Raw genomic sequence first — 46,324 nt, 5'->3', positions numbered from 1 at the left:
GAGCCGGCTTGCTGGCGATCCAGGCGACGCGGTCCATCTGACAGACCGCGTCGCACGGATCGCCAGCAAGCCGGCTCCTACAGAAGCGGGGTTGTTGGTGGTTGTTCAAATAATCACCAATTGCCTTGCACCTCTTCTGTCCCTTCTCTACAATTGCGCCCCTTGCTGTGACGGCAGGCACGCATGTGTCTATCGCAAGCAAGTCCATAAGTGTCATTCACTCCTTGTCTGACCGCTTTTGAGCGGCAGGCTACAACCCGTAAGGAGCATTCATGCGTCATTACGAAATCATCTTTTTGGTCCACCCGGATCAAAGCGAGCAAGTCGGCGGCATGGTTGAGCGTTACACCAAGCTGATCGAAGAAGACGGCGGCAAAATCCACCGTCTGGAAGATTGGGGCCGTCGTCAACTGGCCTACGCAATCAACAATGTTCACAAGGCTCACTACGTGATGCTGAACGTTGAGTGCACTGGCAAGGCCCTGGCCGAGCTGGAAGACAACTTCCGCTACAACGATGCAGTGATCCGTAACCTGGTCATCCGTCGCGAAGAAGCCGTTACCGGCCAATCCGAGATGCTCAAGGCTGAAGAAAACCGCAGTGAGCGCCGTGAGCGTCGCGACCGTCCTGAGCACTCCGACGCCGAAGGCGTTGATGGTGATGACAGCGACAACAGCGATAACGCTGACGAGTAATCCACGGACCTTTTGAGGAGCCTATTACATGGCACGTTTCTTCCGTCGTCGTAAATTCTGCCGCTTCACCGCTGAAGACGTGAAAGAGATCGATTACAAAGATCTCAACACTCTGAAAGCCTACGTATCCGAGACCGGCAAAATCGTTCCAAGCCGCATCACCGGTACCAAAGCTCGTTATCAGCGTCAGCTGGCCACCGCTATCAAGCGCGCCCGCTTCCTGGCCCTGCTGGCCTACACCGACAGCCACGGCCGCTGAGACCGGGCAGTCGACACGTAGCAAAGGATTGAATGCATGCGTGCCATAGCTGAGTTCATCATGCGCGGCCGTATGCAGGCCACTCTCGTAGTGGCTGGATGCGCAACATTGCCGTTGTTGTATTGGTTGGGTGCTGCCGCCGGATGCCTTGTGCTCCTGCGGCGCGGATTGAAGGACGCCCTTGGCGTACTTGCTCTGGGACTGCTGCCGGCGTTGATCTGGTGGCTTTACTCCGATGACCCACGGGCACTTCTGGTGCTGCTGGGGTCTTCGAGCCTTGCGTTGGTTTTGCGCGCAAGCGAGTCCTGGAACCGCGTGCTGCTGGTCAGCATAGCGATGGGAGTGGTGTTTGCAGTGGTGCTGGGGACAGTTTTTGCTCCCCAAATCGAGATGCTGGCGCAGGCCTTGATAAAGGTCATGCCGTCGCTACTCGGTGATGTCTACCAGAAGTTGTCGGTAGACGAGCAAGCGCATTTTGCGTCCCTGATTGCACCGGTCCTGACTGGCCTGATTGCGGCTTTGTTGCAAATCGTCAGTGTGCTGAGCCTGATTGTCGGGCGCTACTGGCAGGCGTTGTTGTACAACCCGGGTGGTTTTGGTCGCGAATTTCGCGCCATCCGATTCCCGCTGGGGCTGGCGATGTTACTGCTGGCGTTCATGCTTCTGGGGCCGAACATCGGCCCGCAGATGGCCATGTTGACGCCGTTGTGCAGTGTACCGCTGGTGTTCGCCGGGCTGGCCCTGATTCACGGGCTGGTGGCGCAAAAGCGACTGGCCAGATTCTGGCTGGTGGGGTTGTACGTCACGCTGTTGCTGTTCATGCAGCTGATCTATCCGTTGCTGGTGGTCCTGGCCATCGTCGACAGCCTGATTGATTTTCGCGGTCGTTCGACGCCGAAAGACGTCGATAGCGCGAACGGTGAAGGTTAAAAGTTAAGAGGATTTTCACATGCAACTGATCCTTCTGGAAAAAGTCACCAACCTGGGCAACCTGGGTGACAAAGTAAACGTTAAGGCTGGTTACGGTCGTAACTACCTGCTGCCTTACGGCAAAGCTACCGCCGCGACCCCAGCCAACCTGGCTGCGTTCGAAGAGCGTCGTGCTGAGCTGGAAAAAGCCGCAGCAGACCGTAAAACTTCGGCTGAAAGCCGTGCCGCCCAACTGGCTGAGCTGGAAGTGACTATCACTGCCACCGCTGGTGACGAAGGCAAGCTGTTCGGTTCGATCGGTACTCACGACATCGCTGATGCACTGACCGCCTCTGGCGTTGAAGTTGCAAAAAGCGAAGTTCGTCTGCCGAACGGCACCATCCGCAACGTAGGCGAATTCGACGTAGCCGTGCACCTGCACGCCGAAGTTGAAGCCACCGTACGCGTTGTCGTGGTAGCAGCTTAAGCAGCACTTGTCGGCTGGCACCCTCGGGTGCTTGCCGGTAACATCGGGCACGATCCTGTTTACAGGTCGTGCCCTTTGTCTTTCTGCAGTTCCTGATTTTCACAACTATTCAAGTGGCCATGAACGATATCTCCGCTCCCGAGCAATACGATCTGCAAACCGCTTCCCTGAAGGTGCCGCCGCATTCCATCGAGGCCGAACAGGCCGTGCTCGGTGGTCTGATGCTGGACAACAACGCCTGGGAGCGCGTGCTTGATCAAGTCTCCGACGGCGATTTCTATCGACATGACCACCGCCTGATTTTCCGCGCGATCGCCAAACTCGCCGACCAGAACTCCCCGATCGACGTCGTGACCCTTGCCGAGCAATTGGACAAGGAAGGTCAGACCTCGCAGGTCGGTGGCCTCGGTTACCTCGGTGAGCTGGCGAAAAACACGCCGTCCGTCGCCAACATCAAGGCGTATGCGCAGATCGTTCGCGCGCGAGCGACGTTGCGGCAGTTGATCGGCATCGCCACCGAGATTGCCGACAGCGCCTTCAACCCGGAAGGTCGCACGGCTGAAGAGATTCTCGACGAAGCCGAGCGGCAGATCTTCCAGATCGCCGAGGCCCGGCCTAAAACCGGCGGCCCGGTGAGCGTGAATGACCTGCTGACCAAGGCCATCGACCGCATCGATACCTTGTTCAACACCGATAACGCCATCACTGGCTTGTCCACCGGTTACACCGACCTCGACGAGAAGACCAGCGGCCTGCAGCCGGCCGACTTGATCATCGTCGCTGGCCGTCCGTCGATGGGTAAAACCACCTTTGCGATGAACCTGGTGGAAAACGCCGTGTTGCGCAGCGACAAGTGCGTACTGGTTTACTCGCTCGAGATGCCAGGCGAATCGCTGATCATGCGTATGTTGTCGTCCCTCGGCCGTATCGACCAGACCAAGGTCCGTGCCGGTCGCCTGGACGACGACGATTGGCCGCGCCTGACATCGGCGGTCAACCTGCTCAACGACCGCAAGCTGTTCATCGACGATACCGCGGGCATCAGCCCGTCGGAAATGCGCGCGCGGACCCGGCGTCTGGTGCGTGAGCACGGCGATGTCGCCCTGATCATGATCGACTACCTGCAATTGATGCAGATTCCGGGTTCCGGTGGTGACAACCGGACCAACGAGATTTCCGAGATCTCGCGTTCCTTGAAGGCCCTGGCCAAGGAATTCAATTGCCCGGTGGTGGCGCTGTCCCAGCTCAACCGCTCCCTGGAGCAACGACCGAACAAACGGCCGATCAACTCCGACCTCCGGGAATCCGGAGCGATCGAGCAGGATGCCGACGTCATCATGTTCGTGTACCGGGATGAGGTTTATCACCCGGAAACCGAACACAAAGGCATCGCCGAAATTATTATCGGCAAGCAGCGGAACGGCCCAATCGGCACGTCGCGACTGGCGTTCATCGGTAAGTACACCCGCTTCGAAAACCTGGCGCCGGGTAGCTACAACTTCGACGACGAGTAAATTATGTAGCGCCTGTCAGGGCCTCATTCGCGGGCAAGCCTCGCTCCTACAGGGGATCACATTCCTCTGTAGGAGCGAGGCTTGCCCGCGAATGAGGTCGCCACCAATTTCCGACCATAACCGTCGGAATTGGTCATTTTTTGTGCTATATTCCGCGCCCGCGATTTTTCATCTCAACACCGGTCATCGTCATGCAAACAGCCAAGCCGTTATTTGACTATCCCAAGTACTGGGCCGAATGCTTCGGTCCAGCGCCATTCCTGCCAATGAGCAGGGAGGAGATGGATCAGCTTGGCTGGGATTCATGCGACATCATCATCGTCACCGGTGATGCCTACGTTGACCATCCGTCGTTCGGCATGGCGATCATCGGCCGGCTGCTGGAGTCCCAGGGCTTCCGCGTCGGGATCATTGCCCAGCCGAACTGGCAGTCCAAAGACGACTTCATGAAGCTCGGCGAGCCGAACCTGTTCTTCGGTGTCGCGGCCGGCAACATGGACTCGATGATCAACCGCTATACCGCCGACAAGAAGATCCGTTCCGACGACGCCTACACCCCCGGTGGCCTGGCGGGCAAACGTCCGGATCGCGCGAGCCTGGTTTACAGCCAGCGCTGCAAGGAAGCCTACAAGAACGTGCCGATCGTGCTCGGCGGTATTGAAGCTTCCCTGCGCCGCATCGCCCACTACGACTACTGGCAGGACCGGGTGCGCAACTCGATCCTGATCGACGCCTGCGCCGATATCCTGCTCTACGGCAACGCCGAGCGTGCGATTGTCGAAGTCGCCCAGCGCCTGTCCTACGGCCACAAGATCGAAGACATCACCGATGTGCGCGGCACTGCGTTCATCCGTCGCGATACGCCGAAGGACTGGTACGAAGTCGACTCCACGCGTATCGACCGTCCGGGCAAGATCGACAAGATCATCAACCCGTACGTGAACACCCAGGACACCCAGGCCTGCGCCATCGAGCAGGAAAAGGGGCCGGTTGAAGACCCGAGCGAAGCCAAGGTCGTGCAGATTCTGGCCAGCCCGAAAATGACCCGCGACAAAACGGTTATCCGTCTGCCGTCGGTCGAGAAGGTCCGTGGCGATGCGGTGCTTTACGCTCACGCCAACCGCGTGCTTCACCTGGAAACCAACCCGGGCAACGCCCGCGCGCTGGTGCAGAAGCACGGCGAAGTCGACGTCTGGTTCAACCCGCCGCCGATTCCGATGACCACCGAAGAAATGGACTACGTGTTCGGCATGCCTTACGCCCGTATTCCGCACCCGGCGTACGGCAAGGAAAAAATCCCTGCCTACGACATGATCCGCTTCTCGGTGAACATCATGCGTGGCTGCTTCGGCGGCTGCACCTTCTGCTCGATCACCGAGCACGAAGGCCGGATCATCCAGAACCGTTCCGAAGAGTCGATCATTCGCGAAATCGAAGAGATCCGCGACAAGGTGCCAGGTTTCACCGGCGTCATTTCCGACCTCGGCGGCCCGACCGCGAACATGTACCGCATCGCCTGCAAGAGCCCGGAAATCGAATCCGCGTGCCGCAAGCCATCGTGCGTGTTCCCAGGCATCTGCCCGAACCTGAACACCGACCACTCGTCGTTGATCCAGCTGTATCGCAGCGCCCGTGCGTTGCCGGGTGTGAAGAAGATTTTGATCGCTTCCGGTCTGCGCTATGACCTTGCGGTCGAGTCGCCGGAATACGTCAAGGAGCTGGTGACCCACCACGTCGGTGGTTACCTGAAGATCGCCCCGGAACACACCGAGGAAGGTCCGCTCAATCAGATGATGAAACCGGGCATCGGCAGCTATGACAAGTTCAAGCGCATGTTCGAGAAGTACTCCAAGGAAGCCGGGAAAGAGCAGTACCTGATTCCGTACTTCATCGCCGCTCACCCGGGCACGACCGACGAAGACATGATGAACCTGGCCCTGTGGCTCAAGGGCAACGGCTTCCGCGCCGACCAGGTGCAGGCGTTCTACCCGTCGCCGATGGCCACTGCCACCGCGATGTACCACTCGGGCAAGAACCCGCTGCGCAAGGTCACTTACAAGAGCGACGCCGTGACCATCGTCAAGAGCGAAGAGCAGCGTCGTCTGCACAAGGCGTTCTTGCGTTACCACGATCCGAAAGGCTGGCCGATGCTGCGTGAAGCGCTGACCCGCATGGGCCGCGCCGACCTGATCGGGCCGGGCAAGAACCAGTTGATCCCGCTGCATCAGCCAGCGAGCGACAGCTATCAGAGCGCCCGTCGCAAGAACTCGACGCCGGCCGGCAGTCACAAGGTCGCGGGTGAGAAGACCACCAAGATCCTGACCCAGCACACCGGTCTGCCACCGCGTGCCAGCGATGGCGGTAACCCGTGGGACAAGCGTGAACAGGCCAAGGCAGCGGCATTCGCCCGCAACCAGCAGGCGGCCAAAGAGCGCAAGGATGCAGCCAAAGGCAAAGGGCCGAAGCCTGCGCGCAAGCCGGTTGTGCCGCGCTAAGCCTCACTTGAGCTGAACAGAACGCCAACCTTCGGGTTGGCGTTTTTGTGTGCGGCAACCAAGCGGGCGTTTTCAGAGTCAGATAATGGGTTGTAGCGACTGGCCTCATCGCGAGCAGGCTCGCTCCCACAGGTTTTTCTTTGGATGCAGAATTTGTGAACGACAGAGATCATTGTGGGAGCGAGCCTGCTCGCGATGAGGCCACTACAGCCGCAGCCAATTCCAGCTGACAGCCCACTGGTCGCCACATTTGCGTGCAACGCCCCCAAACCAATTTCCTGCATCGCCCGATTTTGGTGCTGTACTGCCTCAAGCAACCGGAGAAAGCGCCAGCGCCACTGGATGGCATAAGTCTTGCGCGCTTTCGATAACGCTTAAGGCTCGCAGGAGGCACGCCGTGTCGATTCATGTCGCATTGCACCACGTCACGCATTACCGCTACGACCGCGCTGTCGAGCTCGGTCCGCAGATTGTCCGCCTGCGCCCGGCCGCCCACAGCCGTACGCGGATACTGTCGTATGCGCTGAAAGTCTCGCCCGAGCAGCACTTCATTAACTGGCAGCAAGACCCCCAAGGTAATTACCTGGCGCGTCTGGTGTTCCCGGAGAAAACCGAGGAACTGCGGATCGAGGTCGATCTGCTGGCGGAAATGGCCGTATTCAATCCGTTCGACTTCTTCCTCGAACCCTACGCGGAAAAAATCCCGTTTGCCTACGCCGCGGACGAGCGCAAGGAACTGACGCCGTACCTGGAAACCCTGCCGCTGACGCCGAAATTCAAGGCCTATCTGGACGGCATCGACCGCACGCCGCTGCCCAGCGTCGATTTCCTCGTCGCGCTCAATCAGCGCCTGAGCGAGGACATCGGTTACCTGATCCGCATGGAGCCGGGCGTGCAAACGCCCGAACACACACTCGAACATGCCTCCGGTTCCTGCCGCGACTCGGCGTGGCTGCTGGTGCAGCTGCTGCGCAACCTGGGCCTGGCGGCGCGTTTTGTCTCCGGCTACCTGATTCAACTGACCGCCGACGTCAAAAGCCTCGACGGTCCGTCGGGCACCGAAGTGGATTTCACCGATTTGCACGCCTGGTGCGAGGTCTATTTGCCCGGTGCCGGCTGGATCGGCCTGGACGCGACCTCAGGCCTGTTTGCCGGTGAAGGACACATTCCGTTGGCGTGTAGTCCCGATCCGGGCTCTGCGGCACCGATCAGTGGCCTGGTGGAACCGTGCGAGTGCGAATTCACCCACGAAATGTCCGTTGAACGGATTTGGGAGGCACCGCGCGTCACCAAGCCCTACACCGAAGACCAGTGGCTGGCGATCCAGGCGCTGGGCCGGCAGATTGATGCCGACCTGCTGGAAGGCGACGTACGCCTGACCATGGGCGGCGAGCCGACCTTCGTCTCCATCGACGATCCGGACGGCGCCGAGTGGAACACCGCCGCGCTGGGGCCAGACAAGCGGCGTTTGTCCGCCGAGCTGTTCCAGCGCATGCGCAAACATTACGCACCCAAAGGCCTGGTGCATTTCGGTCAAGGCAAGTGGTACCCCGGCGAGCAACTGCCGCGCTGGTCGCTGAACTGCTACTGGCGCCGCGATGGCGTGCCGATCTGGCACAACAGCGCGCTGATTGCCGATGAGCAGGAAGACTACGGTGCCGATGGCGAACTGGCCGGGCGTTTTCTGGCGAGTGTCGCCGAACGCCTGAAAATTCCGACACGCTTTGTGTTCCCAGCCTACGAAGACAATTTCTATTACCTCTGGCGCGAAGGCACTTTGCCGCTGAATGTCAGCGCCGAAGATTCGCGTCTGGAAGAACCCTTGGAGCGTGCGCGACTGCGCAAAGTCTTCAGTCAGGGACTGGATAAAGTGATCGGCCAGGTGTTGCCATTGGCGCGCACCGCCAAGGGCGATCAGTGGCAAAGCGGTCGCTGGTACCTGCGCGACGAGCACTGCCGGTTGGTGCCGGGCGATTCGCCACTGGGTTATCGCTTGCCGCTGGGCTCGCAGCCGTGGGTGAAAGCCGCCGAGTATCCCTTTATCTACCCCAACGACCCCAATCAGGAATTCCCGACGCTCCCGGATACTCAGCAGTTGAGCCGCCCCGCCGCCGCGGCCGAAGCGGTCGAGCGTGATCTGGAAATCGACGAATCCGCCGATTGGCTGACACGCACCGCGTTCTGCGCCGAGGCGCGGGAGGGGCGGTTGTACTTGTTCATGCCGCCGCTGGAGCGGGTCGAGGATTATCTGGAGCTGGTCACTGCAATCGAGGCCACGGCTGAGGAACTGCATTGTCCGGTGCTGCTGGAAGGCTATGAACCGCCAAGCGATCCGCGCCTGAGCAACTTCCGCATCACCCCGGACCCGGGCGTGATCGAGGTCAACGTGCAGCCGTCCGAGACCTGGGATGAACTGGTCGAGCGCACCGAATTTCTCTACGAAGAGGCGCGCCAGACGCGGCTGACCACTGAAAAATTTATGATCGACGGTCGACACACCGGCACCGGCGGCGGTAACCATTTCGTACTGGGCGGCGCGACACCGGCTGACTCACCGTTCCTGCGCCGTCCCGATTTGCTGCGCAGCCTGATCAGTTACTGGCATAACCACCCGTCGTTGTCCTACCTGTTTTCCGGATTGTTCATCGGCCCGACGTCCCAGGCGCCGCGCGTCGATGAAGCGCGCAACGATGCGTTGTACGAGCTGGAAATCGCTTTCGCCCAGATGCCTCAACCCGGCGAAGAATGCGCGCCGTGGCTGGTCGACCGGCTGCTGCGCAACCTGTTGATAGACGTGACGGGTAACACTCATCGCGCCGAATTCTGCATCGACAAGCTTTATTCGCCCGATGGCGCAACGGGGCGCCTTGGCTTGCTGGAGTTGCGCGCTTTTGAAATGCCGCCTCACGCTCGCATGAGCCTGGCTCAGCAGTTGTTGCTGCGAGCGCTGGTTGCGCGGTTCTGGCGCGAGCCTTACGCGCCGCCGAAACTGGCGCGCTGGGGCACGGAATTGCACGACCGGTTCCTGTTGCCACACTTTATCGAGCAGGATTTCGCTGATGTGATCGTCGACCTCAATGCCGCGGGTTATCCGGTGCGGGCCGAGTGGTTTGCCGCGCATCTGGAGTTTCGCTTTCCCAAGGTCGGCGATTACGCCGTCAGCGGCATCGAACTGGAAGTGCGTCAGGCGCTGGAGCCTTGGCATGTACTGGGCGAGGAGGGCGCGGTCGGCGGCACGGTGCGCTACGTGGATTCATCCCTGGAGCGCTTGCAGGTGAAACTCACCGGCCTGGCACCGCAGCGCTATTTGCTGACCTGCAACGGCGTTCCGGTGCCTTTGCAACCGACCGGTCGGGTTGGCGAGTTCGTCGCAGGCGTGCGCTTTCGTGCCTGGCAGCCGGCCAACTGTCTGCAACCGACGATCCCTGTCCATGCGCCGCTGGTGTTCGACCTGCTCGACACCTGGATGCAGCGTTCGCTGGGGGGGTGTCAGTACCACGTCGCCCATCCGGGCGGGCGCAACTATGACAGCTTGCCGGTGAACGCCAATGAAGCCGAGAGTCGGAGGATGGCGCGTTTCTTCCGCATCGGACACAGCCCGGGGAAACTTCCTATACCAATTCTGGAAATAAACGACGAGCTGCCGATGACTCTCGATTTGCGACGTTTCTAAACCGTACGCGACGCTCGGATTTTTCGTATATCCGGGCGTCATGAGCGTGCGTTAGTCTGACCGTTCCTTGCTGTCTGCCGAGCTTTCCATGCCTGACCTGCTTGACCGCTACCCGCTGACGGCGGGCACTTATCACGAACTGCTCGACGACAGTGGCGCCGTACGCCCGCACTGGCGCCGGTTGTTCGACCAGTTGCAACGCAGCACGCCCGCGCAGCTGGTGCAGCGTCAGGCACTGCTGACCCGGCAGATCCAGGAAAACGGCGTGACCTACAACGTCTATGCCGATCCCAAGGGGGCCGACCGGCCGTGGGAGCTGGACTTGCTGCCGCACGTGATCGCTGCGGACGAATGGGAGCACTTGTCGGCCGGCATCGCCCAGCGGGCTCGCCTGTTGAATGCTGTGCTGGCGGACTTGTACGGCCCGCAGCGGTTGATCGCTGAAGGCTTGTTGCCGGCTGAGCTGGTATTCGGCCACAACAACTTCCTCTGGCCCTGTCAGGGCATCTCGCCGCCCGACGGGGCCTTTCTGCATCTGTATGCCGTGGATCTGGCGCGCACGCCCGACGGTCGCTGGTGGGTGACCGCGGATCGGACCCAGGCACCGTCCGGCGCCGGTTACGCCCTGGAAAACCGCACGATCGTGTCCCGGGCCTTTCCCGAGTTGTACCGTGATTTGAAGGTGCAGCATCTGGCCGGGTTCTTCCGCACGCTTCAGGAAACCCTGGCCCGTCAGGCGCCAAGCGACGATGAAGTGCCATTGGTGGTGCTGCTGACACCGGGGCGTTTTAACGAAAGCTATTTCGAACACCTGTATCTGGCGCGGCAGCTCGGTTATCCGTTGGTGGAGGGCGGCGACCTCACGGTGCGCGATGCCACGGTTTACCTGAAAACCTTGAGCGGCCTGCGCAGGGTCCACGCGATCATGCGTCGGCTCGACGACGACTTCTGCGATCCGCTGGAACTGCGCACCGACTCGGCGCTCGGTGTGCCGGGCCTGCTCGAAGCCGTGCGACAAGGGCGGGTGCTGGTGGCCAACGCGCTGGGCAGCGGCGTGCTGGAATCACCAGGGTTGCTGGGCTTCCTGCCGAAGATCAATCAATTCCTGTTCGGCGAAGAGTTGATCCTGCCCTCTATCGCCACGTGGTGGTGCGGCGAAGCGCCGGTGCTGGCCCAGGCGCTGGAAAAACTGCCGGAATTGCTGATCAAACCTGCGTTCCCCTCGCAGAGCTTCGCGCCGGTGTTTGGCCGCGATTTGAGTGAAAAACAGCGTCAGGCGCTTTCCGAGCGCATGCAGGCACGACCTTATGCCTATGTGGCGCAAGAACTTGCGCAATTGTCCCAGGCGCCGATCTGGCAGGCCGAGGGCGGTCAGTTGCAACCTCGGGCCATCGGCATGCGCGTGTACGCAGTGGCGAGTCGCGACGGGTATAGGGTTCTGCCTGGCGGTTTGACCCGGGTGGCCGCCGAGGCCGACGCTGAAGTGGTGTCGATGCAACGCGGCGGCGCGAGCAAGGACACATGGGTGCTGGGGGACCGGCCACCCAGCGGCGAACAATGGAAAGCCCAGCGCAACATTGGCGTGCACGATCTGGTGCGACGCGATCCGTATTTGCCGTCGCGGGTGGTGGAAAACCTGTTCTGGTTCGGCCGTTACTGCGAGCGCTGCGATGACAGTGCGCGGTTGCTGCGGATCATGCTGGCGCGCTACGTCGATGGCGATGACCCGCAAGCGCTGGAGGCCGCGGTCGATCTGGGTGAGCGGTTGATGTTGCTGCCCGAAGAAGGCGAGCTGCCTGAACGGTTGTTGGCGGCGCTGCTCGGTGACGACTGGCCGTTCAGCCTGCGTTCCAACCTGCAACGCTTGCAGTGGGCGGCGTCGCAAGTGCGCGGAAAGCTCTCGCGGGAAAACTGGCAGGCGCTGGTGGAGTTGCAGCGTGAGGCCGTCGAACTGGAAACCGAAGAACCGGATTTCGGCGAGTTGCTGGATTTCCTCAACCGTCTGGTGATGTCGCTGGCGGCACTGTCGGGTTTTGCACTGGACGACATGACCCGGGACGAAGGCTGGCGCTTCCTGATGATCGGTCGACGGATCGAGCGCCTGCAATTTCTCAGCGGCAGCCTTGCGGCGTTTCTGCGCGGTAGCGGCGCCTTTGATCAGGCCGGGCTGGAGTGGCTGCTGGAGCTGGGTAACAGCAGCATCACCTACCGCTCGCGGTATCTGGCGGTGGCGCAATTGATTCCGGTGCTGGACCTGTTGCTGCTCGACGAACAAAACCCGCACGCGGTGCTGTTCCAGTTGAAGCTGGTGACCCGCACCCTCAAACGTTTGAACGATGATTTTGCTGTGCCGCGCGAAGCCGGTCTGCCGTTTCTGGTGGAGCGTCTGGCGCGCTTTGATCTTGGGTGTCTGGAGAATTCGCTGTTCGGTGAAGCCAGCGTACGCGCCGCCATCAATGGCCTGGCCGACCTGCTGCAAGAGATCGCCGATGCGAGCGGGCAGGTGTCGGATCGTTTGGCATTGCGCCATTTTGCCCACGTCGATGATGTCAGCCAACGCACGGTGTCCGTCTGATGAGCGCTCATTACCAGATTTTCCATGACACCCATTATCACTACGACAGCCCGGTGTCCCTCGCTCAGCAGTTGGCGCATCTGTGGCCGCGCTCGTGCGCCTGGCAGCGTTGCACTGCGCAACAATTGCAGATCAGCCCCGACCCGACGGCGCGCCGCGACGAACTGGATGTGTTCGGCAACCCACTGACCCGGCTGGCGTTTGAGCGACCTCACGATGAGTTACTGGTCAACGCCAGTCTTACCGTCGAAGTGCTGGCCCGGCCAACGCTGGATTTCACTCAATCGCCGGCCTGGGAAGAAACCCGCAACGCACTGACCTACAGCAGCCAGCCGCTTTCGTCCGACGTGCTCGAAGCGTGTCGTTACCGGTTCGAATCGCCCTATGTGCATTTGAAGCGCAACTTCGTCGAATTCTCGGAAAGTTGTTTTCCTGCGGGGCGGCCGCTGTTGCTCGGCGTCCAGGCGTTGATGGAAAAAATCTTCAGCGAATTCACCTTCGACGCCGAAGCCACTCAAGTGGCAACGCCTCTGGTGGAAGTGCTGGAGCGCCGTCGCGGGGTGTGCCAGGACTTCGCTCACCTGATGCTCGCGTGCGTGCGTTCCCGTGGGTTGGCGGCGCGTTACATCAGCGGCTACCTGCTGACTCAGCCGCCACCGGGCCAGCCACGGCTGATCGGTGCCGATGCATCACACGCCTGGGTTTCAGTGTTTTGCCCGGTGTTGGGTTGGGTGGATTTCGATCCGACCAACAATGTGCAACCGGCACTCGAACACATCACCCTGGCCTGGGGCCGGGATTTCTCCGATGTATCGCCGTTGCGCGGGGTGATTCTGGGAGGCGGTAATCACGATCCGGAAGTCCGGGTCACCGTGATGCCACTGGAGTAACAAAGATCCACCCTGTAGGAGCGAGCTTGCTCGCGATGGACGTCAACGATGACGCGTCCTGTCTGGAAAAACGCGCGGTCTTCGATATCTTCGCGAGCAAGCTCGCTCCTACACGGGACACAGATCCGGTGGGCCTGATCAGATCATCGGGCCCTGAGGGTCTCAGGCGTCGGGCGCCTGATCTTTTGGTGCTTCAACATCACTTTCTGCGGTCACTTCACCGTCTGCTTCCGGGTTCAGTGCGGCGGCGTCTTCTTCAGCTGAAGCTTTCTTGCGCTGAAGCTTTTCCTCTTTCTTCTGCTCCTTGGCCAAGTCTCTCTGACGTTTGGCGAAGGAATAATTAGGTTTAGCCATGGGCGATCCTCTGGGGTCGAAGGTGAGGTTGAGCGGCGCATATTCTGCCTTGTATCGGTGCCTAGCCGTTAGCTGGGTTTTTGCTCGGCCCATTTTGGCAGTACCGAGGGCTGCCAGGCGTCCAGTGCATCGAGCAGGGTGTGCGGCGATTCGCTCACTTGCAGCATGTCACGGTGTGCTTCGCGAACGAAGCCTTCGCCGACGATATGATCAAGAAAACCGGTCAACTTGCTGTAGAAACCGTTCACTTCCAGCAGTCCCAGCGGTTTGCCGTGGTAGCCGAGCTGGCCCCAGGTCCAGACTTCGAACAGTTCTTCCAGAGTGCCCAGGCCACCGGGCAGCGCGATAAAGGCGTCGCTGAGCTCGGCCATCCGTGCCTTGCGCGCATGCATGCCGTCGACCACTTCCAGGCGCGTGAGGCCGCTGTGACCGATTTCCTTGTCTTTGAGGCTTTGCGGGATGATCCCGATCACTTCACCGCCGGCCGCCAGTGCAGCATCGGCGACGATCCCCATCAGCCCGACGGCACCGCCGCCATAGACCAGGGTCAGCTTGCGCTCGGCCAATGCTCGCCCGAGGGCGACAGCGGCTTCACGATAAGCCGGGTTGGTGCCGGTGCTGGCACCGCAAAATACACAAACGGACGCTAAAGACATGCCTTACTCCATGGTCAGGATGGCCACAGAGTAAAGGCAGAGGCGCTATGCTCCAAGGTCTAAACTTCACGCCGGGACGTTTCACAGGTGCCACTGGCGCCACAGGCGTAAGCGGCGAGCAAACTGCACAACAGGCTATTGATTGACATGACAGACGCTCCGTATAAGTGATGACGACCTGATGATAGGGCCGCCCTAGACGTCTGGCTGGTAGATTGTTTCGATAGGTGTCATAGCCCGAAAGTTGTATACAATTTTTGATTCAGGTCATAGGAACTTGCGAAGTTTTCAGGCAGTCTTCTGTCCATTCGCACTTTTGTTAACCCTGCCTTGGAGATTCACCATGTTTGCCAAACTTGTTGCGGTATCCCTGCTGACACTGGCCAGCAGTCAATTGATGGCTGCCGAGTGCAAGACGACCATCGATTCCACCGACCAAATGGCCTTCAACACCAAGGCCATCGAAATCGACAAAAGCTGCAAGACCTTCACCGTTGAACTGACCCACTCCGGCAACCTGCCGAAAAACGTCATGGGCCACAACTGGGTGCTGAGCAAAGAAGCGGACATGCAGCCGATCGCTACCGATGGCCTGTCTGCCGGCATCGACAAGAACTACCTGAAAGAAGGTGATGCGCGCATTATCGCTCACACCAAAATCATCGGCTCCAAGGAAACCGACTCGGTGACCTTCGATGTGTCCAAGCTTGATGCTGCCGAGAAATACGGCTTCTTCTGCTCGTTCCCGGGCCACATTTCGATGATGAAAGGCACGGTTACGCTGAAATAAGCGAATCGCGGGCATAAAAAAAGCGTCCACTTGGGACGCTTTTTTTGTGCCCGGCGTTTGACCGAGTCATCGTTCATCGCTAGCAGGCTAGCTCCCACAGGTACTGCGCTGTCCTTGTGGGAGCTAGCCTGCTAGCGATGACGTCGGTCCAGACGCCGCCTTATTTATGGTGCAAACGGCATCACCCGCTTGTGATGGGTCTTCCTGTACGTATCGCAAATGATCTTGAACGCTTCCTCACGCACCGGCTGCCCATGCAGGAACGCATCGATCTCGGCATACGTCACGCCATGGGACGCTTCGTCCGGTTTGCCCGGCGACAGGTCTTCAAGGTCCGCCGTCGGGACTTTTTCCACCAGCGATTCCGGCGCACCGAAACTGCGGGCAATTGCCCGGACCTGATTTTTTACCAGGCCGCTCAACGGGGCCAGGTCGCAGGCGCCGTCGCCGAATTTGGTGAAGAAACCCATCACCGCTTCCGCCGCATGATCGGTGCCGATCACCAGGCCATGGGCCGCGCCGGCGATGGTGTACTGGGCGACCATGCGCATCCGCGCCTTGGTGTTGCCGAGGACGAAATCCACCGAGACCGCGTGCTTGCCTTCGAACGCTGCCACTTCATTGGCCAGGGATTTGACCGCCGGGCCGATGTTCACGGTGTGGCGCTCGTCTGGCTTGATGAAATCCACCGAGGCCTGGGCGTCGTGTTCATCGAACTGGGTTTCGTACGGCAGGCGCACGGCGATGAACTTGTAGTTGTCATCACCGGTGCGGGTGCGCAGTTCACACATGGCGCGCTGGGCCAGCAGGCCGGCGGTCAGGGAATCGACGCCGCCGCTGATCCCGAGCACCAGAGTCTTGAGCCCGGAATTGACCAGGCAATCCTGGATGAAACTGATGCGCCGCGCGATTTCAGCCTCGAGGGCGGCCTCGTCGGCGAATGGCGGTTGAACCTTGAGCTGCTCAGCAATCTCACGCTGTACGGCTTGCATGAATTCACTCCTTGCTTGGTGTGCTGGAAAGGGCGGCAGGAACTTTGAAAACGTGTCGCAAATAGGCAACGAAATTCGGGTCTTTACAGTGAGTCTTGCCAGGCTCGTCGGAGATCTTTGCCACCGGCTGGCCGTTGCAGGCCGCCATTTTAAGCACGATGCTCATCGGTTCGACACCCGGAATATCGCACGTCAGGTTGGTACCGATGCCGAAGCTGACATTGATCCGACCGCGCAATGCGCGAAATATTTCCAGCGCCTTGGGCAGCGTCAGGCTGTCGGAGAACGTCAGCGTCTTGCTCATCGGGTCGATACCCAGCTTTTGATAGTGGGCGATCGCCTTTTCCGCCCAGATCACCGGATTTCCGGAGTCATGTCGCAGACCGTCAAAAAGCTTGGCGAAGAACAGGTCGAAGTCGTTGAGGAAGGCATCCATGGTGATGCAGTCCGTCAAGGCAATCCCCAGCAGGCCGCGGTACTCGCGGACCCAGCAATCGAGGGCGGCGGCCTGGCTGTCGATCAGCCGCGGGCCCAGTTGCTGGTGGGCCATGATCCACTCGTGGGCCATGGTGCCCAGCGGTTTCATGTCCAGCTCTCGCGAAAGGTGCACGTTGCTGGTGCCGACGAAGCGCCCGGGGAAATCGTGCTTGAGCACGTTCACCACTTCTTCCTGCACACGGTAAGAGAAGCGACGGCGAGTACCGAAATCGGCTACTTGCAATTCGGACAATTCGTCGCTGCCGGCATTCGCGGTCAGCCAGTCGAACTTGCGATAGAGCTGCTCACGCGCTTGCACCAGCACGATCTCCCGGTAGCGATAGCGGTTGCGCACTTCGCTGACGATGGACAGCAGCGGCACTTCGAACAGGATCACATGCAGCCACGGTCCGCGCAGGCGGATGAACAGTTCGCCGTTTTCGATGCCGGTGTGGACGTAGCGCAAATTGAAGCGGAACAACCCGAGAAAACGCAGGAAATCCGGCTTCATGAAGCTGATGCGCTCCATGAAACTCAACTGGTCGGCGCTCAGGCTCAGCTCGGCCAAGCGCTCGATCTGAAAGCGGATTTCCGCCAGGTACGGGCGCAAATCCTCACTGTTACGGCAACGAAACTCCCATTCGACTTCCACGTTCGGGTAGTTGTGCAGCACCGCCTGCATCATCGTCAGTTTGTAGAAGTCGGTGTCGAGCAGGTTCTGCACGATGCGATCGGCAAACACACTCTCGCTCATAACGGGGTTCTCCAGGCTGGCCGCGGCCCGTGGCGGCGACGTTGCAGCTGTTTCAATGATGGAGGCTAGTGGCGCATATCAGCGCGGGGTATTGCCAGTGTTTTTTTGTGAGGGTTGTGCCTCTGCCGATGGCCTCTTCGCCGGCAAGCCCGGCTCCTACAGGATCTTTGTCTGGCTCGAAACCTGTAGGAGCACGGCTTGCCGGCGAAGGCGTCCTCAAGGCATTACAGGGCTGTCGATCTGCTCCAGCATCCACTTCACAAAATCCCGCACCTTCGGCACTTCCGCCGAATGCTCCGGGTACGCCAGGTAATAGGCGTCGGAACTGGGCATTGCATGCTGCCAGGGAATGACCAGTTTGCCGTCGGCCAATTCCTCTTCCACCAGAAACCGCGGCAACAACGCCACGCCACAGCCGACCTGTGCGGCGCGAATGCACATATAAAAGGTCTCAAAGCGCGGGCCGTGATAGCTGTGTTCGGTGTGGTAACCCTGGCTGTCGAACCAGTCGTGCCAGGCCTGCGGCCGGGAGGCGTTTTGCAGCAGGACCAGGTCGGTAAGTTGCGTCGGATCGGTGAACGGCGTGGCCGGCAGGCTACTCGGTGCACATACCGGAACAAGCTCTTCGCCGAACAGCTTCAGGCATTCGGTGCGGGGCCGTGAGCCCTGGCCGAAATAGAACGCCAGATCGCTGCGACCTTGCAGCAGGTCATCGGCTTCCTGCTCGCTGCACAGGTCCAGATGAATCGACGGATGGCGCAGTCGCCAGCCCTTCAAGCGGGGGACCAGCCAGCGGGCGCCGAACGTCGGAGGCGTCGAGACGCGCAGGACTTCGGTCTCACCGCCGTAGGAGCGCAGGTAATGGGTCGACATCTCGACTTGCGTGAGGATTTTTCGTACCTCAACCAGATACAAATCACCGGCCGGGGTCATTTGCAGGCGTCGGCGTACTCGACGAAACAACAGGTGCTGCAACAATTCTTCGAGTTGCGCGACCTGTTTGCTGACGGCGCTCTGGGTCAGGTTCAGCTCTTCGGCGGCCCGCGTGAAGCTCAAATGCCGGGTCACGGCCTCGAAACACTGCAGCGCGGTGATCGACGGCAGGTAGCGTTTATTCAGCATGGGTTGTCCTTTTTTCTTGTTTCTTGCTGACCAGCAATTCGCAGCATGAATAAACGGAATGATATCTCTCTTAAAGGTCGTTTGTTGGGTAACCTCCGGCGAGCTAAAACTACAGGTCTGATCAGCCGTGATATTCCGGCTGCACGTTTTCTGTTTTAGCTCGAGGAGTGACCCATGGTTGCCGCATTGCTTGATCGTCTTGGTGTGAACCCGGCCCTGTACCAGAACGGCAAAGTGCCGGTGCATTCGCCGATCGATGGCAGCAAGATCGCCTCTGTGAACTGGGAAGGCGCCGCTGAAGTCGAGCAGCACATCAGTCGCGCAGATCATGCGTTCGAATTGTGGCGCAAGGTCCCGGCCCCGCGCCGTGGCGAATTGGTGCGTCAACTGGGCGACATCCTGCGCGAATACAAGGCCGACCTCGGCGAGCTGGTGTCCTGGGAAGCGGGCAAGATTACTCAGGAAGGCCTGGGTGAAGTTCAGGAGATGATCGACATCTGCGACTTCGCCGTCGGCCTGTCCCGTCAACTGTACGGCTTGACCATCGCCTCCGAGCGTCCAGGCCACCACATGCGCGAAACCTGGCACCCGCTGGGCGTCGTGGGCGTGATCAGTGCGTTCAACTTCCCGGTCGCGGTCTGGGCCTGGAACACCACACTGGCGCTGGTCTGCGGCAATCCGGTGATCTGGAAACCGTCGGAGAAAACCCCGTTGACCGCACTGGCCTGCCAGGCGCTGTTCGACCGCGTACTGAAAAACTTCAGCGACGCACCTGCGCACCTGAGCCAGGTGATCATTGGTGGTCGCGATGCCGGCGAAGCACTGGTCGATGACCCGCGTGTCGCGCTGATCAGCGCCACTGGCAGCACCCGCATGGGCCGCGAAGTGGCACCGAAAATCGCCGCACGTTTCGCCCGCAGCATTCTCGAACTGGGTGGTAACAACGCCATGATCCTCGGCCCAAGCGCAGACCTGGACATGGCCGTTCGCGCCATCCTGTTCAGCGCCGTCGGCACTGCCGGTCAGCGTTGCACCACGTTGCGTCGCCTGATCGCTCACGAATCGGTAAAAGAAGAAATCGTCACCCGCCTGAAAGCCGCGTACTCGAAAGTGCGTATCGGCAACCCGCTGGAAGGCAACCTGATCGGTCCGCTGATCGACAAGCACAGCTTCGACAACATGCAGGATGCGCTGGAGCAGGCCCTGAGCGAGGGCGGCCGGGTCTTCGGTGGCAAGCGTCAGCTGGAAGACAAATACCCGAACGCTTACTACGTCTCGCCGGCCATTGTTGAAATGCCGGAGCAGAGCGACGTGGTCTGCCACGAAACCTTCGCGCCGATTCTTTATGTGATCGGCTACAAAGACTTCGACGAAGCCCTGCGTTTGAACAACGCCGTGCCACAAGGCCTGTCTTCGTGCATCTTCACCACTGACGTGCGTGAAGCCGAGCAATTCATGTCGGCAGTGGGCAGCGACTGCGGCATCGCCAACGTCAACATCGGCCCGAGCGGCGCGGAAATCGGCGGCGCGTTTGGTGGCGAGAAAGAAACCGGCGGTGGTCGTGAGTCGGGCTCCGATGCCTGGCGCGGGTACATGCGCCGCCAGACCAACACCGTGAACTACTCGCTGGAGTTGCCGTTGGCGCAGGGCATTACGTTCGACTGATGGGCCCCTTCGCGGGCAAGCCTCGCTCCTACACAGGATCACTCAACACCTGTAGGAGCGAGCGGGCGGCGATCCGACTTGCCCGCGAAGCTTTTGCTTTGTTGTTTGTTAGGTTTCTGTTGGAGTCTGGCAATGCCGTTACGCGAAGAGTGTCTGTGGGAAAAACTGACGCCGCAAAGGCCCGACAATGCTGCGCTCAAGGGCGAAGTAACGGTCGATGTCTGCGTCATCGGTGCCGGGTTCACCGGTCTGTCGGCGGCGGTGCATCTGCTGGAACAAGGCAAGACGGTGTGTGTGCTGGAAGCTCATCGTGCCGGTCATGGCGGTTCTGGACGCAACGTCGGGCTGGTCAACGCCGGCATGTGGATTCCACCGGACGAGATCGAAGCCGGGTTCGGCGAAGCGGTGGGCAGTCAGCTCAATCGCATGCTGGGTGCCGCGCCGTCCCTGGTGTTCAGCCTGGTCGACAAATACAACATCGATTGCCAGTTACGCCGCGAAGGCACGTTGCACATGGCGCACAACGCCCGTGGCGAAGCGGATTTGCGCAGTCGTGAAGAACAATGGAAACGTCGCGGTGCCCCGGTGGAACTGCTGACCGGTCAAGCCTGCGAACAAGCAACCGGCACCAAAAAGATCGCCGCCGCGTTGCTCGACAAGCGTGCCGGCACGATCAACCCGATGGCTTACACCACGGGGCTGGCCAAGGCAGCCATCGGCCTTGGCGGTCGGCTGTTCGATCATTCTCCCGTGACCAGGCTCGAACGTCAGGGCCAGCGCTGGTCGGTGCAAACGGCGCAGGGTTCGGTGCTTGCCGAGCAAGTCGTGATTGCGTCCAACGCTTACACCGAAGGTGACTGGACGGAACTGCGGCGCAATTTCTTCCCCGGTTATTACTATCAAGTGGCCTCGGTGCCGCTGACTGACGACGCCGCGCAGCAAATCCTCCCGGGTGGCCAGGGTTCGTGGGACACCCGGCAGGTGCTCAGTAGTATTCGTCGCGACAAAGACGGTCGCCTGTTACTCGGCAGTCTGGGTAATGGCAATCAAAAGCCGACCTGGTTCCTCAAGGCTTGGGCCGACCGGGTTCAGCAGCACTATTTTCCGTACCTCAAACAGGTGGAATGGGAGTGCACCTGGACCGGTTGCATCGCGTTTACGCCCGATCATTTGATGCGCCTGTTCGAACCAGCGCCCGGTTTAGTGGCAGTCACCGGTTACAACGGTCGGGGCGTGACCACGGGGACGGTGGTCGGCAAAGCCTTTGCCGATTATTTATGTAACGGAAATCCTCAGGCGCTGCCGATTCCCTTCGCACCCATGCAGCCACTGGCGGGGGTGGGGCTGCGTAGCTGTCTATATGAAGCGGGGTTTTCGCTGTATCACGCGGGCCAGTGCCTGCGGATCGTGATTTGATTGTTGAAATTTGTTGCTGGAAGCGGCGCTTTTCGGCGCAGCGGCTAGCCTGTAAAAGGTGCGGGTTGTAGCAGTACCGCACCAGCAGTGTGCACTTCGGTGACGCACGTTGTTACAGGCTGGTTGCACGTCGTTTGGCGCCGCGGTTGCAATGATGGCGCGTGCGGGTTGCGCCTTAAAAAATAAATGGTTTCACCTTCCGCGGTTTAGACGGTTGCACGCCCAATGAAAATGGGCTCGAAACAGTCGAAATAACAATAAAGCAGCGACTTTTTTCAGAATAAAAAACCGATGGCACGGCCCTTGCTCTGAGCATTCAGTGAAGTCGCAGTGCCAACTAAAAAAAAACCTTGGAGCACCACCTCATGTCCCAGACGTTTTACAAGAAAGGCTTTCTGGCCCTCGCAGTGGCAGCTGCGCTGGGTGTTTCTGCGTTTGCACAGGCTGACGTAAAAATCGGTGTTGCGGGTCCTATGACAGGCGCCAACGCAGCATTTGGCGAGCAGTACATGAAGGGTGCACAGGCAGCAGCCGACGCAATCAACGCGTCGGGCGGCGTCAACGGGGAAAAAATCGTACTGGTCAAGGGCGATGACGCCTGCGAACCGAAACAGGCTGTGACGGTCGCCAAGGACCTGACCAACCAGAAAGTGGCAGGCGTGGTTGGTCACTTCTGCTCCTCGTCGACCATCCCGGCCTCCGAGATCTACGACGAAGCAGGCATCATCGCAATCACTCCGGGTTCCACCAACCCACAGGTGACCGAACGTGGCCTGAGCGCCATGTTCCGTATGTGCGGTCGTGACGACCAGCAGGGCATCGTTGCCGGCGACTACATCGTCGACGTGCTCAAGGGCAAGAAAGTCGTGGTTCTGCACGACAAAGACACCTACGGCCAAGGTCTGGCCGACGCCACCAAGGCTCAACTGGCCAAGCGCGGCGTAACGCCGGTTCTGTACGAAGGCCTGACTCGCGGCGAGAAAGACTTCAGCGCCGTGGTAACCAAGATCCGTGCAGCCGGTGCCGATGTCGTCTATTTCGGCGGCCTGCACCCGGAAGCTGGTCCACTGGTTCGCCAACTGCGTGAACAAGGCCTCAAAGACGTCAAATTCATGTCCGATGACGGCATCGTTACTGACGAACTCGTGACCACCGCCGGTGGCCCGCAGAACGTTGATGGCGTGTACATGACCTTCGGTGCCGACCCACGCCTGCTGCCAGACAGCAAAACCGTGGTAGACACCTTCCGCAAAGCCGGCACCGAGCCAGAAGGCTACACCCTGTACGCCTACGCTTCGGTTCAGACCCTGGCGGCTGCTTTCAACGGCGCCAAGTCCAACAGCGGCGAAAAAGCGGCTGAGTGGCTGAAGAAAAACCCGGTTAAAACCGTGATGGGCGAGAAGACCTGGGACGCCAAGGGCGACCTGAAAGTCTCCGACTACGTGGTTTATCAGTGGGACAAGGATGGCAAATACCACCAACTGGAAAAACAGAAGTGATATGAGCTGTTGATCTGCCCGGCGCCTTGAGCGCCGGGCAATCGAAGAACATGTCCGTGCAGTACCTGTCTTTTCTCGTAGAGCTGCACACAACCGTGTTGCGCGGGTGGCTGAACCCCGGTCCGTCGCACCTCGCTTCTGTGCAGTCTCTCAAATGCGTGAGATTGCGTTATGGATGGTATTTTCCTGCAGCAACTGGTCAACGGCCTGACCCTCGGGTCGGTCTATGGCCTGATCGCCATCGGCTACACAATGGTCTATGGCATCATCGGCATGATCAACTTCGCCCACGGCGAGGTTTACATGATTTCCGCTTACCTCGCGGCAATCAGTCTGGCTCTGCTGGCATACTTCGGTATTGAATCCTTCCCTCTGCTGATGCTTGGCACACTGGTCTTCACCATCATCGTCACAGCGGTCTATGGCTGGGTCATCGAGCGTGTCGCCTACAAACCCCTGCGTAACTCCACCCGACTGGCACCGCTGATCAGCGCCATCGGTATTTCGCTGATCCTGCAAAACTATGCACAGATCGCACAGGGCGCCCGTCAACAAGGCGTACCGACCCTGCTGACCGGTGCATGGCGAGTGGAAGTCGGAAGCGGCTTCGTTCAGCTCACCTACACCAAGATCTTCATCCTGGTTGCCGCATTCGCCGGCATGGCCCTGCTGACCTACGTCATCAAGTACACCAAGCTCGGCCGCATGTGCCGCGCCACCCAGCAAGACCGCAAGATGGCCTCCATCCTTGGGATCAACACCGACCGCGTCATTTCCTACGTGTTCATCATCGGTGCGGCAATGGCGGCCCTGGCCGGCGTGCTGATCACCATGAACTACGGCACGTTCGACTTCTACGCAGGCTTCGTCATCGGCATCAAGGCGTTCACCGCAGCGGTACTCGGCGGGATCGGCTCGCTGCCTGGCGCGATGCTCGGCGGGATCATCCTCGGGATTTCCGAGTCGCTGTTCTCGGGTCTGGTCAACTCGGACTACAAAGACGTTTTCAGCTTCTCGCTGCTCGTTCTCGTTCTGGTCTTTCGGCCTCAAGGCCTGCTCGGCCGTCCTCTTGTGTCGAAGGTGTAAGCGATGTCTTCAACCACTAAAAAAACCATTGATCTCAAAAGAAGCCTGGTTGACGCGATTCTTGCCGGTCTTGTTGCCCTCATCGTGTTCGGCCCGATTGTTGGCATAGTCCTCGACGGCTACGGCTTCAATCTGGAAACGACCCGAGTGGCGTGGATTGTCGCCATTGTCATGGCCGGCCGCTTTGCCTTGAGCCTGTTCCTGCAAACGCCGAAAGGCCTGAGAATTCTCGAAGGCTTTGAAACCACCGGTTCGGGGGTTCATGTACTGGCACCCGATTACAAATCCCGGCTGCGCTGGATCATCCCGCTGATGATCGTCATCGCCGTGGTGTTCCCGTTTTTCTCCAACTCCTACCTGCTGGGCGTGGTCATCCTCGGGTTGATCTACGTGCTGCTCGGGCTTGGCCTGAACATCGTGGTTGGCCTGGCCGGCCTGCTCGACCTCGGTTACGTGGCGTTCTACGCCATCGGCGCCTATGGGTTGGCACTCGGTTATCAATACCTGGGGCTGGGTTTCTGGACGGTGCTGCCACTGGCGGCGATCACGGCGGGGCTGGCCGGTTGCATCCTCGGTTTCCCGGTATTGCGCCTGCACGGTGACTACCTGGCGATCGTGACCCTGGGCTTCGGTGAAATCATTCGCTTGATCCTCAATAACTGGCTGACCCTGACTGGTGGCCCCAACGGTATGCCGGCGCCCCTGCCAACCTTCTTCGGCCTCGAGTTCGGCAAAAGGGCGAAGGACGGTGGCGTTCCGTTCCACGAGTTTTTCGGCATCGCCTATAACCCTGACGTGAAGTACTACTTCATCTACGCGGTATTGTTCCTGGTCGTGCTGGCTGTGCTGTACATCAAGCACCGCCTGACTCGCATGCCGGTTGGTCGCGCCTGGGAAGCCTTGCGTGAAGATGAAATCGCCTGCCGTTCCATGGGTTTGAACCATGTGCTGGTCAAGCTTTCGGCGTTCACCATCGGTGCGTCGACGGCCGGCCTCGCTGGCGTGTTCTTCGCCACTTACCAAGGCTTCGTCAACCCGACCTCGTTCACCTTCTTTGAATCGGCCCTGATCCTCGCCATCGTGGTACTCGGCGGCATGGGCTCGACCATCGGCGTGGTTATCGCAGCCTTCGTGCTGACGGTGGCCCCGGAACTGCTGCGTGGCTTCGCGGAATACCGCGTGCTGCTGTTCGGCATCCTGATGGTGTTGATGATGATCTGGCGACCGCGCGGCCTGATTCGGATCAGCCGTACCGGTGTGACCCCGCGTAAAGGAGTAGCGCCATGAGCGAAGTCGTACTCTCGGTCGAGAAGCTGATGATGCACTTCGGCGGCATCAAGGCGTTGAACGATGTCAGCCTGAAGGTCAAGCGCAACTCGATCTTCGCCCTGATCGGCCCCAACGGCGCCGGCAAGACCACCGTGTTCAACTGCCTGACCGGGTTCTACAAGGCCTCGGGCGGCAAGATCGAACTCAACGTGCGCGGCGAGCGCACCGATGTCATCAAAATGCTCGGTGAGCCGTTCAAGGCGACTGATTTTGTATCGCCGAAAAGCTTCATCAGCCGGCTCCATTACAAGATGTTCGGCGGCACTCACCTGGTGAACCGTGCCGGCCTGGCGCGGACCTTCCAGAACATTCGCCTGTTCAAGGAAATGTCGGTGCTGGAAAACCTGCTGGTGGCCCAACACATGTGGGTCAACCGCAGCATGCTCGCGGGCATCCTCAATACCAAGGGCTATCGCAAGGCTGAAAGCGATGCGCTGGACCACGCCTTCTACTGGCTGGAAGTGGTGGACCTGGTGGATTGCGCCAACCGTCTGGCCGGTGAGTTGTCCTACGGCCAGCAGCGTCGTCTGGAGATTGCGCGGGCCATGTGCACCCGGCCGCAGATCATCTGCCTCGACGAACCGGCCGCCGGCCTCAACCCTCAGGAAACCGAAGCGCTGAGCGCGATGATCCGGCTGCTGCGCGACGAGCACGATCTGACCGTGGTGCTGATCGAACACGACATGGGCATGGTTATGAGCATTTCCGACCACATCGTGGTGCTGGACCACGGCGTCGTCATCGCCGAGGGCGGCCCCGAGGCGATTCGCAACGATCCGAAAGTGATTGCAGCCTACCTGGGCGCCGATGAAGAGGAGGTGGTGCTATGAGCAAACCGATCCTCGAACTCAAAGACCTGGACGTGTTTTACGGCCCGATCCAGGCCCTGAAAAAAGTCTCGATGCACATCAACGAAGGGGAGACCGTCAGCCTCATCGGCTCCAACGGCGCGGGCAAGTCGACCCTGCTGATGTCGATCTTCGGCCAGCCGCGCGCGGCAGACGGGCAGATCATCTATCAGGGCGTGGACATCACCCATAAGTCGTCGCACTACATTGCGTCCAACGGCATTGCACAATCACCGGAAGGCCGGCGCGTGTTCCCCGACATGACCGTCGAGGAAAACCTGCAGATGGGCACCATCCCGATTGGTGACAAGTACGCCAAGGAAGACATGCAACGCATGTTCGAGCTGTTTCCGCGTCTCGAAGAGCGGCGGACCCAGCGGGCCATGACCATGTCCGGCGGCGAGCAGCAAATGCTCGCCATCGCCCGTGCGTTGATGAGCCGGCCGAAACTGCTGTTGCTCGATGAGCCGAGCCTTGGGCTCGCACCGATTGTGGTGAAACAGATCTTTGCCACCCTGCGGGAACTGGCCAAGACCGGCATGACTATCTTTCTGGTCGAGCAGAACGCCAACCACGCCCTGCGGTTGTCGGATCGGGCATACGTAATGGTCAACGGCGAGATCCGCCTCAGTGGCACCGGCAAGGAGCTGCTGGTGAACGAAGAGGTGCGTAACGCTTATCTCGGCGGGCATTGAGTCCTGTTGAAATACCCAAAGCCCCGACGAGCAATCGTCGGGGCTTTTTTACGCCTCCAATACACCGCAAATCCCTTGTGGGAGCGGGCTTGCTCGCGAAGGCGGTGTTTCAGTCACGTTGATGTCAGATGTGCCACCGCCTTCGCGAGCAAGCCCGCTCCCACAAAGTTGTCGGTGAATTGTGGAAAACAAATTTGCCAAGCTCTCAAAGCGCGACATAAAGCCGCTGCAAATAGTTGTTTTGTCACGGTTTTGACTTGTCCCCGTTTGCTGTGGAACTGGCTGTGAATAACGTGGGAGTAGCTGGCTGAGAGCCTTTTAAATCGTGGCTTGCAGCGATGTGGTTGTTTTTTGATCAGGCGTTTTTGCCGGGCTTCAGGTCAGCGTTGTCAACCTTTTTATTGATTGCGAAAGAGGCCTGAAACACACGAGGGCAGCCTGTGGATAAGTCTGTGGTTAAACTCTGGAAAGACTCGGCTAAGGGCCGTAGTTACTGGCTTGGCGCCATCGTTGGCAAACCCGCTCAATCGTGCAAAACGCCTTGGGCTACACAGCCAGCACTTCAGGGTCAAGCGAAAAACTTTATGATCTGCCCGCAAAGCCTTGTGCACAGCGGCTTCCAGCTTTTTCACTTGCCCCCGGAAACTGTGGACCGGCCTGTGGATAACGTGCGCGTACATAGCTACAGGCCACGGTGTATATGGCGTTGCTCGCGTTGGTTGTTTTTCGTACAGATTTTCTGATGGTTGCCGCTGTCGGCAAGGCCGGGCATGCTGCCAGCTGATTTTCTAATCCAATGGCGGCCCGTCGGCCGAAGCAAGGAGAACACGATGTCCAACACCCTGTTTATTACCGGCGCGACTTCCGGTTTTGGCGAAGCCTGTGCCCGTCGTTTTGCCGAGGCTGGCTGGAAACTGGTGCTGACAGGTCGTCGTGAAGAGCGCCTCAATGCCTTGTGCGCCGAGTTGTCGAAGCAGACCGAGGTCCATGCCCTGGTGCTCGACGTGCGTGATCGCAAGGCCATGGAGGAGGCGATCGCCAACCTGCCACCATCCTTCGCCAAGCTGCGCGGGTTGATCAACAACGCTGGCCTGGCGCTCGGCGTGGATCCGGCGCCGAAGTGCGATCTTGATGATTGGGACACCATGGTCGACACCAACATCAAGGGCCTGATGTACAGCACTCGCCTGCTGTTGCCGCGTCTGATCGCCCATGGCCGTGGCGCCGGCATCATCAACCTCGGTTCCATTGCCGGCAACTACCCGTATCCGGGCAGCCACGTGTATGGCGCGAGCAAGGCCTTCGTCAAACAGTTCTCCCTGAACCTGCGCTGCGACCTGCAAGGCACGGGCGTTCGCGTCAGCAACATCGAGCCGGGCCTGTGTGAGAGTGAGTTCTCGCTGGTGCGCTTTGCCGGTGACCAGGAGCGTTACAACGCGACCTACGCCGGTGCCGAGGCGATCCAGCCGCAAGACATCGCCGAGACCATTTTCTGGGTGCTCAATGCGCCAGCGCACATCAACATCAACAGCCTCGAGTTGATGCCGGTGAGCCAGACGTGGGCCGGGTTTGCGATTGAGCGTAACAAGGGGTAAGACCGCGTAACGTCCATTCGCGGGCAAGCCTCGCTCCTACAGGTCTATGCAAAACCTGTAGGAGCGAGCGGTGCGGCGGTCCGACTTGCCCGCGAATACGATCTATCTGTCAACGAAGATAGTCGGCCAACCCGCGATAGCAGGTCGCCAAGTGATAAGGCGTAGTCGATGGCATATCCTGCCGGCTCACTTCACCGTTCTCGTCACGACACTCATACCAGCCGCGTGCATGCAGAGAACGCTGTTGCAGCGCCTGCAACTGGTGCAATACCGATGCCCCGCTGCCCGGGCGCAGCGTCAACGCACGCAGGTATTCAGCCTGAGCCCAGATGCGTTGGGTGGCATCTTTCGAATGCCCGTCGAGCGTGAGCATCGCGCGCACGGCGCCACTCGATTGATCGACGCCCAGTTGCTCGGTGAACGCAAAGGCGCGCTCCACTGAGGCGTGCAGTTTCGAACCGCGCAACAACGGCGAAGATTCCAGCAGGAAATACCATTCGAACTGGTGTCCCGGTTCAAACCAGTTATCCACAGACCCCAGCGGTTTTTCCATCAACACACTGTGTTGCGGATCGATAAAGCGTTGTTGCATGGCTGTGCATAACTCGACGAGCGCACGCTGCACGGCGAGGTCTTCACGCACTGATAGCGTGGCAAGAAACGCTTCGGCGAGGTGCATCAGCGGGTTTTGCAGCGGCCCGGTGTTCAGCAACGACCAATCACGCTCAAGGCAGGCTTCATACAAGCCGTCGCCCGAACTGAAGCGCTGATCAAGCACTTCCAGCACCGCGTTGAGCACTGACTCCACCAGCGGTTCGCGAACCTTGTCCCAGTAATGGGCGCAGGCGAAGAGGATGAAGGCGTGGGTGTAGAGATCTTTGCGCTGATCCAGCGGCGCGCCCTGCGGGTCGATGCTGTAGAACCAGCCACCGTGTTCGGCATCGTGGAAATGTTGCTGCAACGAGCGGAACAACGCAGCCGCACGCTCTTTCGCGCCCGGCACCTGGCCGATCAGGCTGGAAAACAGATACAGCTGCCGCGCGCAGGCCATGGCCCGGTAGCGTTGCGGTGGCAAGGGATGATGCTCGGCATCCAGTGCTTCGTAGGGCAGCGCCAGTTCGGCATTCCAGCCGGGGCCTTGCCAGAGGGGCAAGATCACGTCCTGGAAATGCTGTTGCACCGCGGCAAACAGAGCGGTCAATTCAGGCTGGGAAGCGGAGCGGGGAGCATGAGGCATTGGCTGGCGTCGTCACGGCAGGGTCGAATGCGCGACATGTTATCAGGCCTGAGAGATGTGGTGTCTGTCAGGCCTCTTTGCGGGCAAGCCTCGCTCCTACAGGAAGAGGCTATTACCGGCAAAACCAAATCAACCCGCCAACAACCACACACCGGTCGCTGCCGACGCCGCACCCGCCAGACGAACCAGCGGCGCCGCTGCTTGCGGCAACACGCGAACCAGCGCATAACCCGCCGCATGCAACGCCGCCGTCGCCGCCACAAACCCTGCGGCATAGGCCCAAGGGCTCGACATGTCCGGCAATTCCAGCCCATGCGCCACGCCATGGAACAACGCAAACAACGCCGTCGCGCCCACCGCCACGCTCAGTGGCGGACGTACCGCCAGCGCCACCGCCAGCCCCAGCGCCAGTACCGACGCCGCAATCCCGCTTTCCAGCGCTGGCAGGTTCAGCCCTTCAAAACCGAGCAGGCCGCCGATCAGCATGGTGCCAACGAACGTGCACGGCAGCGCCCAGCGTGCAGCGCCTTTCTGCTGTGCCGCCCACAGCCCGACGGCAACCATCGCCAGCAAGTGATCGAGGCCGCCGACCGGGTGGCTGATGCCGGCGATCAAGCCATTGTCGCCGTGACCGGGGTGGGCGAAGGCGATGGCCGGAGTCAGCAGCAGGGCCATGGCGCCCAGGATGCGTTTAAGTGTCATGGATAAGCTTCCTTGTTGATAAGTTTGATCGTAATCAGGCTGCGGTCAGCAGGCCCTGGCGCTCGATGAACGCGATAATTTCTTCCAGGCCCAGCCCGGTTTTCTGGTTGCTGAAGACAAACGGTTTGCCGTTGCGCATGCGCTTCGTGTCGCTGTCCATCATCGAAAGCGACGCGCCTACCAGCGGAGCGAGGTCGACTTTGTTGATCACCAGCAGGTCGGATTTGCAGATCCCCGGCCCACCCTTGCGCGGCAGTTTGTCGCCCGCCGAGACGTCGATTACGTAAATCGTCAGGTCGGACAATTCCGGGCTGAACGTGGCTGAAAGGTTGTCGCCTCCGGACTCCACCAGAATCAGGTCCAGCCCCGGAAAGCGTCGGTTCAGTTGATCCACGGCTTCGAGGTTGATCGAGGCGTCTTCGCGGATTGCCGTGTGCGGGCAGCCGCCGGTTTCCACGCCGATGATCCGTTCCGGCGCCAGGGCCTGGTTGCGTACCAGAAAATCGGCGTCTTCGCGGGTGTAGATGTCGTTGGTCACGACCGCCAGGTTGTAGCGCTCGCGCAGCGCCAGGCACAGGGCCAGCGTCAGGGCAGTTTTGCCGGAACCGACCGGGCCGCCGATGCCGACGCGCAGAGGTTGTGTGTTCATGTGATTCTCCAAAATAACAGGCCCTAGGAACGGAACAGACGGCTGTACTGGCGCTCATGGGCCATGCACGCCAGGGACAGGCCGAAAGCGGCGCTGCCATAGTGGTCGGGGTTGATTCGGGTGGCGTCCTGCTGGGCTTGTTGCAGCAGCGGCAGCAGTTCGCTGGTCAGTCGTTGCGCGGCTTGCTGGCCCAGCGGCAGGGTTTTCATCAGCACCGCCAACTGGTTTTCCAGCCAGCTCCAGAGCCACGCGGCCAGCGCGTCTTGCGGGCTGATGTGCCAGGCGCGTGCGGCCAGCGCCCAGCCGAGAGCCAGGTGCGGTTCGGGGCGTTGTTCGAGAAAGGCGCGGGCCGGTGCGTCGAGTTCCGGCAAACCGTTGAGCAGTTGCTGTAAGGAGTAGCCCATCTGTCGGCTCTCCTGATGCAGCTCGCGGGTTTCCCGGCTGGCGCGGTGTTCTTCGCAGCGTTGCAGCAGTTCGGCCCAGTTTTCTGCGGCGGCGGCCACGCAATGGGCGAGCAGCAGCGGCGCCTCGAAGCGTGCCAGGTTCAGCAGCAATTGATCGCTGATCCAGCGACGGGCGCTGACGGAATCATTCACCCGGCCGTTATCCACCGCCATTTCCAGGCCTTGGGAATAGCTGTAGCCGCCAATCGGCAATTGCGGACTGGCCAGGCGCAACAGCGCCCAGGCCGGGTTCATTGGCGCACGCCGAATTGGTGCAGTTTCGGCGGGTAGTTGAAGTCTTCGTCACCGTGCCGCGAGTGGTGATGGCCACCACCATAGGCGCCGTGCTCCGGCTGGAACGGCGCTTCGATGTTTTCGACCTTGGCTTCAAGTTGTTCGAGCATGGCCTTGAGCACGTAGTCGTCGAGCAGGCGCAACCAGCCATCACCGACTTGCAGGGCGACGTGGCGATTGCCCAGGTGATAGGCCGCGCGGGTCAGTTCGAAGGCATTGGCGCAGGTGACGTGCAGCAGTTGTTCGGGGCGGGCGCAGACGCGGACGATGCGACCGTCTTCAGCCTGTAGGCATTCGCCATCAGTCAGGGGCGACTGACCGCGCTCCAAAAACAACCCGACGTCTTCACCCTCGGCACTGAAACAGCGCAAACGGCTTTTGCTCCGGGCTTCGAAGGTCAGGTGCAACTCGGCGGCCCAGACGGGTTGAGGGTCGATTCTGCGATGAATCACCAGCATCGGAAAGCTTCCAGCTATGGACAATAGTCAGGCTAGAGCAAGGGGCTTGCCAATCGGCGCAAGTGTAGGAAATGCCTGTCGGCGCATGGAGGGTGTTTCAGTTTGTTGCGGCAATTTGGTGCGGGGCTGGGAGAGGCGCACCAAATGACGGCGCAGGGTGTGTTCCAGATTGTGCGCGATCCCGCATTCACCACCCAACCTTGTAGGAGCCGGCTTGCCGGCGATAGCGGTCGACCAGACGACATCTTTGTTAGCTGAAGGGCGCCATCGCCAGCAAGCCGGCTCCTACAGGAGATCGGCGTGCAGGAGGGTTATTCCGTGCTGCCCAGGCCTTGCCAGTGCTTGAGGCCGATGAAGATAAAGCGCAGCTGCTGTGTGATTTTCGCCTGCGGTGTCAAATGCGCGGGCAACGCCTCGGCCGGCGGATCAATGATTTCCGGCAGGGTCGCAAACACGCTTTTGACGATGAGATCGGCCATGACACTCAGGCCGGCGATGTCCAGGTGTTGCAGCTTTGGCATCAGCGACAAATCGGCCGCAAGGTCCGAGCTGATGTCTTCGCGCAAGCGACCGATGGCCAGGCGCACCGGTAGCGAACCGCCGTACTGCTCGCGGGCCAGAAACAGGAATTGCGAACGATTGGCCGACACCACGTCGAGAAAAATCCGCACAGAGGCATCGATGATGCCGCCCATGACGAACTCGTTGTGACGCACCAGGCGGATGGTTTCGCGGAAGGTTTGTCCGACTTCGCTCACCAGCACCAGGCCCAGTTCATCCATGTCGGCGAAATGCCGGTAGAAACCGGTGGGGACGATGCCGGCGGTTTTCGCCACTTCGCGCAGGCTCAGGCTGCCGAATCCTCGGCCGCACTCCATCAAATGGCGGGCAGCGTCCATCAAGGCATTGCGGGTTTGTTGTTTCTGTTCGGCGCGGGGCAGCATCGCAAGGGTGTTTTCTGGACAAGACAGCGGCGCACTCTAGCAAATCGGCTTTGCCGGCGTCGAACGACTATCGGGAGTGATGCGAGGGAATGCGTGGCTTCTATAAAGTCAAAAGCCCAATCCGTGGATTGGGCTTTTTTTCAAGGCCGCCATGGGCTTAGCTCACAGCGCTGTTGCGTTCGATTACGCGGTCACCACCACCTTCAGCCAGGGTTTGGCCTTGTGGGGTACGGTCGGAACCGTCGGCAGCCAGGGTTTGGCCTTGTGGAGTGCGGTCGGAACCGTCAGCAGCCAGGGTTTGGCCTTGTGGAGTGCGGTCGGAACCGTCAGCAGCCAGGGTTTGGCCTTGTGGGGTGCGGTCGGAACCGTCGGCAGCCAGGGTTTGGCCTTGTGGAGTGCGGTCGGAACCATCAGCAGCCAGGGTTTGGCCTTGTGGAGTGCGGTCGGAACCGTCAGCAGCCAGGGTTTGACCTTGTGGGGTGCGATCGGAACCGTCGGCAGCCAGGGTTTGGCCTTGTGGGGTGCGATCGGAACCGTCAGCGGCCAGGGTTTGACCTTGTGGAGTGCGGTCCGAACCATCTTGAGTGATCAGGCCTTTTTCTTTCAGGCGATCATTACCACCTTCGGCAACGGTTTGACTGAACACCGAGTGGCTGTCTTTCACTTGTGGGGTGGCCTGGTCAGCGGCTGGCAGGGCGAAAGCGGTGCTGGCCAGCATGGAGAGGGTAAGGCTAAACAGTAGTTGGCGTTTCATGATCATGTGCTCCGTGGGAGGGCGGCAAAGTGGGTACGAGGCCAATGCTACTCTCGATAAGTCGATATAAAAGTTCATAAACGCAATGGTAATAATCAACAGAATTGATTGTTCCGTGCGAAGGCTCTAGACCGGGCCTTTCCGGCGGATGTTTTCGCACTGATGTGGGTATTTTCTACTCACGTGCGTCGCACAAAAGTGCGGGGTCGGTAACGCCGGATTTCGAGTGCAGGGTGTCCCCGACCGATTATTTGAACGTTAAGCCGCATTTCGATTAAACCTGCGCGCCGTTTCCCAGTCCTAGGCTTCATGCCAGGCCGGTTCTGGCCTGGGGTTTCACACGCGCGTCGCGGTCAGGGCGCTCAGTCGTATTCAGGAGCCCTGTGCAATGACGCGCACCCCGAAAATTTTTGCCTGGACCTTTGCCAGCCTGGTTGTGTTACTGGCGATACTGGTTCTGATCATCGCGTTCTTCGATTGGAACCGGATCAAACCGACCCTCAACGCCAAAGTCTCCGAAGAGCTGCATCGACCGTTTGCCATCAATGGCAACCTCGCGGTGGTCTGGCGGCGTGAGCTTGACGAAGGTGGATGGCGCGCCTGGGTGCCGTGGCCGCATGTGGTGGCGCAAGACCTGAGCCTCGGCAACCCGGACTGGTCGAAGCAGCCGCAGATGGCCACGCTCAAACGCGTCGAGCTGCGTATTTCGCCGCTGGCCTTGTTGGCGCAACGGGTGACGATCCCGCGCATTGACTTGACCGAACCGAACGCAGACCTCCAGCGCCTGGCCGATGGCCGCGCCAACTGGACCTTCAAGTTCGATCCGAAAGACCCGAACGCCGAACCTTCCAGCTGGGTGGTCGACATCGGTGCGATCGGCTTCGACAAAGGCCACGTCACCCTCGATGACCAGAGCCTGAAAACCCAGCTCGACCTGATCATCGATCCGCTGGGCAAACCGATCCCGTTCAGCGACATCGTCGGCGAAAAAGCCGCGAAAACTGCGCAGGAGAAGGGCGCGGCTCCCCAGGATTACGCGTTTGCACTGAAGGTCAAAGGCCAATACCACGGCCAGAAACTGACGGGCGAAGGCAAGATCGGCGGCCTGCTGGCCTTGCAGAATTCGGCCCGGCCGTTCCCGCTCCAGGCCCAGGTCAAGATTGCCGACACCAGCGTCGAGCTCGCCGGTACGCTGACCGACCCACTCAACCTTGGTGCGCTGGACCTGCGGCTGAAACTGGCCGGCAGCAGCCTGGGCAATCTCTATCCGCTGACCGGCGTGACCCTGCCGGATACACCGCCCTACGCCACCGACGGCCACTTGATCGCCAAGCTGCATGAGCCGGGCGGAGCGGTGTTCCATTACGAAGCGTTCAACGGCAAGATCGGCGAGAGCGACATCCATGGCAGCCTGGCCTATGTCGCCAGTCAGCCTCGGCCGAAACTCAGCGGTTCGCTGCTCTCCAATCAACTGTTGTTTACCGACCTTGCGCCCTTGATCGGCGCCGACTCCAACGCCAAGCAAAAGGCCCGCGGCGGCGAAAGCAAGCAGCCGGCGGACAAGGTGTTACCGGTCGAAGAGTTCAAGACCGAGCGCTGGCGCGACATGGACGCCGACGTCGAATTCACCGGCAAGCGCATCGTCCACAGTGAAAAACTGCCGTTCAATGACCTCTACACGCACCTGGTGCTGACCGACGGCGTGCTCAGCCTCGAACCCCTGCGTTTCGGCGTGGCCGGCGGCAAACTGGATGCGCAGATTCGCCTGAACGGTCGCACCGAGCCGCTGGAAGGCAACGCCAAGCTGACCGGGCGCGGTTTCAAGCTCAAGCAGCTGTTCCCGACCTTTGAACCGATGAAGACCAGTTTCGGCGAGCTCAATGGCGATGCCGACATCAGTGGTCACGGCAACTCGGTGGCCAAGCTGCTGGGTTCGGCCAATGGCAATCTGAAGATGCTGATCAACGACGGTGCCATCAGCCGCGAGTTGATGGAACTGGCCGGGCTGAATGTTGGTAACTACGTGGTCGGCAAAATCTTTGGCGACAAAGAAGTGAAGATCAATTGCGCTGCGGCCGACTTCGACATCAAGACCGGCCTGGCCACCACTCGGTTGTTTGTCTTCGATACCGAGAACGCGATCATCTACATCGATGGCACTGCGAACATGGCGACTGAGCAACTGGACCTGACCATCACCCCGGAATCCAAGGGCTGGCGCCTGATTTCCCTGCGTTCGCCGCTGTACGTGCGAGGCAAGTTCATCAAGCCGGATGCGGGCGTGAAGGCGGTGCCGCTGATATTGCGCGGGGCGGGGATGGTGGCCTTGGGCGTGATTGCGGCGCCGGCGGCGGGGTTGCTGGCGCTGGTGGCGCCGAGTGGGGGTGAGCCGAATCAGTGTGCGCCGTTGCTGGAGCAGATGAAGGCAGGCAAGGCACCCGTCACCGTTAAGCCCACCAAATAAATCGATGGCGGTCTGACAGGCGCTACAAATCTTTCAGGATGTCGGCCACAGGGAAGTGATCGCTACTCCGGTGTGAGTGACAAGCGCGGCGAAAAGTTTGATGTGATTGGCGATCTTGGCAACAAGCCAGACAATCGGGCTTCCTCCTGCAACCACGCAAAAAACGCCCGCACTGGCGGATGGCGTTCACGACCCGGTACGCACAGCGCGCTGTAACCGGCGCCACTCACCTGAATGTCACTTCGGTAAGCCACCAACAAACCACTGGCCACGCTCTCGGACACCAGAATATTGCTCGCCAGCACCATGCCTTGTCCGGCGATCGCTGCTTGCAGCGCGTAATGCTCTTCGTCGTATTCGCGGACCGCCGGGTTTGCCGTCAGCCAGGTTTCTGCTGACTGCGAGCACCACGCTTCCCAGCCATGGGCGTACAGCTTCGAGTTGTGCCAACGCACGCTGATCAACGTCGGTGCGCGGATGCTGGCCTGTGCAACCTGTTCCGGCGAGCCATAAACGCCGAACGATTCATCGAACAGGCACAGGCCATAAAGGTTCGGGTAGTCATCGAGGCTATAGCGCACCACCAGATCGACGCTGGCGTCCTGATGCAAATCGATGACTTCGCAATGGGTGTCCAGCCGCACGCTGATGTTCGGATGCCGGGCGTAAAACCGCCCCAGTCGCGGTACCAGCCACAAGGCGGCAAAAGCGGCGGTGGTGGAGATTGTCAGGCTGGTGCCGCTGCGTTGCGGGCGCAAGGTGTCGACGCTTTGCGCCACTTCCAGAAAAGCGCCGTGCAGGCTGTGGAACAGACGCTCGCCGCATTCGGTCAGGCGTACTTGCCGTGGCAGTCGCTCGAACAGCGGCACGCCGAGCCAGGTTTCCAGCGAGCGGATCTGGTGGGAAACCGCCGTTGGCGTCACCGACAGTTCTTCGGCGGCAGCCTTGAAACTCAGCAGGCGTGAGGCGGATTCGAACGCGCGCAGGGCGGTCAGTGGCAGCGAGGCAAACATTGAACACTCCATGGATGAAATTAATTCATCCAAGCTGATTTTTGCTCATTTGAGACGAGACGGTCGTGGGCACAAGCTGCATGCCACACGCCGTTTGAGTTTAGTTCTCAGGAGATTCAGATGAACACAATTCTTGCCATTCACGCCAGCCCACGGGGTGAACGTTCCCACTCCCGTGGCCTGGCCGAAGTGTTTCTCGGCGCCTGGCAGGCCCGCCATCCGCAAGCGCAACTGACTCGTCGCGAAGTCGGACGGGCGTTGATTCCTCCGGTCAACGAAGCGTTTGTGGCCGCCGCGTTTTACCCCGAGCCCGAGGCGCGGCCGCTGACGATGCAGGCCGACCTCGCGTTCAGCGATGAACTGGTCGCCGAGTTGCTGGGCCACGATCTGCTGCTGATTTCCACGCCGATGCACAACTTCAGCGTGCCCAGCGGCCTCAAGGCGTGGATCGATCAAATCGTGCGGCTCGGGCTGACCTTCAATCACACGCTGGACAATGGTGTCGCGCAATACGAGCCGTTGGTGCACGGCAAGAAAGCGCTGATCGTCACCAGCCGTGGCGGGTTCGGTTTCGGTCCCGGTGGTGAACTGGAAGCCTTGAACCATGCCGATACGCTGTTGCGCACGGCGCTGGGGTTTATCGGCATTACCGACGTGACCGTCGTGGCCGCCGAGGGTGAGGAATCCGCCGAGCGCACCTTCGAGATCTCCGTCGCCGAGGCCGAGCAGCGTTTGCTGACGCTGGCCAGGGAGTGCTAGATGGCCTGGGTGTTTTTGCTGATCGCCGCCGGGTTCGAAGTCACCTTTGCCATGGGCATGAAGTATGCCGAAGGCTTCACCCGGCTCTGGCCGTCACTGATCACGGTAGTGGCGGCGGTGGGCGGGATTTACTTCCTGACCCTGGCGATGCGCGAATTGCCGGTGAGCATCGCTTACCCGATCTGGACCGCCATCGGTTCGCTGGGCACAGTGTTTCTCGGGTTTGCGTTGCTCGGCGAAAGTCTGACGGCGGTCAAACTGGTATCGGTCGGATTGATCGTGGCGGGGGTGGCGGGGCTGAAATAGGGCGGATGTCATAGACTGGTCGTCGAGCTGTCACATTCGATGTCGATGCTGGGCTGATGTCTTGTATTCAGCCTTGCGTCACCTCACCGATCACAAGGACGTTTGCCCATGTCGCAAGGTTCTGCCACGCGTTATCCGTTGGTGCTGGTCCCGGGAATGCTCGGGTTTATCCGTCTGGTGCTTTATCCGTACTGGTACGGGATCGTGGCGGCGTTGCGCCACGGAGGGGCGACGGTGATTGCGGTTCAAGTGTCGCCGCTGCACTCGACTGAAGTGCGCGGTGAACAATTGCTGGCGCGGATCGATGAAATCCTGCGGGAAACCGGTGCCGAGAAGGTCAACCTGATCGGCCACAGCCAAGGCTCGCTGACCGCCCGATATGCCGCCGCCAAACGCCCGGATCGCGTGGCTTCCGTGACCTCGGTGGCAGGCCCCAATCACGGCTCGGAGCTGGCGGATTACTTGCACAAGCATTACCCGGCGGACAGCGCGAGGGGGCGGCTGCTGGCGTTTTTTCTTCGACTCATCGGTATCTTGATGAGTTGGCTGGAGACGGGTTATCGCGGGCCGAAGCTGCCGGTGGACATCCACGCGTCCCATGAATCGCTCACGACGGCGGGTGTGGCGTTGTTCAACCAACGTTATCCACAGGGCTTGCCTGAAACATGGGGCGGGCACGGGCCGGAAGAGGTCAACGGCGTGCGCTATTACTCGTGGTCCGGCACGTTGCAACCAGGCAAGACCGATCGCGGGCGCAATCTGTTCGACGGGACGAATCGCAGTTGTCGGCTGTTTGCTAAAACCTTCGTGCGTGAAGTCGGGCATTGCGACGGGATGGTCGGGCGTTACAGCTCGCATCTGGGCACGGTGATTGGCGATGAGTATCCGCTGGATCACTTTGACATCGTCAACCAATCGTTGGGGTTGGTGGGGAAGGGTGCTGAGCCGATCCGGTTGTTTGTGGAGCATGCGGCGCGGTTGAAGGCCGCCGGGGTTTAGCCGTCAGACCGCATTATCGTTCTTCGCGGGCAAGCCTCGCTCCTACAGGGACAGCGCATGAACTGTAGGAGCGAGGCTTGCCCGCGAAGGCGCCATGTCAGGCGACGCTAACCTTGCGCCCCAACACCATGGTCCAACGCTCCGAAACAATCACCCCACCCAACGTCAACATCCCGCCCACCAGGTGATACATCGCCAATTGCTCATGCAACACCAGTGCGGCAATCAATGCGGTAATCACCGGCAGCAAATTGAAAAACAGCGTCGTCCGGCTCGGCCCCAGACGCACCACGGCCTGCATCCATGCCAGCGGTGCAACCATCGACGCCAGCAGGCAGGCATACAGAACCAGCGGAATATTCTGCAGCGTCGGACCGATTTTCGGCGACACGGCGAACAACGGAAACAGCACCACAACCGCCACCCACACCTGCAGATACAACAACACCAGCGGCGGCAAACGCAGCTGCCATTTTTTCAGCAGCGTGCTGTAAATCGCATAGGCCAGCGTGGCGATCAGCATCATTGCATCGCCCTGGTTCACCCCGTGCTCAAGCAATGCACTGAGGCTGCCGGACGACACCACCACCAACACACCGCCAAACGACAACACCGCACCGGCCAGCGCGCCGGCGGTCAGGCGCTGGCCCAGGCTGACGATGGCCATGGCCAGCGACATCAACGGCATCAGCGACAGGATGATGCCCATGTTGGTGGCCGACGTCAGCGTCGCCGCGAAGTACGCCAGGCTCTGATAAACCGCCATGCCCAGCACGCCGAGGACGAAAATCTTCCACAGGTTCGGGCGGATGGCCGACCAATGGGCGATCACGGGTTTGAGCATGAACGGTGTGAACAACAATCCGGCCAGCAGCCAGCGGTAAAAACCGATCTCCGCCGGGAAGATCGCCCCGGCCGACATTTTGGTGATCACGGTATTGCCAGCCCAAATGAAAATGGCCAGCAGGGGATAAGCGTATTGCATCAGGAACAACCAGAACGTTAATGAGGGAGAATTATCGCCTGTCCGGATGCAAGCCTATACTGCGATCCAGACAACCTGACCCCGATGACAGACAGCATGAGCAGCAAACACATCGACCTGCTGGATTTCAGCGAATTGCCCGCGCCGGTGTACTTCCGCTACGCCGACTTCAATAGCCACGAATATGCCTCGGCCCACCGTCACCCCTGGGGCACCCTGGAGTATTCGGCCAACGGTGTGTTGCACATGGAAATCGGCAGCAGCCGTTTCATGTCGCCGCCGCAATATGCCGTGTGGGTGCCGCCGCAGACCGAACACAGTTTCTACAGCAATCAACCGATCAACTACCGCGCCGTCTGCCTGGCGCCGGCGCTGTGTCACGAGCTGCCGAAGCAGGCCTGCACCCTGGCGATCAGCGACATCCTCAAGGCAATCCTCAAGGACTTCGCCGCCCGTGACGTGAAGATTCCCGAGCAAGAGACCGACCAACGCCTGGCCCAAGTGCTGGTGGATCAGCTGCAGCAGGCGCCCATCCACCAATGCTACTTGCCCTACGCCAGCAGTCCCGGGCTGCTCGGTATTCTGGAAGCCTTGCAGGTTGAGCCCGGAGATAACCGGCCGTTGTCGGCATGGGCCGAGCAGATTCACGTCAGCGAGCGCACCCTGGCGCGGCAGTTTGTGCGCGAGTTGGGCATGAGTTTCGGCGAGTGGCGGCAGCGTTTGCGTTTTCTGGCGGCGATCGAAGCGCTGGACAGCCATCGCAGCATTCAGGAAATCGCGTTCGACATGGGCTACAGCACCGGGTCGGCGTTTATCGCCATGTTTCAGCGCCAGGCCGGGTGTACGCCGGAGCAGTATCGCCGAAGCCATCTGCCGGGCAGGAAGCTGTAACAGGCTTTGTCTACACTCCAGAGCGAGGCCGTGCCCCTCGGTGCGGCAACAAGGAGAAAACTCCATGACGATGTTGCGTGTCCCTTTGTTGATGATCGGTTTGCTGCTCTGCTCCCAGGGCTTCGCCGCCACTGCCCAACAGAACAAGATGACCACCTGCAATGCCGACGCTACCGCGAAAAGCCTCAAGGGCGATGAGCGCAAAGCCTTCATGAGCACCTGCCTTAAAGCCGCGCCAGCCGCCAATGACGCGAAAGCCCTGACCCCTCAGCAAGAGAAGATGAAAACCTGCAATGCCGATGCCGCGACCAAGGCCCTCAAGGGTGATGAGCGCAAGGCGTTCATGAGTGATTGCCTGAAGAAAAAATAAGCATTGGACTGGGGATATGTGGGGGCTGTGAGGGCCCCATCGCGAGCAGGCTCGCTCCCACAATGGATCTGCATACACAGGACAAATGTGGGAGCGAGCCTGCTCGCGATGAGGCCGGTAAGGGCACTGAAAAAAACAGGTCGGCCCCCGACCAACGTCGCCCCACACAATCCCTAGTGCTGACACCCGAACGCTGGCAGACTGCCAATCCTTTTACGCCGTTCGTTTTGAGGCTGTATGCCAACGTTTTCTCAACGCCAAGTCTTGCTGCTCATCAGTTGGGTCATCATCTTTGGTGGTTTGCTGCTGGTGATTCCGTTGCGCTTGCTGCCAAGCCTTCTGGCCGGTCTGCTGGTGTTCGAACTGGTCAACATGCTCACCCCGCAATTGCAGCGACTGATCGAAGGTCGGCGTGCGCGCTGGCTGGCGGTGGCGTTACTGGGGACGTTGGTGGTCAGTGTGCTGACGCTGATCTTTGCCGGCGCCTTCAGTTTCCTGCTGCATGAGGCGGAAAACCCCGGCGCTTCCCTCGATAAATTCATGCTCGTGGTCGACCGCGCTCGCGGTCAGTTGCCGCCGTTCATCGACGCCTACCTGCCGGCCAGCGCCGCCGAGTTTCGCGTGGCGATTGGCGAGTGGATGAGCAAACACCTCAGCGATCTGCAACTGGTGGGCAAGGACGCGGCGCACATGTTCGTGACGTTGCTGATCGGCATGGTGCTCGGCGCGATCATCGCCCTGCAACGGGTGCCGGACCTGACCAAGCGCAAGCCGCTGGCCGCCGCACTGTTTGATCGCTTGCACCTGCTGGTCCAGGCGTTCCGCAACATCGTGTTCGCACAGATCAAGATTTCCCTGCTCAACACCTTCTTCACCGGGATTTTCCTGGCGGTGGTCCTGCCGATGTTCGGCATCAAACTACCGTTGACCAAAACCCTGATCGTGCTGACCTTCCTGCTCGGCCTGCTGCCGGTGATCGGCAACCTGATGTCGAACACGCTGATCACCATCGTCGGTTTGTCGCTGTCGATCTGGGTCGCGGTGGCCGCGCTGGGTTATCTGATTGTTATCCACAAGCTCGAATACTTCCTCAACGCGCGCATTGTCGGCGGGCAGATCAGTGCCAAGTCGTGGGAGTTGCTGTTGGCGATGCTGGTGTTCGAGGCCGCGTTCGGCCTGCCGGGGGTGGTGGCGGGGCCGATTTATTACGCGTATTTGAAGAGTGAGTTGAAGCAGGTGGGGATGGTTTGATCCGGTCGATATGTATTGCCTGATCTGACGCTTTCGCGGGCAAGCCTCGCTCCTACAGGGATTGAATTGATTCTGTAGGAGCGAGGCTTGCCCGCGAAGGGCTCACCTCGGTTCTGGATCAGTCCATCGGCCCATAACGCTTGGCCGCTTCAATCGCCAAACCACTGCCGATGCTGCCAAAGATGTTGCCTTCCACATGCCGCGCATTCGGCAACATCGCCGAGACGCTGTTGCGCAACGCCGGAATCCCGCTCGAACCACCGGTGAAGAACACCGTATCCACCTGATCGACCCGCACGTTGGCGTCGTTCAGCATCTGGGTCACGCTGTTGCGCACGCGCTCCAGCAAGTTGTCGATGGCCGACTCGAACAACGCCCGGCTCAACTCCACGCTCAGGCCCGGCTCGATGCGGTCCAGCGGCACATGGCGGCTGTCGGCGTGAGTCAGCTGGATCTTGGTTTCTTCCACTTCCATCGCCAGCCAGTGCCCGGCACGTTGCTCGATCAGCTTGAACAGACGGTCGATGCCGCCGGTGTCTTCGATGTCGTAGCGCATGCTGCCCAAGGCCAGGGTCGATTTCTGCGAATACACCGAGTTGATGGTGTGCCAGGTCGCCAGGTTCATGTGGTGGCTGGTCGGCATGTAGGCGCCGCTCTTCATGCGGCTGCCGTAGCCGAACAGTGGCATCAGGCCTTGCAGGCTCAACTGCTTGTCGAAATCGGTCCCGCCGATGTGCACGCCGCCGGTGGCGAGGATGTCCTCGTGACGGTTGTCGTGGTTGCGGCGTTCAGGAGACAGGCGCACCAGCGAGAAGTCAGACGTACCACCGCCGATGTCGACGATCAGTACCAACTCTTCCTTTTCGATGGTCGACTCATAGTCGAACGCTGCCGCAATCGGCTCGTACTGGAACGACACATCCTTGAAGCCGATGGCGCGGGCCACGTCCACCAAGGTGTTTTCCGCTTCCTGGTCGGCCATCTCGTCGTCATCGACGAAGAACACCGGACGACCCAGCACCACTTCATCGAACTCGCGACCAGCGGCGGTTTCAGCACGTTTCTTCAACTGACCGATGAACAACCCGAGCAAGTCCTTGAACGGCATCGCCGTGCCGAGAACGCTGGTGTCGTGCTTGATCAGCTTGGAACCCAGCAGGCTCTTGAGCGAGCGCATCAGCCGGCCTTCGTAGCCTTCCAGGTACTCGTGCAGCGCCAGACGGCCGTACACCGGGCGGCGTTCTTCCATATTGAAGAAGACCACCGAGGGCAGGGTGATCTTGTCGTCCTCCAGCGCGATCAGCGTTTCCATGCCGGGGCGCAGCCAGCCGACGGTGGAGTTGGACGTGCCGAAGTCGATACCACAGGCACGGGCTGGAGATGCGTTTTTCATGTCTATCAGGTTCCGGTTAAAAAACGGCCGCGCAGTGTATGCCAGTGCGGCGCAGATTCGAAGGCCGACTATCCGCTAAATCTCGGTAATTAGCGCCTTGATAAGACGGCCCGATGCCCCAAACTTGTCTGCATTGGCCCTGGCAGCCATTGGGATGGTCAAAAGAACCGCCCGCCGCTGCCGATAAACTTCTAATGCGCTGTCCGGTCACAAACTTGAGATCGGTCAAACCTCGTGCGGCAATTAAGAGCATGCTGAGGCTGATGGCGCGATTTTGATAATGGATGGTGATTCCACGATGGACTTCAAAGACTATTACAAGATTCTCGGTGTGGAACCGACCGCGGACGATAAGACGATCAAGGCGGCTTATCGCAAGCTGGCGCGCAAATACCACCCCGACGTCAGCAAGGAAAAGGACGCCGAGTCCAAATTCAAGGACGCGTCCGAAGCCTATGAAGCGCTGAAAAGCGCCGACAAGCGCGCCGAATACGACGACTTGCGCAAATACGGCCAGCACGGCCAACCGTTCCAGGGCCCGCCAGGTTGGCAGGGGCGTGGCGGCGGTGGTTTTGGTGGTGGTCAGGACTCGGGCGATTTTTCGGACTTCTTCAGTTCGATCTTCGGTAACCGTGGTCCTGGGTTTGGTGGTGGAGAGTCGCGCCGCAGTGCCGGACGTCGAGGGCAAGACGTGGAAATGGAACTTGGAATCTTTCTGGAAGAAACCCTCTCGAACGAATCGAAGAAGGTCACGTTCCAGGTGCCGCAGTACAACGCTGCCGGCCAGCACGTCAGCAACACCAGCAAAAGCCTGAACGTTAAAATCCCTGCCGGCGTGACCGACGGCGAGCGCATCCGCCTCAAAGGCCAGGGTGCACCGGGCATCGGTGGTGGCGCCAACGGCGACTTGTTCCTGATCATTCGCTTTGCGCCGCATCCGAAGTTCGACGTCGAAGGCGAGAACCTGATCATTACGCTGCCGCTGGCTCCGTGGGAATTGGCGCTGGGCACCGAAGTGGCCGTGCCTACACTGACAGGCAAGATCAACCTCAAGGTGCCGGCCGGTAGCCAGAACGGCCAGCGTATGCGTGCCAAGGGCCACGGCTTGCTGAACAAGGCCGGTCAACGCGGTTATCTGTTCGTGCAATTGAAGGCGGTCATGCCAAAAACCTCGAGCGATGAGGTCAAGGCGTTGTGGCAGGAACTGGCGAAAAAAGCCGCATTCGACCCGAGAGAAAACTTCTGATCCAAGAGACGGAGTAGCCCATCATGAGCAACCCCCTGATCGTTCAACTGGACATGGCAGAATTCTGTGAGGCGACCGATTTGTCGGACGTCTACGTGATCGAAATCGTCGAGCACGGCATCCTCGAACCTCAGGGCAAGCAGCCCAAGGATTGGCGTTTCACCGATTATGAGCTGGCGCTGGCCAAGCGTGCCGCCAAGCTGCGGCACGACCTGGAGCTGGAGTGGGAAGGCGTCGCCCTGGCGCTCGACCTGCTTGAAGAGGTGCAGCAACTGCGGGCCGAGAACCGGATGCTCAAGCAGCGGTTGGCGCGACTGGTTGTCGAATAGCTGAAGCGAATTCGATGACTGTAGGAGCCGGCTTGCTGGCGATGGCGTCTTCATGATCTGTC

The 46,324-nt window shown here is 60.1% G+C and carries 42 protein-coding genes; 27 read left to right on the top strand and 15 right to left on the bottom strand.

Annotated elements, in window-relative coordinates:
* The first annotated feature begins 272 nt into the window (after positions 1-272).
* The 9 genes from rpsF (at position 273) to KGA82_RS18355 (ending at position 13,497) form a co-directional block, all read left to right on the top strand.
* The gene (rpsF, locus tag KGA82_RS18395) at positions 273-695 is read left to right on the top strand and encodes a 30S ribosomal protein S6 (protein ID WP_008035342.1); all 423 of its coding nucleotides are present in this window, start codon (positions 273-275) and stop codon (positions 693-695) included.
* Positions 696-723: 28 nt separating this feature from the next.
* Complete coding sequence (gene rpsR / locus KGA82_RS18390) at positions 724-954, top strand: 30S ribosomal protein S18 (RefSeq protein ID WP_002551829.1); 231 nt, start codon at positions 724-726, stop codon at positions 952-954.
* Positions 955-990: 36 nt separating this feature from the next.
* Positions 991-1,884 carry a hypothetical protein gene (locus KGA82_RS18385; protein ID WP_008035345.1) on the top strand — a complete coding sequence of 298 codons (894 nt, stop codon included), beginning with the start codon at positions 991-993 and terminating at the stop codon, positions 1,882-1,884.
* 19 nt (positions 1,885-1,903) lie between these two features.
* Positions 1,904-2,350: a 50S ribosomal protein L9 gene (rplI, locus tag KGA82_RS18380; RefSeq protein WP_008035347.1), complete on the top strand. Its 447-nt coding sequence runs from the start codon at positions 1,904-1,906 to the stop codon at positions 2,348-2,350.
* Positions 2,351-2,469: 119 nt separating this feature from the next.
* Positions 2,470-3,864: a replicative DNA helicase gene (dnaB, locus tag KGA82_RS18375; protein WP_008035349.1), complete on the top strand. Its 1,395-nt coding sequence runs from the start codon at positions 2,470-2,472 to the stop codon at positions 3,862-3,864.
* Positions 3,865-4,055: 191 nt separating this feature from the next.
* Positions 4,056-6,359 carry a YgiQ family radical SAM protein gene (locus tag KGA82_RS18370; RefSeq protein WP_192226931.1) on the top strand — a complete coding sequence of 768 codons (2,304 nt, stop codon included), beginning with the start codon at positions 4,056-4,058 and terminating at the stop codon, positions 6,357-6,359.
* A gap of 397 nt (positions 6,360-6,756) precedes the next feature.
* Positions 6,757-10,032: a DUF2126 domain-containing protein gene (locus KGA82_RS18365; protein WP_223451719.1), complete on the top strand. Its 3,276-nt coding sequence runs from the start codon at positions 6,757-6,759 to the stop codon at positions 10,030-10,032.
* Positions 10,033-10,120: 88 nt separating this feature from the next.
* Positions 10,121-12,607, top strand: a complete 2,487-nt coding sequence (locus KGA82_RS18360; protein WP_223451717.1) for a circularly permuted type 2 ATP-grasp protein — start codon at positions 10,121-10,123, stop codon at positions 12,605-12,607.
* Positions 12,607-13,497, top strand: coding sequence for a transglutaminase N-terminal domain-containing protein (locus KGA82_RS18355; RefSeq protein WP_223451715.1), 891 nt, complete (start codon positions 12,607-12,609; stop codon positions 13,495-13,497). Before KGA82_RS18360 ends, KGA82_RS18355 begins: the two co-directional genes overlap by 1 nt.
* A 162-nt stretch (positions 13,498-13,659) precedes the next feature.
* Here the strand turns inward: KGA82_RS18355 and KGA82_RS18350 are convergent, their stop codons facing one another.
* Together KGA82_RS18350 and KGA82_RS18345 are read right to left on the bottom strand one after the other, a co-directional pair.
* On the bottom strand, positions 13,660-13,851 hold the full coding sequence (locus KGA82_RS18350) for a hypothetical protein (RefSeq protein ID WP_008035362.1): 192 nt from the start codon (positions 13,849-13,851) through the stop codon (positions 13,660-13,662).
* 68 nt (positions 13,852-13,919) lie between these two features.
* Positions 13,920-14,507: a TIGR00730 family Rossman fold protein gene (locus tag KGA82_RS18345; protein WP_008035363.1), complete on the bottom strand. Its 588-nt coding sequence runs from the start codon at positions 14,505-14,507 to the stop codon at positions 13,920-13,922.
* A 343-nt stretch (positions 14,508-14,850) separates the two neighbouring features.
* Here KGA82_RS18345 and azu point away from each other — a divergent pair, with 343 nt between their 5' ends.
* The gene (gene azu, locus KGA82_RS18340; RefSeq protein ID WP_008035372.1) at positions 14,851-15,297 is read left to right on the top strand and encodes an azurin; all 447 of its coding nucleotides are present in this window, start codon (positions 14,851-14,853) and stop codon (positions 15,295-15,297) included.
* Between the two features lie 164 nt (positions 15,298-15,461).
* On the opposite strand, the gene nadE is transcribed toward azu, so the two are convergent.
* The 3 genes from nadE to KGA82_RS18325 form a co-directional block, all read right to left on the bottom strand.
* A complete protein-coding gene (nadE, locus tag KGA82_RS18335) occupies positions 15,462-16,289 on the bottom strand; it encodes an ammonia-dependent NAD(+) synthetase (RefSeq protein WP_008043144.1) in 828 nt (275 codons plus the stop codon).
* Positions 16,290-16,293: 4 nt separating this feature from the next.
* On the bottom strand, positions 16,294-17,520 hold the full coding sequence (pncB, locus tag KGA82_RS18330) for a nicotinate phosphoribosyltransferase (RefSeq protein WP_223451713.1): 1,227 nt from the start codon (positions 17,518-17,520) through the stop codon (positions 16,294-16,296).
* A 216-nt stretch (positions 17,521-17,736) separates the two neighbouring features.
* The gene (locus KGA82_RS18325; protein WP_008043152.1) at positions 17,737-18,642 is read right to left on the bottom strand and encodes a LysR family transcriptional regulator; all 906 of its coding nucleotides are present in this window, start codon (positions 18,640-18,642) and stop codon (positions 17,737-17,739) included.
* Between the two features lie 174 nt (positions 18,643-18,816).
* Here KGA82_RS18325 and KGA82_RS18320 point away from each other — a divergent pair, with 174 nt between their 5' ends.
* The 8 genes from KGA82_RS18320 to KGA82_RS18285 all read left to right on the top strand — a co-directional run bounded on the left by KGA82_RS18320 (position 18,817) and on the right by KGA82_RS18285 (position 28,775).
* Complete coding sequence (locus KGA82_RS18320) at positions 18,817-20,307, top strand: aldehyde dehydrogenase family protein (RefSeq protein WP_008043154.1); 1,491 nt, start codon at positions 18,817-18,819, stop codon at positions 20,305-20,307.
* 132 nt (positions 20,308-20,439) lie between these two features.
* On the top strand, positions 20,440-21,723 hold the full coding sequence (locus KGA82_RS18315) for an NAD(P)/FAD-dependent oxidoreductase (RefSeq protein WP_008035381.1): 1,284 nt from the start codon (positions 20,440-20,442) through the stop codon (positions 21,721-21,723).
* 365 nt (positions 21,724-22,088) lie between these two features.
* Positions 22,089-23,222: a branched-chain amino acid ABC transporter substrate-binding protein gene (locus KGA82_RS18310; protein WP_008035383.1), complete on the top strand. Its 1,134-nt coding sequence runs from the start codon at positions 22,089-22,091 to the stop codon at positions 23,220-23,222.
* 171 nt (positions 23,223-23,393) lie between these two features.
* Positions 23,394-24,308: an ABC transporter permease subunit gene (locus KGA82_RS18305; protein ID WP_008035385.1), complete on the top strand. Its 915-nt coding sequence runs from the start codon at positions 23,394-23,396 to the stop codon at positions 24,306-24,308.
* 3 nt (positions 24,309-24,311) lie between these two features.
* Positions 24,312-25,595 (top strand): high-affinity branched-chain amino acid ABC transporter permease LivM, encoded by a 1,284-nt coding sequence (livM, locus tag KGA82_RS18300; RefSeq protein WP_008035387.1) that lies wholly within the window; start codon positions 24,312-24,314, stop codon positions 25,593-25,595.
* Positions 25,592-26,467 (top strand): ABC transporter ATP-binding protein, encoded by an 876-nt coding sequence (locus KGA82_RS18295; protein WP_008035389.1) that lies wholly within the window; start codon positions 25,592-25,594, stop codon positions 26,465-26,467. The genes livM and KGA82_RS18295 overlap by 4 nt, the downstream gene beginning before the upstream one ends.
* The gene (locus tag KGA82_RS18290; protein ID WP_008035391.1) at positions 26,464-27,180 is read left to right on the top strand and encodes an ABC transporter ATP-binding protein; all 717 of its coding nucleotides are present in this window, start codon (positions 26,464-26,466) and stop codon (positions 27,178-27,180) included. The genes KGA82_RS18295 and KGA82_RS18290 overlap by 4 nt, the downstream gene beginning before the upstream one ends.
* Positions 27,181-28,010: 830 nt before the next feature.
* On the top strand, positions 28,011-28,775 hold the full coding sequence (locus KGA82_RS18285) for an SDR family oxidoreductase (RefSeq protein WP_008035394.1): 765 nt from the start codon (positions 28,011-28,013) through the stop codon (positions 28,773-28,775).
* 109 nt (positions 28,776-28,884) lie between these two features.
* On the opposite strand, the gene KGA82_RS18280 is transcribed toward KGA82_RS18285, so the two are convergent.
* From KGA82_RS18280 to KGA82_RS18250, 7 genes are all read right to left on the bottom strand, one after another.
* Positions 28,885-30,012, bottom strand: a complete 1,128-nt coding sequence (locus KGA82_RS18280) for an AGE family epimerase/isomerase (protein ID WP_223451711.1) — start codon at positions 30,010-30,012, stop codon at positions 28,885-28,887.
* Between the two features lie 129 nt (positions 30,013-30,141).
* Positions 30,142-30,714 carry a HupE/UreJ family protein gene (locus tag KGA82_RS18275; RefSeq protein WP_223451709.1) on the bottom strand — a complete coding sequence of 191 codons (573 nt, stop codon included), beginning with the start codon at positions 30,712-30,714 and terminating at the stop codon, positions 30,142-30,144.
* Positions 30,715-30,748: 34 nt separating this feature from the next.
* On the bottom strand, positions 30,749-31,363 hold the full coding sequence (gene ureG / locus KGA82_RS18270) for an urease accessory protein UreG (protein ID WP_008035409.1): 615 nt from the start codon (positions 31,361-31,363) through the stop codon (positions 30,749-30,751).
* Positions 31,364-31,386: 23 nt separating this feature from the next.
* The gene (locus KGA82_RS18265; RefSeq protein ID WP_223451707.1) at positions 31,387-32,061 is read right to left on the bottom strand and encodes an urease accessory protein UreF; all 675 of its coding nucleotides are present in this window, start codon (positions 32,059-32,061) and stop codon (positions 31,387-31,389) included.
* On the bottom strand, positions 32,058-32,558 hold the full coding sequence (ureE, locus tag KGA82_RS18260) for an urease accessory protein UreE (RefSeq protein ID WP_008035414.1): 501 nt from the start codon (positions 32,556-32,558) through the stop codon (positions 32,058-32,060). Before ureE ends, KGA82_RS18265 begins: the two co-directional genes overlap by 4 nt.
* A gap of 311 nt (positions 32,559-32,869) precedes the next feature.
* Complete coding sequence (locus KGA82_RS18255; protein ID WP_008035416.1) at positions 32,870-33,502, bottom strand: TetR family transcriptional regulator; 633 nt, start codon at positions 33,500-33,502, stop codon at positions 32,870-32,872.
* Positions 33,503-33,659: 157 nt separating this feature from the next.
* Positions 33,660-34,256: a hypothetical protein gene (locus tag KGA82_RS18250; RefSeq protein ID WP_223451700.1), complete on the bottom strand. Its 597-nt coding sequence runs from the start codon at positions 34,254-34,256 to the stop codon at positions 33,660-33,662.
* A gap of 388 nt (positions 34,257-34,644) precedes the next feature.
* On the opposite strand from KGA82_RS18250, the gene KGA82_RS18245 reads away from it, so the two are divergent.
* On the top strand, positions 34,645-36,720 hold the full coding sequence (locus KGA82_RS18245) for an AsmA family protein (protein ID WP_223451697.1): 2,076 nt from the start codon (positions 34,645-34,647) through the stop codon (positions 36,718-36,720).
* Between the two features lie 62 nt (positions 36,721-36,782).
* Here KGA82_RS18245 and KGA82_RS18240 read toward each other — a convergent pair whose 3' ends face one another.
* The gene (locus KGA82_RS18240) at positions 36,783-37,745 is read right to left on the bottom strand and encodes a LysR substrate-binding domain-containing protein (RefSeq protein ID WP_223451721.1); all 963 of its coding nucleotides are present in this window, start codon (positions 37,743-37,745) and stop codon (positions 36,783-36,785) included.
* Between the two features lie 108 nt (positions 37,746-37,853).
* Between KGA82_RS18240 and KGA82_RS18235 the strand changes: the two genes are divergently transcribed.
* The 3 genes from KGA82_RS18235 to KGA82_RS18225 all read left to right on the top strand — a co-directional run bounded on the left by KGA82_RS18235 (position 37,854) and on the right by KGA82_RS18225 (position 39,797).
* Entirely contained in the window at positions 37,854-38,492 is a 639-nt protein-coding gene (locus KGA82_RS18235; protein WP_223451696.1) for an FMN-dependent NADH-azoreductase, read from the top strand.
* The gene (locus KGA82_RS18230; protein ID WP_008031171.1) at positions 38,493-38,798 is read left to right on the top strand and encodes a DMT family transporter; all 306 of its coding nucleotides are present in this window, start codon (positions 38,493-38,495) and stop codon (positions 38,796-38,798) included.
* Between the two features lie 108 nt (positions 38,799-38,906).
* Entirely contained in the window at positions 38,907-39,797 is an 891-nt protein-coding gene (locus tag KGA82_RS18225; RefSeq protein ID WP_223451695.1) for an esterase/lipase family protein, read from the top strand.
* A 97-nt stretch (positions 39,798-39,894) separates the two neighbouring features.
* On the opposite strand, the gene KGA82_RS18220 is transcribed toward KGA82_RS18225, so the two are convergent.
* Positions 39,895-40,782, bottom strand: a complete 888-nt coding sequence (locus tag KGA82_RS18220; protein WP_223451694.1) for a DMT family transporter — start codon at positions 40,780-40,782, stop codon at positions 39,895-39,897.
* 96 nt (positions 40,783-40,878) lie between these two features.
* On the opposite strand from KGA82_RS18220, the gene KGA82_RS18215 reads away from it, so the two are divergent.
* From KGA82_RS18215 to KGA82_RS18205, 3 genes are all read left to right on the top strand, one after another.
* Positions 40,879-41,673 (top strand): AraC family transcriptional regulator, encoded by a 795-nt coding sequence (locus KGA82_RS18215; RefSeq protein WP_223451693.1) that lies wholly within the window; start codon positions 40,879-40,881, stop codon positions 41,671-41,673.
* Positions 41,674-41,737: 64 nt separating this feature from the next.
* Positions 41,738-42,043, top strand: a complete 306-nt coding sequence (locus KGA82_RS18210; protein ID WP_008031179.1) for a PsiF family protein — start codon at positions 41,738-41,740, stop codon at positions 42,041-42,043.
* A 237-nt stretch (positions 42,044-42,280) separates the two neighbouring features.
* Positions 42,281-43,294 carry an AI-2E family transporter gene (locus KGA82_RS18205; RefSeq protein WP_008038685.1) on the top strand — a complete coding sequence of 338 codons (1,014 nt, stop codon included), beginning with the start codon at positions 42,281-42,283 and terminating at the stop codon, positions 43,292-43,294.
* A gap of 118 nt (positions 43,295-43,412) precedes the next feature.
* Here KGA82_RS18205 and KGA82_RS18200 read toward each other — a convergent pair whose 3' ends face one another.
* Positions 43,413-44,687 (bottom strand): Hsp70 family protein, encoded by a 1,275-nt coding sequence (locus tag KGA82_RS18200; RefSeq protein WP_192226948.1) that lies wholly within the window; start codon positions 44,685-44,687, stop codon positions 43,413-43,415.
* Between the two features lie 298 nt (positions 44,688-44,985).
* Between KGA82_RS18200 and KGA82_RS18195 the strand changes: the two genes are divergently transcribed.
* Positions 44,986-45,933 (top strand): DnaJ C-terminal domain-containing protein, encoded by a 948-nt coding sequence (locus KGA82_RS18195; RefSeq protein ID WP_008038686.1) that lies wholly within the window; start codon positions 44,986-44,988, stop codon positions 45,931-45,933.
* Between the two features lie 23 nt (positions 45,934-45,956).
* On the top strand, positions 45,957-46,262 hold the full coding sequence (locus tag KGA82_RS18190) for a chaperone modulator CbpM (RefSeq protein WP_008038687.1): 306 nt from the start codon (positions 45,957-45,959) through the stop codon (positions 46,260-46,262).
* Positions 46,263-46,324: the final 62 nt, after the last annotated feature.

This window comes from Pseudomonas sp. BF-RE-22 (assembly GCF_019956155.1).
Taxonomy (GTDB): Bacteria; Pseudomonadota; Gammaproteobacteria; order Pseudomonadales; family Pseudomonadaceae; genus Aquipseudomonas; species Aquipseudomonas migulae.
The sequence above is the reverse complement of the archived record's forward strand: the minus strand, read 5'-3'. Positions and strand labels throughout refer to the sequence as shown.

What these genes read in the sequence shown, in the direction of transcription:
- KGA82_RS18245 (WP_223451697.1), top strand. Translation starts at nt 34,645, where the DNA reads ATGACGCGCACCCCGAAAATTTTTGCCTGGACCTTTGCCAGCCTGGTT.
- KGA82_RS18195 (WP_008038686.1), top strand. Translation starts at nt 44,986, where the DNA reads ATGGACTTCAAAGACTATTACAAGATTCTCGGTGTGGAACCGACCGCG.
- KGA82_RS18315 (WP_008035381.1), top strand. Translation starts at nt 20,440, where the DNA reads ATGCCGTTACGCGAAGAGTGTCTGTGGGAAAAACTGACGCCGCAAAGG.
- KGA82_RS18370 (WP_192226931.1), top strand. Translation starts at nt 4,056, where the DNA reads ATGCAAACAGCCAAGCCGTTATTTGACTATCCCAAGTACTGGGCCGAA.
- KGA82_RS18350 (WP_008035362.1), bottom strand. Translation starts at nt 13,851, where the DNA reads ATGGCTAAACCTAATTATTCCTTCGCCAAACGTCAGAGAGACTTGGCC.
- dnaB (WP_008035349.1), top strand. Translation starts at nt 2,470, where the DNA reads ATGAACGATATCTCCGCTCCCGAGCAATACGATCTGCAAACCGCTTCC.
- KGA82_RS18235 (WP_223451696.1), top strand. Translation starts at nt 37,854, where the DNA reads ATGAACACAATTCTTGCCATTCACGCCAGCCCACGGGGTGAACGTTCC.
- rpsF (WP_008035342.1), top strand. Translation starts at nt 273, where the DNA reads ATGCGTCATTACGAAATCATCTTTTTGGTCCACCCGGATCAAAGCGAG.
- KGA82_RS18215 (WP_223451693.1), top strand. Translation starts at nt 40,879, where the DNA reads ATGAGCAGCAAACACATCGACCTGCTGGATTTCAGCGAATTGCCCGCG.
- livM (WP_008035387.1), top strand. Translation starts at nt 24,312, where the DNA reads ATGTCTTCAACCACTAAAAAAACCATTGATCTCAAAAGAAGCCTGGTT.
- KGA82_RS18345 (WP_008035363.1), bottom strand. Translation starts at nt 14,507, where the DNA reads ATGTCTTTAGCGTCCGTTTGTGTATTTTGCGGTGCCAGCACCGGCACC.
- KGA82_RS18275 (WP_223451709.1), bottom strand. Translation starts at nt 30,714, where the DNA reads ATGACACTTAAACGCATCCTGGGCGCCATGGCCCTGCTGCTGACTCCG.
- KGA82_RS18305 (WP_008035385.1), top strand. Translation starts at nt 23,394, where the DNA reads ATGGATGGTATTTTCCTGCAGCAACTGGTCAACGGCCTGACCCTCGGG.
- KGA82_RS18280 (WP_223451711.1), bottom strand. Translation starts at nt 30,012, where the DNA reads ATGCCTCATGCTCCCCGCTCCGCTTCCCAGCCTGAATTGACCGCTCTG.
- KGA82_RS18265 (WP_223451707.1), bottom strand. Translation starts at nt 32,061, where the DNA reads ATGAACCCGGCCTGGGCGCTGTTGCGCCTGGCCAGTCCGCAATTGCCG.
- KGA82_RS18205 (WP_008038685.1), top strand. Translation starts at nt 42,281, where the DNA reads ATGCCAACGTTTTCTCAACGCCAAGTCTTGCTGCTCATCAGTTGGGTC.
- KGA82_RS18310 (WP_008035383.1), top strand. Translation starts at nt 22,089, where the DNA reads ATGTCCCAGACGTTTTACAAGAAAGGCTTTCTGGCCCTCGCAGTGGCA.
- KGA82_RS18220 (WP_223451694.1), bottom strand. Translation starts at nt 40,782, where the DNA reads ATGCAATACGCTTATCCCCTGCTGGCCATTTTCATTTGGGCTGGCAAT.
- KGA82_RS18320 (WP_008043154.1), top strand. Translation starts at nt 18,817, where the DNA reads ATGGTTGCCGCATTGCTTGATCGTCTTGGTGTGAACCCGGCCCTGTAC.
- nadE (WP_008043144.1), bottom strand. Translation starts at nt 16,289, where the DNA reads ATGCAAGCCGTACAGCGTGAGATTGCTGAGCAGCTCAAGGTTCAACCG.
- azu (WP_008035372.1), top strand. Translation starts at nt 14,851, where the DNA reads ATGTTTGCCAAACTTGTTGCGGTATCCCTGCTGACACTGGCCAGCAGT.
- KGA82_RS18385 (WP_008035345.1), top strand. Translation starts at nt 991, where the DNA reads ATGCGTGCCATAGCTGAGTTCATCATGCGCGGCCGTATGCAGGCCACT.
- KGA82_RS18200 (WP_192226948.1), bottom strand. Translation starts at nt 44,687, where the DNA reads ATGAAAAACGCATCTCCAGCCCGTGCCTGTGGTATCGACTTCGGCACG.
- KGA82_RS18225 (WP_223451695.1), top strand. Translation starts at nt 38,907, where the DNA reads ATGTCGCAAGGTTCTGCCACGCGTTATCCGTTGGTGCTGGTCCCGGGA.
- KGA82_RS18255 (WP_008035416.1), bottom strand. Translation starts at nt 33,502, where the DNA reads ATGCTGCCCCGCGCCGAACAGAAACAACAAACCCGCAATGCCTTGATG.
- KGA82_RS18360 (WP_223451717.1), top strand. Translation starts at nt 10,121, where the DNA reads ATGCCTGACCTGCTTGACCGCTACCCGCTGACGGCGGGCACTTATCAC.
- KGA82_RS18230 (WP_008031171.1), top strand. Translation starts at nt 38,493, where the DNA reads ATGGCCTGGGTGTTTTTGCTGATCGCCGCCGGGTTCGAAGTCACCTTT.
- KGA82_RS18355 (WP_223451715.1), top strand. Translation starts at nt 12,607, where the DNA reads ATGAGCGCTCATTACCAGATTTTCCATGACACCCATTATCACTACGAC.
- KGA82_RS18290 (WP_008035391.1), top strand. Translation starts at nt 26,464, where the DNA reads ATGAGCAAACCGATCCTCGAACTCAAAGACCTGGACGTGTTTTACGGC.
- rplI (WP_008035347.1), top strand. Translation starts at nt 1,904, where the DNA reads ATGCAACTGATCCTTCTGGAAAAAGTCACCAACCTGGGCAACCTGGGT.
- KGA82_RS18295 (WP_008035389.1), top strand. Translation starts at nt 25,592, where the DNA reads ATGAGCGAAGTCGTACTCTCGGTCGAGAAGCTGATGATGCACTTCGGC.
- pncB (WP_223451713.1), bottom strand. Translation starts at nt 17,520, where the DNA reads ATGAGCGAGAGTGTGTTTGCCGATCGCATCGTGCAGAACCTGCTCGAC.
- KGA82_RS18285 (WP_008035394.1), top strand. Translation starts at nt 28,011, where the DNA reads ATGTCCAACACCCTGTTTATTACCGGCGCGACTTCCGGTTTTGGCGAA.
- KGA82_RS18325 (WP_008043152.1), bottom strand. Translation starts at nt 18,642, where the DNA reads ATGCTGAATAAACGCTACCTGCCGTCGATCACCGCGCTGCAGTGTTTC.
- ureG (WP_008035409.1), bottom strand. Translation starts at nt 31,363, where the DNA reads ATGAACACACAACCTCTGCGCGTCGGCATCGGCGGCCCGGTCGGTTCC.
- KGA82_RS18190 (WP_008038687.1), top strand. Translation starts at nt 45,957, where the DNA reads ATGAGCAACCCCCTGATCGTTCAACTGGACATGGCAGAATTCTGTGAG.
- rpsR (WP_002551829.1), top strand. Translation starts at nt 724, where the DNA reads ATGGCACGTTTCTTCCGTCGTCGTAAATTCTGCCGCTTCACCGCTGAA.
- KGA82_RS18210 (WP_008031179.1), top strand. Translation starts at nt 41,738, where the DNA reads ATGACGATGTTGCGTGTCCCTTTGTTGATGATCGGTTTGCTGCTCTGC.
- KGA82_RS18240 (WP_223451721.1), bottom strand. Translation starts at nt 37,745, where the DNA reads ATGGAGTGTTCAATGTTTGCCTCGCTGCCACTGACCGCCCTGCGCGCG.
- ureE (WP_008035414.1), bottom strand. Translation starts at nt 32,558, where the DNA reads ATGCTGGTGATTCATCGCAGAATCGACCCTCAACCCGTCTGGGCCGCC.
- KGA82_RS18250 (WP_223451700.1), bottom strand. Translation starts at nt 34,256, where the DNA reads ATGAAACGCCAACTACTGTTTAGCCTTACCCTCTCCATGCTGGCCAGC.